The organism is Streptomyces sp. NPDC087440 (genome assembly GCF_044744005.1).
Lineage (GTDB): Bacteria > Actinomycetota > Actinomycetes > Streptomycetales > Streptomycetaceae > Streptomyces.
The window spans coordinates 51,902-109,572 of the sequence record NZ_JBIUXN010000027.1; the positions used below are offsets into that span (position 1 = coordinate 51,902).

Consider the following 57,671-nt stretch of genomic DNA (forward strand, 5'->3'; position numbering starts at 1 on the left):
GCATCACGACCCTGTTCCTGCGCCCGCAGAGCATCGGATCCGCCATCGAGCACGTCCTCAACGTCGTACCCGCCATCTCCCGTGAGGACGCCGAGCGCCTCGTGCGCGAGAAGTGCCCGGAGTTCAAGGACCTCGACGACCTGCTGGGGTTCACCGAGCCCCCGATGCCCCCGGTGGACCTGCCCACGCCCGTACCGCCCGCTGCGGTTCCGCCACCCCGCCCGCGTAGAAGGCTTCGGGGCAAGGCCCTCGTGGCGGCCGCGCTGCTGCCCACGCTCGCAGCGGGCTGGATCGTCGGCCGCTACGCAGACTTCAACATCAGCCTGCCCGGTGCCGGCGCGGCCACCGCCCCCGACACCGCCTCCGGCCTGAAGCCGGAAACGCCCTACGAGGACTCGACGTTCACGTACTTCTCCGGGGCGGGCAAGATCGACTGCAAGCCCATCAGCGCCCTTGAGGCCGAGTGCACGGACTCCGACGGCATGGTGATGGCCTCCAAGGCGGCTACCGGCCCCGACTCGACGATCTTCACATTCTCGTACGGGCACGAACGCATCGGCCTGCGGATCTTCCACGACCAGAAGTACGCCCAGACCTGGGCGCGCCAGGAAGGCACCACGGAGCTGTACCCGCAGATCAAGGTTCACGGCCGGTACGTGCTGTGGGGCACCGACGCACAACGAATCAAGGAGTACAGCGACCTCCTTGACGAGGAGGACCACACAGGCGGGCATGACCGCGCCTTCGGCTCCGCCTTGCCGCCGCGCCTTGCGGCTCTGGCCCTGGGCACGCTGGGCCTCAACGCCACGGACGTGCACCAGATCATGGCCGCTCCCGCGAGCGCTCCCAGCGCCGCGCCCGTCGTGTCAGCCGCGCGGCTGATCCTGGGCCTCAGCACAGCATCCGCGTACGAGGGGCACGGAGAAGCGGACATCGTGGCCCTTGCCGCAGGGATCCAGCCCGACCCGGGCTCCCCCTCGAACTCGAACAAGGAGACAACGGGCCACCACGAGAATCACGAGATTCCGCCGGTGACCCCGCCGGTCATTCCGCCGGTCATTCCGCCGGTGACCCCGCCGGTCACTCCGCCCGTCACTCCGCCGGTCACTCCGCCGGTCACTCCGCCGGTGACCCCGCCGGTCACTCCGCCCGTCACTCCGCCGGTCACTCCGCCGGTGACCCCGCCGGTCACTCCGCCCGTCACCCCGCCCGTCACCCCGCCGGTCACTCCGCCGGTCACTCCGCCGGTGACCCCGCCGGTCACTCCGCCGGTGACCCCGCCCGTCACCCCGCCGGTGACGGAACCCACGACCCCGCCGACGGCGGAACCTTCCCCCGACCCAGAGGGTGGGCTCCCCGGTGAACTCCCGCCTGCCGACGACGTCCTGGTCGAGCAAGAGGTCCTTCTCCTCGCCTCCGCGTGGACCGTGCGGACGCAGCCGATCTAGACCTCGTTGAGCCGATTCAGAACGGCGGGCGGGGCGCATCCGCCGTCCACGGATCGCCAGCGACCGGTCCCGTGTCGGCCGTGGACGGGCGTGTGGTTCCGGAGGCCTTGGTGACCTGTGCTGTCGCGTTCTTGAGGCTCACGCCGACCTCGTCGACGTCGAGTTCGTACACCGTGCGCCGTGTTCCCTCCCTGTCTTCGTAGGAGCGCTGCTTGAGGCGGCCCTGTACGAGGACGCGGGTGCCTCGGGACATGGACTCCGCCACGTTTTCCGCCATCTGCCGCCAGACGGTGCAGGTGAGGAAGAGGCCTTCGCCGTCCTTCCACTCGTTGGTTTGCTTGTCGAAGACGCGGGGTGTGGACGCGACGCGGAACTTTGCGACCGGTGCTCCGGACGGGGTGAAGCGCAGTTCGGGGTCGTCGACGAGATTGCCGACGACCGTGATGACGGTCTCGCCTGCCATGGCCGGTTGGCCTTTCGGTGAGGGGTCGCCCCGCGTGCAGCGGGGCGACCGGGGGGGGTTAGGAGAAGAGGAGCTGCCAGGTGCGCGGGCCGGGGAGCCCGTCCGCGTCTCCGCGGAGCTCGGCGCGGGAGCGCTGGAAGTCCCTGACGTTGTCGCGGTCGGCGTCAGTCCAACGCGGGCCGGGGCCGCTCACGTAGTGCTTGCCGAAGTTCTTGCGGACGAGTTGCTGGCCCAGGAGCGCGATGTGAGCGTTGGTCTTCCCCGGTCCGAACCGGTCGGCGCCGGGGAACGGCGGTACAGGCTTCGGCTTCTGGCCGCCGTTGCCGGTGCTGCCCTTCGCCTTGGCCTTCGCCAGGTCCAGGAGACGCTGGATCGGGATGTTTCCCGGGTCGCCGTGGTTATTCTCCGGGGCGTGGAGGTGGCCGCAGATGCCCTTGAAGGCGTTCCATTCGGAGAAGGTCATCCGGGCGGTGGTGTTGCCGTACGAGGAGGGGTAGGCAGGCCATTCGGTGGGGGCGACGAGCGGGATTCCGTTGTTCTTGTGCTGCCAGGCGAAGAAGACCGCGAGGTCGTCGAGAGCCCAGTCCGGGGCCGCGGGCCAGTAGATGTAGTCGATGCCGGCCTTGAGCTTCCCCCACGTCAGGCGGTGCTTCGGGTCGCAGGTGCCGATCAGTTCGAGCTGGATGACGTTGTTCGTGTTCGTCTCCACGCCGCCGGGCTGGTTGACCAGGGCGCGGGCGCTGCGGTCGAAAGCGAAGTGCTGCACCCACTCCAGGCGCTTCTGCGGGATGTTGGGCCTGGCGGTGATGTTGGGGGCGGAGCTGCCGTTGCCGTACGAGACCAGGGTGGGGCCCTCGGTGGTGTGTACGACGAGGGCGTTGGGGTCCATCAGGTCGCCGGTGTACTGGTCGCCGTACCAGTGGCTTCCGCGGGTGGCACCCGGGTAGAGGGTGGTGGTCATGTGGTGGTCCTCCGGTGCTGGAGAGCAGGGAGGGGGCACCGTGCCGGGTGGAAGTCCTTAACGTCGCGCCGTGGGCGGGAGTCGGTCCGATCCGCCCAGTCTTCTCGGTGTACTGCGGTAATCTCGGATCCGAGCATGTGGCACACCGCGCGGCATCGGCGCGGTTGAGAACTCGGCGCGGCGTCGAGGTGAGGATCAGGACGAGAACGGCACCCGTGTGTCCGCAACCGAGCGGGATGCCCGTACCCCTGTACCCGTGCAGCCAGGAGATCCCATGCCGCTCAACGATGCCCGCAACGAACCCGGATACGTTTGCGGACGGATCATCGCGAGCTTCGAGTTGATTGCCGCGCAGGACGGCAAAATGCTCCCCAGGAACGATCTGAACTTGTCGGCCACTGCCCCGAAGTACACCATCCCGCGCCTGCGGGCCGGGGTCGTTTGCAAGGCCCTCGCTCACATGCGCCCGCGGGATCGCCGACGTGTCGAGGCCTTCGAGGAGCACCTCTCCAGCCTGTTCGAGATGCTCGACAGCATCCCGGAACGGCTCGACCAGACGCAGCGGATGCAGTACGTCCTCGGGGAGGCGCACCAGAAGGTTGTCGGTCTGCCTCCTTACGGGCCAATCAGGGGTCGATGAACTCGGCTTCGACGACGTTGCCGGGTTCGAGTTCCGGCGGGTACTCCACGGCGAACAGCGTCTTGTCGAGACGCTCGGCGACGGCCAGGAGGTCGACCGGCTGCTCGTTGGCGGTGGAGGCCTGGCCGAGACCGGTGATTTCGACGGCGAGCACGGCGTCCTTGCCGTAGTGCTCGCGGTGTTGGCGTTCCAGGTACCAGGCGTCGGCGCGCCAGTCGGGGGCGGTGCGGTCCTCTGTGGTCTCTTCGACGATTTCGCTGGTGGCCGGGTCGCGGAATCTGCGGGTGGTGACCTTGGTGACGATTCCGCCATCCGCTACGCGCCTGATGTTCGCCATGGCGCGGGCGGCGGCCGTGGCTCTGGCGGTGCGGACTTTCTCGTACAGGGCGACGTACTCGTCTTCCGTAGGCCGGGGGGCTCCACCGGATTCCCGGGACTCCGCTTCCGCGCGGCCGCGCGCCATCCACCCGAGGAAGCTGGAGCGGGAGATACCTGCCATCTCCGCGGCGATCTCGACGGCGACGCCGGTGCGCGAGGCCGCGACGAGGCGGGCTTCGACCTCGTCGGAGAGCAGGCGGGGGCGTCCGGCGGCGGCGTGCGGCCGGCGTGCCTTGCGGCGGGTAGGGGGCATGGTCGGCCTCGGGGGAAGGGTTAGCGGCCGTCGGCGAAGTGGTGGCCGCAGGCCGGGCAGGTGGAGTGTGCGGCGCGGCCTTCGTCGTCGGGGCTGAGTGGGTGGTCCTCGTCGGGCAGATGGAGGGTGGCCTGCTCGCCTTCGCGTTCCCCGCCGGGCAGGGTCTCGGGGTCGACTTGGCGCAGCAGTTTGTCGAGTTCGTCGTGGGGGATGGCCAGGGAGTCGAAGAGCTCGGCGTCCCCGGTGGCCAGGTCTTCCAGGACGGCGGCGAACTCGCGTGGGTCCCAGCCTCCCTCGCCCGGAAGTCGGTTGAGCTTGATGGCCAGGGCTTCGGCTTCGGCGTCGCTGCGGGAGGACCAGCCGCGCAGGAGCGGGACGAGCCATCCGGCGTCCTCGTCCAGGACGACACCGTTCGGGGGCTGCATGCCGCGGCTCTGCATCTCGATGAGGGCCTCGCGGCGGCCGTGGCCGTGCAGGACGCACTGGGTGCGTTCGTCGGCAACGGGGATCTCGACCAGGCCGTGCCTCTCGATGGAGGCGATGAGGAGTTCGAGCTCGTGGCGCTTGGGGTTGCGTGGTGCCGGAGTGAGGTCGGTGAGCGGTACGTAGGTGATGTACCGCGGGGCGGTGATCGTCTCGGTCACTGCGGGCTGTTCCTCTCCGGGGTGCGGGTGGCCGGCGGCGGGGGAGGACTGCGAGCCCGCGGACTCCTACCGCGGCGTCCCGCCTCGCGTGCGGGACATGCCGTCATGGCCGGTCCTGGCCCCCGTCGCCGGTCCGGTCCGCCTTCGTTCCGGATGGGGCGGGCCGGGGTCCTGCGGGGCTTCCGGTGACGTCGCCGGAGGATGCAGAACCACCGGGGAACGTAGGGCGGGTTGGTGTTTGCGTCACCTTCCCGCTGGCGTCTCATCGCTGTACTATTTGTGGCGGCTGGGGAGAGCGACCCAGCTTCCCGGGCCTAGGTGTAACAAAAATCGCTGGCTGTCGTACTACCTACGACGCCCGTGAACGCCCCGCCCGGACGACCCACATCCCGGGCGGCGTCCCGGGGCAGGAAGGAACACCAAGATGTCGATCGACGGCACCCCGGACGAACAACTGCAGAACGAGGAGCCGCTGACCCAGGTGGGTCTGCTTGGCGCCCTTGCCCGCCTGGCGAACGAGCGGACCACCTCGGTCTTCACCCCGCACCTCGACGCCCCCAAGGCGCGGCTGGTGAAGGCGTACGCGGAGGACGGGCAGCCGGGTGTGGTCGTCAAGGTCGGCGGTGAAGTCGTGGGCAAGTACACGGTGAACACGAGCAAGCCCAAGATCGTCGTCGACGAGGAGAACGAAGAGGCCCTCGACGCGTACGCCGAGCAGCACGAAGGCATCGAGGTCATCATCCGCCGCAACCCTGTGTGGGAGGAGGCGCTCCTCAAGCACTGCACACGGGACGACGAGACCGGCGAGATCGTCGACACCCGGACCGGGGAAGTGGTGCCCGGCCTCAAGTACGAGAGCGGCGGCAAGGCCACCGGCAACATCACCTTCACCTGGGCGGAGAAGGAAGTGGGCCGCAACCGGCTGCTCCAGGCCTGGCAGCGCGGGGAGTTGGACCACATGCTGACCGGCGTGCCGGAGCTCATGGCGGGCGCGAGGCCCGCGGCAGAGAACGCGTAGCACCAGACCGCACCAGGGGCTGGCCACACGCACGGCCGCACCCACTGCCGAGGGACACCACATGCACACCCGCACCACCCCGCTCGGACCAGCACTTGCCACTGGCATATCCGATCGCGCGTTCCGGCTCTACTCCGTCCTGGTCCTGACCACCTCCGGCGGCCAATGGGTCACGATCCCCGAACTCGCTGCGGCTTGCCGTCTGAAGCCCTACGAGGCCCGGCCCGCGCTCTCCGAACTCCGCAAGGCCGACATGGTCGAGGCCGACCGCCGGTACGTGACCGGCGACACCGGCCGCAAGACGTGGCGCACGTACATCCGCCTGCCCGAGGACACCGCCAGCGTGTTCGCTCCCGACCACGCCGAGGCCACCGCATGAGCATCTCCAACCGCGCCGCTGTCCGCGTCAACAGGCGTGGGCACTACGTGCACATCGAATCCTCCACGGCCCGCGACGTGTCGGTCAGTTACCGTGCTCTGGGGTTGCTGACGTACCTCCTGGACCAGCGCGACGACTGGCAAGTGCGTTCCGAGCAGCTCTCCCAGCCCGAGGCCCGTGAGAGTCGCGACGCTGTCCGTAAGACGCTGCGGGAACTGGCGGCCGCCGGGTACTACCGGCTCGAACGGCGACGCTTCCGAGACGGGAAGCAGGCGATGGGCACGGCCGTCTCCGAATTCTCCGTCCCCCAGTGGGTGGCCGACCACGTCACGTTCGGCGGTAAACCGATCCCGGTCGTTGAACAGAGCGACGGAACCTTCAAGGTGCTCTACCGCGACGGGTCTCTGGGCCCCGACGGGTTCGAGCCGGGCCCGGACAACAGCCCGCCTCCCGGCCTCGAACTCCCCGAGGAAGACGACTCCCCGGAGGACGAGCCGGCCGCCCCCGCCCCCAAGCCCGCCCGGAAGTCGCCCGCCAGGAAGCGCACAGCGGCGAAGACGAGCGGAAAGCCCGCCGCTGCGCAGGACGATGCGGCCGCGGCGGAGAAGAAGATGCTGGACGACGCTGCTGAAGCTGTTGCGTCGTGGTGGTGGGCCGACGCCGAACAGAAGCTGGGTGTGTACGTAGGGAAGAAGAACGGCTACGTCGCGATGCGCCAGCAGGTCAAAGCTGCGCTGGCCAAGGGCTACACCCAGCAGGAGTGTGCGCTCGCCCTGCGACACGCGCGCCAGCACTGGCCGAGCAGCCAGCAGTGGCAGACCGCCCTCGGCGTGGTCACCAAGAACATCGCGCCGCAACGCGGCAGGCCCGTCGTCGCGTACAGCGACTCGGCCACGTGGGGTGCGACCCCGGACACCCCCACGCCTCCGGCCGACAACAACGTCACCTTCGGCCTGCTCGCCGACTGACCCCCAGAGGAGCATGACCCATGTCGGTCGACACTGCCTTCGCCTCCCTTGCCCCGGGGCGCGAGCCGAAGCGCCTGTTCGAGGTGACCGGGCGAATCCTGGAGGCCTTGGAGCGTGGCGGCGCGGACCTTACCCAGCTCGGCGTGCCCGCCGGGCCGGAACCCGAGCACGGACTCTGGGAGGACGTGTCCGTCCCGCAGACACGCACGCGCATGAACATCTGGACGAACAGCATGCGGGAGGCCGCCCACGACGAGTACCTCCGGTGGCGGTTCGAGGACCTGGCACCGGAACAGGGAAAGACCGTCCTGCGCGACTGGATGAGGTCGCTGCTCGATGCGAAGCGCCAGAAGGCCCGGCCCGAAGTCCTGAACCTGATCGTGCCCGGCAACATCGGGAGCGGGAAGACCACGGCGCTCGCCGCACTCGGCAACGAGGCCAGCGAACAGGGCCTGGTCGTCCGGTTCGTCAAGCACGCCACGTACCTGACGTGGCGCCGGCCGGACGGAGGACCCAACGACCTGACGTCCTACTCCGTCCGTAAGCGGCACGTCGAAGCGGATCTCCTCATCGTCGACGAGTTGTGCGGCGAAATGGACGGGCTGGCCACGGAATTCGTACGCCGCGAAACCATCGACCTTGTGGACTCGCGCCTCGCCGCCGGACGTGCCACCGCCTTCTCGACCAACCTCAAGAGCCGCAGCACACCCAAGAGCCCGGCACCCGGGGTCGCAGACATCCTCGGGGACCGGCTGTTGTCCCGGATCGAGGCCCGCGCCCACCTGCTGAAGATCATCGGCCCTGACCGGCGGAAGCCGAAGGCCCCTCTCGACTGGTAGCCGTACGGGCCCGTCCGGGGGTTCGTACGGGCAGTTCTGACCGCACATCAGCAGAGTCACCCGGCACACGCGAACCAAGACGCTATATCGTTTGGTCGACTCGGAAGGCCATGAGCATACGCCGACCGAGGAGACCCAAACGGAAGGAACAGCGCCTTGTTGATGTCCCGTCATACCCACAAGGGCGGTGGGCCACGGCTCACCGGCACCTCCGAAGTACCACCCCTCAGCGGCTGGGAACGCTTCGGTGCCACCCTGGTCGCCCTGGGGGGTGCCGCCGTCGGCGCGCTGGGGTTCTACGCCTCGTTCGACGCAGTCTCCGACGCCGCCGCATCCTGGGGCTTCAGCGACCCCTGGGTCGTCCCCACCGCCATCGACTCGGCCATCCCCGTCTTCACGGGGGCGTACCTGTTCCTGATCCGCATGGGCATGCCGCTCGCATGGGCGCGGTTCGTCCCCTGGGCCCTGAGTCTGATCTCCTGCGCGCTGAACGTCGCGGCCGGCGACACCCTGTGGTCGAAGGTTGCGCACGGCGCCATGTCGCTCCTGTGGGTCGGCGTCTCCGAAATCGCCGCGCACATCTACGCCTCCCGGATCGGAGCGGTCACCGGGCGCCGTCGGATGGAGAAGGTGCGGTGGTCCCGCTGGCTCCTCGACCCGCTCTCCACCTTCCTGCTGTGGCGGCGCATGAAGGTGTGGGAACTCACCTCCTACGACGACGTCCTCAACCTGGAGCAGGACCGCGTCGTCTACAAGGCGCAGCTCCAGACCAAGTTCGGCAGGAACTGGAAGAGGAAGGCACCGGTGACCGCGCTGCTGCCGCTGCGCCTCGCCAGCCAGGGCGTCCCCCTCACCGAAACCGGCGCAGCAGGACTGCGCGCCGCGGGCATCGAGCCGCTGCCCAGGTTCATCCCGCTCGCACTGCCGTCTCCTGCCACGCCCGTCCCGGCGGCCGCTCGCCTCAAGCCCCGCGCGGTCACGGCTGCGGTTCCCGCACAGGCAGCAACGGTTGCTGACCCGCCCGCGGCCGCGGTGGAGCCTCCTGCGGCTGGCGGCGCGGCTGCGCACTCCCCGGAGCTGCCCAAGTGGAAGACCCAGCAGGAGCTGTACGCCATCATCAAGTGGGTGTTGGACAACGGTCACCGTGAGCTGTTCGACGGCCCTCTCACCGGCATCAGCATCGCGAACGTCCTGGGGCAGAGCGAAGGCAACGGCCGCAAGGTCCGCACCCGCCTCATCAAGGAGTACGCCGCGGAGCGGGGGGTGGATCTCCCGTCGCGGGCTTCCACCGAGGAAGTGTTCGCCGCCTTCCGCGAAAAGACCCGGGAGCCCGTTCCCTCGTAAGACATCCCTGTCCTTCTACCTGCGCGCCAGCGGCGGGCTCCACCTGGAGCCCGCCGCTGGCATGATCGGACCCTTCCATGACCCCGGAGAACCTGGCCCGGATCACTGCGGCCCGTGCCGCCCGCGACATCTCCGACCTCGCCCGGCAGGCCGTCGCCGCCGCGGCCGCGGACATGCCCCCGGAGGAACGGCTCCAGGCCGTACGGAGGCTTCGCCAGTTGGCCAACGAACTCGTCGACGTCACCGTCCTTGCCGAGGCCTTGGCCGGTACGCCCTGGACGGACACAGCGCACGCGCTTGGCCGCCAGGATCCGGACACCGTCGAGGCGGAGTACGAGGAATCCGTCGCGGAGTGGCGTGCCCTCCCACCAGAGGCCTTGAGTGCGGCGGCCGCGGGTACCGAGGGGCTCGACCACTGGTACGCCCGGCACCGCGAGGACCACGACCCCGACGTCGAAACCCCTGTGTCGGATCTCCTCAACAGCCTTTGACCGCACCCTTCATCGGGATAGAATAGTACAGCGATGCGACAGCGAGCTTAAGGGTTCCGCCGTCGCATCCTTCCCCGGGAGAGCACCCGGGGCCCCGAACCGAAGGACACACCGATGCCTGGAACCCTCGCGCCTCAGCGCGACCGCACGTCGAGAAAGCCGACAGGACTTCCTAACCCGCCACTCATCCTCTTGACCGGGCCGGAACTGACCGGCAAGAGCTACGAAGGCGCGCGCGGTTCGGCCTCGAACCTCATCGGAATGACGTACTGGATCCAGATCGGCGGCAGTGGGGGCACCGCCGACTACTACGGCCGTGTGGACGGAGCACGGTACGAGATCGTCCCGCACGACGGTTCCTACCAGGACATCGTCGACGCGATTCGGTGGGCCATCGCCCAACCCACCGCCAACGGCAAGCCGAACATGATCGTTCTCGACTCGATGACGTCCCTGTGGGACCTCCTCAGTGACGAACAGGCCATCTACGCCCGGCAGCGCGCCCTCCGCAAGGCGCAGGACAACCGGCGCCGCCCGCCGGGCCTGGACGAACCGGTCGTCGTGGACGCCGACCTCTGGAGCCGAGCGAAGGAACGGTGGGGCGAGGTCCTGTGGTTGCTGCGCCGGCACTCGGGCCCCTGCTTGCTCATCGCCCGCCAGGAGATCGTCACCGCGTTCGAAAACGACAAACCGACCCGCGACACCACCCGAAAAATCAAGGCGGAGAAGAACCTCCCTTCCGCCGTCGACGCCGTCGTGGAACTGCACGCCCTGGGCGAGGCCTTCGTGACGGGAGTTCGGACACTGCACTGGGACATCGAACCGGGTGAGACCAGACGGTTCGAGAACTTCAGCGTGGACGTCCTGCTGCGACGGCTCGGCTTCGAGGAAGCGGTCACCGCACGGTCGGCCAGCGAGGTCCGCCCCGCCGCCTACCTCACGGAACAGGAACCGGCCGTCCCTCAACCCCAACCCGACGACGCACCCCGGTTGACCGGCGTCGACGCCGCAGCACTGATCCGGCGGGCAGTGCAGGACGAGAACCCGAAGGACGCTCTCGAAGCCGTACGCACGGAGTGGGGCACCCGCACCCTGGCCGCCATCGAGACCCGCACCAAGTGGGGCCGGATGAGCGCGGCCGACCTGATCACCAAATCCCTTGAGTACGCCGAGGAGCGAGCCAAGGAGACCGGCCAACAAGAGGACCATGAGGACGCCGGGAAGACGGTCGGCCCCGGAGTCGGACAGCCGCCGGGACAAGATGCCCACGGCTCAGTCGGGCCCCGGAGTCAGGCACCGACTGGCCCCGCGTCCGCGGTGCCCGAGCCGACGGAGGAGGAAGGGGCACCGCCCCCTCCGGACCCGCAGGCCGATGGGCGCCCTCCCGAGGGCGAGATACCCGAGGACCTCAGCGAGGCAGAGGAGTCTCAGACACGCCCCTCCGCCGCAGCAGCCGGACGCCGCCGAACCAGAAACGAGGAGCGCGCCTACAAGACGCTCATGGACGAAGCGAACATCCAGGCACGCCTCCTCTCCCTTACTGTCGGTGAACATCTGGGACCGATCTCCGCGGAGGGCGACCCCGAGCTGACCACCTTGAGGGACTACCTGCAGCGCCGCCGCCCGAAGGTGATCAAGGGCCTGGGAGAAGCGGGGCAGCAGGAACTCGCCGAGGCCTACCGCACCGCGCGCATACCGGACGTGTCCCTGCCGAAGACGTTCGCCGCGTACTTCGCCGAGCTTCCCGACATGACGGGCGGAGCCGGGGGCCGCGCGCCCAACCCGGACGTCGCAGCCTGATCCGCCCGCGGCGCGCTCAGCCCCGAGCAAGCGCGCCGGCGAGCGCGCCGCGCCACAGGTCTCGGCGCGCTCACCGCGGCCGCGCCCCGAACCGGCTGCACCGCGCTTCCCCCCGCGCGCGGCAGCGCGCCTTCCCGCGCGGACCGTCGCGCGCGTACGAAGCGCGCGGCGCGCCTTCGGCTGAAGCGGCGCGCGCGCCCAGCCGATCAACCAGGCGCCCCTACCCGATGCCGGCGCGCTGGGGTGATGGTCATCATGCCGCGCGCCCGCTGGCTGGTGGTGCACTCGACCGCGCTCCAGGGTCTTCAACCCGCGCGCCTGGTGCCGCGCGCCACAATCCCCGGATCGCACAGCAGAAGGCCTCTACCTGCACTTCTTCAGGCGCGCGGCGCGAGGGGGCGCGCCCGCGCGCGCTCAGCCAGAGAGGCACAGTCGTAGCTCCCAGACGCGCGCGCCCGATAGCGCGCCGAGGTGCAGCGAGAGGGGCCGCGCCCTGAACGCGCGCTTCCCCAGAACGGCGCGCGCTTCATCTGACCGGGCGCGGCCGCGGGGCGCGCCATGGGCGCGGGCACGGGGACGGCGAAGGGCGCGCCCATGGCGCGCCCTTCGGTGATCAGTCCTCCTGCGCGGCGCGCTCTACCGCGCGCTCCGACGGACATCGCGCGCATCGCGGCGCGCCTGCTTCTTGTCGGCGCGCGCGCCTTCGCGGACCTGACGCACGAGCGCCACGAGTTCCTCGGGGTGCGCCTGGCCCAGAAGCCTGAGCGCGTGCTGGCGGGGGTTGGGCGCGCTCGGCATCTGACCCAGGCGCGCCTCCGCGTACTGCACGGCGAACCGCAGCAGGCGCGCTTCGGACTCCACCTTCTCGCGGAACTGCGCGACGCGCGCCGCGCCCGCCGTACGGCTTTCGCCGGGTTCCGCCGACAGGAATCGGGCTGGCTCCTCGACCATCAGACGACAGAGCGTCTCCGCCCGCGCCGCTACTCTCGGTGATCGATAGGCCAGGGCGAGAATGCGACGCGGAACGGGCCCTCCAGGATCCGCTTCGCGGACGAACGCCGACCAGCGGCGGGTGAAGGTCTCCTCGTCGAGTGCGGCAAGCACCTTCGCCTCCTCGTGGGCCAGGTCGTCCACGACGAACTGGAGCGGGGGCATCGCGGCTGCGAGCTGCGCGCGGAAAGGAGCGATACGGGCCTGCTGCTCACGCTTGCTCTCTCCCTCCTGCCGGGGGAGGTACGTGCGGGCGAGCCGCATGGCGTCCTCCAGCGCGTCGAGCGTGCGCACCGCCAAGACCGGAGATTCCAACGCCGGACCCTGTACCTCGCGGGGGCAGCGCCGATCGGTGGCCCCCGTCACGTACGCGACGACGGTGTCCCGGAAGGCTTCGAAGCTCATCGCGTTCAGCCGGTCGATCTCGACCGTGAGGTCCTGCTGCGCTTCAGGCACGCGAGGGACCCTCCTTGCTCGGGCAGGGGTTCGTTGCTCTCGAACCGGATGTGTACCAGGGGGAATGCACAGCGAGGTGACCGTACGCTGCTGCGTGTGCCGGTTCATCGCAAGAGCAGGCGCTCCCCGGCCCCGAGCGCTCTACACGCGCCCGGTGGTCTCGATGCTGGTCCGTCAGGCCCCAGGCGGAAGGAACACCGCAGTGCATACGCCAACCTGACGGGCAATCTCAACGCAGTGCGACACCTTGCGGTGCGCTCGTACGGCCACCTCGCTGCCGATGGTACCCGCCGATCAGATGCCGGTCGGGCCGGGCGGGCTCTACTCGGCCTGCTTGGCGTCCTTGCGGGTCGTCACGCCCTCGATGAGCGGGGCCAGGGCGGTCGGCTTCCACAGGAGGTCGTACGACGTCTGCGCCGCGGCGAGGACGGCGAGGAACGTCGCGGTGAGCTGCCCGCTCTGGAACTGCTGCCAGCCGCCGACGGTAGCGACGGTGGCGACGCCGGCGATGAGCGCGGCAACCATGGCCACGGCCTGCTTCTGCTGGGCCGACCAGCGTGGGCGCTGAACGATCGCGGTGAGCAGCGGCAGGAGGGCGCCGACTCCGGCGCCGGTGGTGAGGAGCTGCATCGTGGAGGAGGACATGGGATTCCCGTCTGTTGGTGGTGAGACGGGGGGACTGTGCGGTAGTGGCGGGGCTTGTGTCGCGCCCCAGCAGGTGGCGGCCCGTCAGCGATGTTCCGGGTCGAGGACGTCGGCCGCGATCTCCCCTGGCGGCTCCGGGGCAGGACGACCCAGCGCGACGGAGAGCGCGCTGCGCAGGTCCTGGATGTAGGCAACCGCTGACGCCTTCCACTTGCGCCACTGCCGCTGTTCCTCCTGAAGCACTTCGACCTTGCGCTCCAAGTCGATCTGCCGGGCTTCGAGGTGGACGACCCGCTCCAGGGTCTGGGCGTTGACGGCGCGCTGCTGTTCCAGCAGCCCGGAGAAGCCCTCCGTGACCGCGGTGAACTGCTGAGCTCCGGCTGTTGCGGCGTCGGTCTCGTTCTTCTTCTTGGCCTGCCGGTACATCATCCAGGCGCCGCCCAAGGCGCCGAGCATCCCGAGGAGCGGGGCGATTACGGGAGCCAGCGAGACGAGACCATCCACTGGTACTCCCTCAGTCGATCCGGATATGGGGTGCGCGGGAACCGGGCCCGTTCGTGGGTTCGGGCCGCGGCTCCCCGCAGGAGCACACGGTGCACGACACCAGCGCTACCGTCGCGTGCTCAACGTTGGCCGTGGGGATCAGGCAGTCGGCGGTGTCACGTTCGCGGCGATGTCCCACGCAGCGCGGACGGCGGCCAGGAGGTGGTCGTCGGTGACGGATCTCTCCGCAGTGGCTAGGTCGGCAGGGGTGTATCCGAGGGCGGCGGCGGTGAGGACGGCGGGGTCGGTGGCGATCGTGGCGACCCGGGGGCTCGGGCTGGAGCTCGGGCTCCCGTCGCCGGAGTTGAGGGTTGCTCGGGCCACGGCGACCCGCAGGGGATTGCCATGCGTCGTCCCGGGCTCGTCGAGGACTTCGCGGGCCACCAGGAGGTAGGCGACGCGGACCCGGTCGGCAAAGACCGTGCTGCCAATCAGAGCGTCGTGGATTTCGTGCAGGGACAGGCTGGCCATCAGGGGACCTCCAAGGGGGAACGGGAGTTGGTCGGGTGGCGGGAGGGGGCTACCAGCCCTCGATGAGGCGCTGGGCGAGGTAGGGGCTGAAGTCGCCGGCCTTGACGTCCGGGCCGACACCGCACTTTCCGTCGGAGTCGCCGGGGACCTTGATCCACAGCAGGTACTCGGCGCCGCCCGCCCCGATGGAGGAGGGGGCCCCGAGGCGGCGTCCGGCTGGGTTGCAGTAGTCGACGTGCTGCCCGGCCGTGTCCATGGCGCCGTGACCATTACGGCTGGTGTCCACGACGAACTTGCAGCCGGGTATGCCGAGACGGGTGAGCTCTTGGACGACTTGCTGCCCGTAGGCGCACGAGATGTCGCTCGCGTCGAAGTTGGCGACGGCGATGGCGAATCCCTTCGCGCTCGCGATGCCCGCCTTCTGGAGGCGGAGCGCCATGTCGACGGGCTTGAGCCAGGTGGCGTTGCCGCCGTCGAGGTAGACGCGGGCGAGCGGGCGCGCGGCGAGGACCTGGGCGGCGTGCTTGACGAGCTCGTACCGCTCGGCGCGGTTCGCCTGGGGGAGGTACTCAGCCTGGGCAAGGGAGTCCGGCTCTACGACGACCAGGGCGGGCCGGTCTCCGATTCCCGCGGCAAAGGCGTTGATCCACTGGCGGTACAGGTCGGCGGACTTCATGCCGCCGCTGCTCTCTCCGTTGTTGTCGCGCAGGTACATGGCGTACGCCACGATGATCGGGAGCTGTCCGGCGTCGGCGGCCGCGGTGACGTAGGACCGCACGTTCGCCTCGACGTCGGCGATCTTGTTCCAGTCGCCGAACCAGTGCGCGCCCGGCTGACTCACCAAGGACCGCTCGATCATCGGCGCCCGGACGTCGCCCCGGTTGGCGCGCAACCACTTCGCCGCGTTCGAGTCGGGGTCGGTGTAGAACCCTTCGCGGACGGTGCACGTCGTGAGCCGGACCTCGGTCACGGTCACCGTGACCGACGATTCCTGGCCGATCTGGAAGGTGAGTTGGCCCTTGGGGGTGCTCATCGGGGAGACGAAGGGCATCACGAAGGTGGTGTCGACGGTGCCGAGTGTGACGAGGCGTTCCTCGGCCGGTGTCCACGGTTCCTGTCCCAGACCGACCGCGACCCGCATCGCCACTCCGGCCCGCGAGGCGCGGGCGGTGAAGCTCAGCGTGTAGGCGGCGCCCGCGCGGAGGGTGATGCCGTCCTGGCCGAAGACCGCGTCGTAGAGGTTCAGGGCGTCCGTGCTGGCGGTCGCGAGCCCCCCGGTGGGCGGGTCCGCGGCGAGGGTGACCATGGCCGGGTTGCCCGCCCACCAGCCGGTCGTCCCGGCGGTGAAGCTGCCGTTGTTGATCAGGTCGCCGTATATCGGCATCGCGGGTTCCTTACTTGGTGTACTTGACGCGGAGCTTGGGCGGGTAGGTCTCGGTGGCTCCGCGGGCGCTGCCGTAGTACGTGCGGTTGGTCGTGTTGGGGTCCAGGGCGATGCCCCGCCACTTGGTGGAATCGAACACGGAGGTGATATCAACCCATTTACCCTCATTGCGTTTCCACTTGACGGCCTTGCCCTCGGCATCGGCGCTGAACCGTGCCGGGCGGCTGGCGTGGGCGTGGGCCTTGATGAGCGCGGTCCCGCCGGCGGCGTAGTACCAGTGATCGAAGTAGAGGTAGACCTCAGCGCGCTCGATCTTGGCTCCGGCGAGGTCCGTGGCGAGCGTGGCCGGGAACCCGATCAGCGAGGCCTGCACGCCGTTCGCGGCGCTGTAGTACCCCTGCATGGCCTGGGCTTTGTAGTAGGCGTTGTAGCCGCCACGGTTTGCGTACGACGCGGACCACGATGCGTTGTACGTCTTGGTGTACGTGCGCGTCGGCCTGGCCGAGCTGCCCCCGCCGTCGTTGTAGCCGCCGCCCTCGGGGACGTGGGCGCCCACGTCCTCGATGTAGAAGACGCCCAGTCGGCTGTCGGCGCCGAAGAGGTTCACGCTGCCCGCGGTCGTGGCGAAGGTGACGAGGATGTGGTTGGCGACGCCTACGGTGAAGCTGCTGCTGGGCTTCACCGTCTCCATGCGGACGGTCTCCCATCCGGCTGAGGAAAGGTGGTGCGCCTTCTCGTACACGATCGGGGAGCTGATGGTGGGGCGGTTCTCCCCGCCGTTGCGGAAGCGCAGCCAGAGCTCGGGCCCGGCCACCGTCGGGTCCGCGAGGCACTCCATGACCAGGCGGTACATGCGGCCCGCTTCCGGCTCGAAGGCCAGTTCGACGTACCCCATTTCGGGGCCGGTGCTGGTGCGGGCGGTGGCCATGTAGTCGATGGCGACGATGCCGCGCGGGGGGTTGCCGAGCAGTGCGCCGACGGGCTCACCGCCCACCATCAGCGTCCCGGCGACCGCGAGGTCGGCGAACCCGGCGGCCCCGTCCGTGTCGATCGTCGCCACGGACTTCCCGGCGTTGCGCAGGGTGAGGTACTGCGGGGACCCGGTCACGAGGCTGACGGCCTCCTGGCCGGTGTCGTCGTACAGCCGCAGCCCATTGGGGCCGACCTCCGCGTGCGCGCCGCCGGTGACCCTGCCGAAGATCGGGTGGCATTCCGCGTTGTCGAAGACGACCCACCCGCTGGTGGCGGCGCTCACCTCGATGAACAGGACGGCCTGGGTGGCGCCCTGGGGGGAGGTGACCTGACTGGTGATGCGCTGCCACTGCCGCGGCATGGGGGCGGAGGTTTCGGCGGCGCTGTACCCGAGGATCGCGTCGTTGCTGTCCTCCCAGCGGACCAGGATTTTCACGGCCTCGGCGACAAGGTCGGCGCTGGGCAGGATGTCGACACCCAGCGCGAATTGGGTGCCGGGGAGGATCGGGGCCTTGGTCAGCGGGAGCGTGAAGTACGCGGGGACAGGTGAGGTGCATTCGACCTGGACGCCGACGCCGACACGGTGCCCGGGGGCCAGCGACCAGGGGGCGCCCGCCGCGGCGACGAGGTTCGCCGCGGCGGCGGACTCGAAGGAGGGGTCGGGGATCAGGTTGGTGCCCTGGCCGACGGCTATCTGTTCCGGTCGTACCGAGCCCACCGACAGGTGGGTGGCGTTGACCGCGCCTGCCGCGATCTTCCCGGCGGTCACCGAGCCCGCGGCGAGCTGGTCGGAGACCACCGAGAGGGCCTTGATCTCCCGGCCCGTGATCGCCCCCGCCTTGATGTGGGTGGCGTCGATGACACCGGCCTGAATGTGGTTCGCCTCGATGGCGCCGGCCGCGATCTCGCGCGCCCGGACGGCCCCGGCGTCGATCTTCCCCGCGACGATCGCGTTCGCGGCCAGGAGGTTCGCTCCGATCGTCCCGGCGACGATCTTCGAGCCCGCGACGGAGGCATCCTTGAGCCACACCGCGAGGTCCAGCAGGGCGGACAGGTCGGGGCCGTCGACCATCCGGGGTGTGCCGGCCACCGCGGCGGACGGCACACCGGTCACCTCGGCGACGTTGACGCCGACGAGCCGGATGTACTGGCTGGCGTAGCTGGTCGTGCCGATCGTGACGGTGGCCCCGGCGGGGTTGCTCATGGTTGCGACGATCGTCGTCGGTGAAGGCGTGAAGTCGGCCGTCGCCCCGAGGTGGACCTGGACGCGGACGAAGTCGAGCGGTCCGCTGTCGGCGTCCTCCCACCGGCCGTCCCACGTCACCAGGAGCCCGGCCAGGACCGGGGCGACGACCGGGTCGGTGGGCTGGGGCGGGGGCGGGGCGTTGTGGTGGACGACGCCGACCGTGCCGTCGTACTGGGTGCCGATCGTGGTGCGCAGGTCGCCGTTGTCGTCGTACACCTCCAGGAGGCCGCCCTCGATGGACGCGCCGTTGAGCTGGTTGGTCATCTCCAGGGCGCGCAGGCGTGATTCGAGGTCGGCGAACAGCGCGGCGAATTCCTTGGCGGACTCGCGGTCGTCGAGACCGAAGTTGGACACAGGTCTCCTAGAAGTGGTCGGCGCGTGTGAGGGTCAGGACGGCGGTCCCGGCGACGGGGTCGATCTCCTCGGCGACGATCCGGTGCCACACCTGGATCTCGCCGACCCACGGCACGTCGACCTGCACGAGGATCAGGTCGCCGAGCGACCAGGCCCCGAGCCGTGCGTTGGCGTGGTCGCGGATCGCGATGGAGGGGATCGTCAGCATCTGTGCATTGCGGCTCTGCTCGATGCGCCCCCACGTCAGGAGCTGCGCCCTCGACGTCGTGGTCTTGCGGGGGATCACTCGGGCGCGACGCAGGCGCTTGTCGTTGGACACGGTGCGCACCGTGGGCGTCGTACGGCCCGACCCGGCGCCCACCATGTAAATCTCGTTCGAGAATTTCTCGCCCATCCCCTGGGGACTGGCGTACTCGATGATGTTCTCGCCCTGCGCGAAGCGGAGGTCGGGGCGGGACTTGCCGAGACGTTTGCGGCCGAGCAGCAGCCGGTGGGCGATGCGCTCGTTGGTGCCGTCCCAGCCGTGCCACTCCGCGTAGTCGGCCCCGGCCTCCTTCAGCACGCTGTCGATGGCCTGCCCGCAGTCCGGGTAGTCCCACCACAGCAGCTCGTAGGGGTCCTTGCCGGACGGGGCGCCCATGGCGTACCCGGCATCGTGCTTGTCGACGACCACCCGCAAGTTGCCGTACGTGTACTCCTGGACGTGCCCCCAGATGGTGCGCACCACGTCGAACGCGTCGAGACGCGGGCCGACCTTGTCCTTCGGCCGCGGCGGCATTTTCCGTTTGGGCTTGGACTTGTCGATGTAGCCGTCGTTGTTCTTGTCGCGGCCCTCGTACGCGTACTTCTGCTTGATCAGCATGCCGGACTGGATGCTGGAGCCCAGGAAGGGCAGCCCGTGCGGGTACGAGGAGAAGCCGGTGAGCGTGAGCTTCATCGCCTGGCCCTGGTACTTGATGTGGGTGATCAGCCCGCCCCACCGGATACGGCCCTCGAACTCGGCGTAGATCGCCGTCGACCACTCGGCGAGGATCGGCATGCCGTCGGGCCGGGCGTTCAGGCGGAGGTACTCGGGGCTGATGGTGGCGGTCAGGCCGCCCGGTCCGGACAGTTCGCGCTTGGGCGGGCCGTCGGGGACCAGGGGGACGTCCCAGTCGAGGATGTCGCCGGTGATGACGCGCTCGGCGATGTACCGCCAGCCCATCAGGCGCTCACCGGGGCCTGCGAGTAGGTGACCTCCAGGGACAGGGCAGTGCCGTTGTCGGCCTGGAGGAGGCCGGTCGTACCGGCCGCGGTGGTGGCCTGCACGGAGACGGTGGCCCGGGTGCCGCGCTCGGTGGGCGGCACGGTGAAGTTGTGCCCGGCGAGGAGGGTGACGCGGGCGGGCGAGGTGATCCGGAAGGGGAGGCCGGTACCCGTCTGGGCGCCGTGGGTGACCCGGATCGACCCGCGGGCTTCCGCCGCGTTGGGGTGCAGCAGACCCGTCATGTTGGTGTGGACGTTCACGTGGGTGGCCCAGTCCGGCACGTTCAGCTCCCAGCGGGCGCCGAGCGGGAACTCCTCCCAGACGTCCGGCAGGAGACCCAGGTCGTCGGGGGTGGGCCATGCGGAGTGCAGGTAGACGCGCTCGGTGCGGGTGCGGGGCTGTGCCATCTGCCGCAGGTCCGTGATCATCGCCGCCGTGACCGCCGTGGTCTTCGCCGGGAGGTCGATCCGGGCGAGGGTGATCGCGGTCGACCCCGGCTGAATGTCGGCGATGCTGCGGGTACCCGGCGGCACGCTGGTGATCACCCGGGTCCACACGTACGGGCCGATCAAAGGGTCGGCGGGCTCCGGCCACACCTCCCCGCCGTACGGGTCCTCGATCCGGGCGATCACCAGGTCGGAGCGGGGACCGTCCACCCCCGTCGGGGCGATCTCCACCTGGTCCAGCGTCGGATTGCGAGCGGCGTACGACTGCCGTCCCGGACCGGCCGCCCGACGTCGGGCCACCATCGCCCCCGCGCCCACCGTCACGGCCGGGCCCGGCATGGCCAACGCCCGCACCTGAAGGTCCGCGGGCCCGGCGATGCCCTCCCCGCCGCTCGCGGCGACCTCCGCGAGGAGGCGCACCGTCTCCTCGCTGGCCGCCGTGTTCTCCACGAACCAGGGAATCCCGTCCCACACCATTCGCTCTGCCTCTTCCTGCTCGCCTGATGCCGGGGCAGAGGATGAACGGGCGCGTTGGTTAGTGTCGCGGTCTCACCACCAGGCATGCGCGTTGCGCCACCCGATCTCGATGCGCGGCCCCACGAAGGTGAGCCCGGGACGGCGCGAGAACTGCATACGCGCGGTGTGCCGGCCGGGGTGGAGCAGCAGGTCCCGCAGCAGCGGACTCGACCGCGTCAGCTTGTCCGCCACCGACCCCCCGGTCTGGATGTTCCACACCGCCCGGGACCAGCTCCGGGAGTCGAGCCGTACGGACTGCCCGACGGCCAGGTCCACGTTGAGCTGCACCGTCCACAGCCCGTCAATGGTGAGCACGTAGTTGCGGCCGGGCCCGTGAAAAGTGATCCACGGGTGCGTCGCCAACCTCCCGCCGACGTTCAGCCCGGCCACCAGGCGCTCCCCAGTACCCCCGGCGGGCGTCCCCGGACGGCCCGGCCGCCACACCGGGCCGGGGACGTTGGCGCGCCCGACGAGCTCCGCCCGCTGCTCATCGTTGTCGTAGAACTTGTCGTCCACCGCTTCGAAATCCACGAGCAGCGGCGTGAAGCCCTGATCGGAAAACTTCTCGTGGACGACCGCGAATTTGCGGGGCCGCCCGTACAGCAACCGGACCCGACCGGCGCTCTGCCGGCGCAGCCACGCGACACCGCCCGCCCGGCGCCGGACCGCATCCGCCCGCCACGCCGTACGGACGATCCCGACAGCCTCCTCGTTCCACTGTGCACGTCGTACCAGGGTCGGCCTCCCGGCGCTGGCCTGCGGGCCGCCGACGCCGATCTGGCCACTGTCGCCACCCGCCGGGTAGAGGTAGTTGTAGCTGGTGGTGGGTGCGTCGACAGTGTCGACGCCGAGCTCCAGGGCGACGGTGACCGTGCGCTGGTAGTCCCGCCCCATCCGTACCCCGTCCTCGCCGGGCAGCGGCGTGGTGGTGTCGTCGAGGTCGGCGAACTTCGTCTCGGGCTCCTTCAGCAGGTAGATGCCGGAGGGGGTGCGTCCGAAGTCCAGGAGGCAGCCGGGGTACGGCGCGCTCGCGCTGTACGCGAATTGCCAGTCGCCGTCACGCATAGAGGCCACCACCCCCCATCTGAATCTTCCGTAGCTCGAACATGGCGTCGTCGAGCGCTCCTCTCACGGTGCCGACCTGCGCCACGTTGACGTTCAGGTCACCGCCCACCAGCGCGGAGCTGCCGGGGGTGGAGGCCGCCACGGTGCGGCTGCCGGAGCTCAGGGCGTGTGTGCGGGCGGCACCCTGCCCGTACTGGCTGACGCCGCCGTTCGCGAAGTACACGACCCGGCCGCCGAACATCTGCGCGACGCGGTCGAGGATCGCTTTGCTGCGCCGCCGCTTGGAATGTGCCAAAGGCAGGTACGCCTCCCCCTGAGTCTCAGGCTCGTTCCACACCCGGATCTGGCCGGGCCGGGCGATCTGCGCGACGTGGTTCTCGGCCCCGTTCGCGAAGGCCTTGACCCGGCTGGCCATCTGCTGGATGCCGCCGTTGGCGAAGTGCCGGATGCCGCCGTCCGCGTAGTTGTCGATGTAGGGCTTGCCGACGGTCGTGTACCTGATGGTGACGTGCACAGTCCTGTCCTGCAGTTGGTTGATCTTGCTCTGGATCGACTGCACTTGCTGGAGTGGGGTGCCGGTCGGGGCAGTGATTTTGACCGTCTTTCCGCCGTTGTCGACCTTCTCGATCTTGAACTTCAGGTCGCGGAGAGCGGATTGGGCCGTCTGCGTGGGGGCCTTGACCTCGATCGACTTGCCCGGCGGAAGGCTCACGACCTTCTGCTGCACATCCTTCAGCTCTCCCGCTGCCTGCTTCACGATCGCGTTCACCGTGACCGTCTTCTTATCGGGCGCGTTCGCGATGTCGTTGGCGAGCGCCGACAGGTTGGCCCTGGCCGTACCCGTCGGCGCGTAGACCGCCACGTTCTTTGAGCCGGGGATGCGGTGGATCTGGAAGCCGAGGGCCTCCAGTTGCTTCCAGGCCTCGGTCGTCGGGGCGCTGATGACGACGGTCTTCTTCTCGGTGACGCCGTCGAGCTTGCCGCGGAGGGCCAGCACCTCCGCGGTCGCCTCGGGGATGCCCTGCGTCGTCATCAGGGTTGTGATCGTGCTCGGAATGAAGCCCATCTGATCGGCGAGCGCCTTCGCCTGCGCCTCGGGTATGCCCAAGTCCATCGCAAGCTGGATCGCCTTGGCGCGGGCACCCTCCATGGCTCCCTGAGAGAGGTTCATGGCCTCCGCCATGGGCATCAGGGCCTGATCCGCGGCCTGCATGGAGCTGGTGGCCACGCCGAGCATCGCGTCGCGGAGCTCGCCGAGCTGGGTGTTGAGGGTCTGCCCGTTGCGGGTGGTGGTGTCGACCATCCCGTTGTTGGCGACAAGGGACTTCCCCCAGCCCTCGGACTGCTCGACGGTGCCCTTCATGGTGTCGTTGATCTGCAACATCACCGAGTTGAGGCGGGTCTCGGCGTCGTGCACGGACTGGACGTTGCCGCTGAGAGCGTCGAGCGCCGCCTTGAGAGCGTCGACCCGCTGGTCCGCGGCCTGCGTCTTGTCACCGAACCCCTTGACCGCGGCCTGAAGCCGGTCGTACGCGGTGACGCCGACGGTGGCACCGTCGTTCATCGCCTTCCCGGCCTCGGTGGCGTCCCGCTTGCTCTTCGTCAACTCGCCGTTGAGCGATCCGAGCGCGTCGGCAGCGTCCTTGTACTTCTGCCCCTGCTCGTCGTACTGCCGAATCCAGGCCCTGCCGGACTGCGTCAGCGGCTTGTTGGCTTCGGCGAGGGCCAGGAGCTTCTTCTGAAGCCCGTCGACGGAGCCGCCCTGTTCGAGGTACGCGTCGGTGAGGGTCTTGAGGCTGACGTCCGCGTCCCGCATGACGTCCACGAGCTTGCCGTTGCCGTCGGCGAGCTTGGTGTCCTGCAAGAGCCGGACGGTCTGGGCGCGCACGTTCGCGTCGATTACGCCGTTGCTGTCCGCAAGGGCGCGTGCGAGGGAGGAAACCCGCTCGCGGTGCGCTTCCGTGGCGCGCGCGCTTTCCTGGTGCTTGGCAACGAGGAGGCCGATTCCGATCGTGGCACCGGCGATGGCGATTCCGAGCGGGCCGCCGAGGGCGGACACCATGCCGCCCATCGCCGTCATCGCTGTCCGGTTCGCGGCCCCGATGCCGCGCAGTGCGCCGCTGAGTCGTCCGCCTTCGAGTGCGGTGGTGCGGTAGACGCCCGTCATGCGCTGCCACAGGGTCATCTGCGGGCCGATGGCGCCGGGCCCCAGCGTGGCGGCGCGCATGGTGTTGCCCAGGGCCCTCATGGACGTTCCGGCGGCGCTGACCGAGGTACCGAAGCCGCGCAGCATCCCGGAGACGGCGGTGATGACCTTGAGGGCCAGGAGGGTGCCCAGCAAGGTCGCCAGGGCGATGTTGGCCCCGGGGACCACGTTCATGATCCCGTTGAAGACGGCGACAAGGCCGGAGAAGGCGGAGAGCAGCACCCCCAGCCCGGTTCCGGCTCCGGCCAGGTGGCCGATCGCGGTCGCGATGTTGGAGATGGCGCTGACGATCGCCGGGCCGACGCTCTGACCGATCCCGGTGAAGAAGGTGCCCAGGGCGGGCATCAGTTGGGTTCGGATCTGGCGGACCAGGTCGAGGACGCCGACGTCCTTCATGGCGCGGCCCATGCCGCGTACGAAGTCCCCGACGAGTTGGTTGAGCTCGTGGAACATGGGCGCAGCGTCACTGAACATCTGCTGCATGCCCTGCTGGCCAGCCTTGCTGTTGGCCCAGCGCTCGAAGCGCTTCATGGTGCCCTCGAAGCTGTCGAGGAGGGCGTTGCCGGACTCCATGCCCGCGCGGCCGACGCCGCCCAGGCCCTTGATCAGGGACCCGGTGGAGCGGCCGAGCTGGACGGCCTTGTCTCCGGCATGGTCCAGGAACTTCGCGAGGGAGCCGGTTTCGCGTCCCGCCTTCGCCGATGCCCGGACGTACGCGGTGAACTTCTCGCCGCCCTTGGCGACCCGTTCGACGAACGGCCCGGAGGCGACGAGGTAGTCGAGGGTGGCGCGCCCCAGGTTGCCGATGCTGCCGGTGATGTTGCCGAGGACCTTCGAGTTCGACCCGGCGATCGTCTTGAAGTCCTTGCGGAACACCCCGGTGCGCATGAACTTGGCGCCGCGCTCCGTCAGGGCTCCCATCTGGGCTGCGCTGTCGCCCAGGGTGTCCTTCAGGAGCGGGAGGACCGCGTTCGAGAGGGGCTTGATGTCGTCGGCGATCCGCGAGAAGAATCGTTCCTGCACGGACTGCTTCATCTTGCGCCAGGCGCCGGCCAGGGACACCACGGTCTTGACCGAGGCCCTGGCCGACTCCGACAGCTTCCCCATGGCCTGCTGGAGCTTCTGGGCTTCGCCCTTGGTCAGCTTCCCCCCGGCGGCAAGGGTCGCTTGCGCCTTCAGCGACTCCTTGATGGCGTCGCCGAAGCCGCTGAAGGCGACCTTCGTGCCGATCGCGGCCGTCGCCGCGGCAGTGATCAGCCCGGGAATCGCCCCGAGGACTCCCACCGCGGGCGCGGCGGCCGACACCAGGGCGGTCAGCCCGGCTCCGTACTGACCGAGCGCGGCAACCGCAGGTTGCACCAGGGAGAGGAGTGCTCCCATGCCGACCATCCGAAGGGAGCGGCGGCCCTTCGGCATGTTCATCTGCACCGGCACCCTGACCGGATTGCTGTCCGCCTCGCCCTGCGCGCCCTGGATGAGGTTGCGCACGCCCCGCATCAGCCCGCCGGACGAGTTGCTGCCGTCAGCGTCAGGACGAAGGGGCAGGCGGAAGTCGGCGTCGGCGATGCTGCGGCGGATGCCGTCGAGTTCGCCGCGAAAACGGTCCTGGTCGACCTTGATGCGGACCTTGGCGGTGACGCCCTTGGACGCCTCCTTGACCGCCTCCTTGAGGCGCCGCCGCAGGCCCTTGCTGTCGATCTCAACCTTGACCTTGGCGGCCAGGCCCCCGGCGGCCGACTCGACCTCGGTGCGCAACTTCGCCGCGAAACCGGCGAGATCCGCGACGACCGGCACTTCGAGCCGACCGGCTTGCAGGCCCTCAGCCACTGCGGACCATTCCTCTCTGCATGGCGGCCATCAGCATCTGCCGGTGACCGGCCATGTGCGGGGCCGCCTGCTGCGCCACCGCCTCCTCGGAGCGGGCTCGGGGCGAGCCGGGGACACGCTTCCGTGGGTGGGTGGCGGAGCTGTACGGGCGGGGGATGGTCTTCGGCTCCTCGCGGCGCTTCTCAGCGGCGAGGATGCTGATCTCTTCGACGATCTGCGCCAGGAGCTCTGTGGACGTCGTCCACCCGCTGCTGGCCGCGGAGTGGACCCGGGAGTCTTCCGGCAGGCCGTCGATCAGAGAGGACAGCCGCCTCAGACCGATGAAGTCGGGGTCTCCGGGTCGTTGCCAGATGCGTCGGGCGTCGATTCCGTGGTGTCGGGAGAGGTCGGCTTCGACGTCGTTCCATCGCTCGTGGAGGAGGCGTCCGACCTGAAGTGCTTTCCCAGCTCAACTCCGTACGTACGGGAGAGGCCGACGGTCAGGCGCACGTAGTCCGAGAGGGACGGGCGGGCCTGGAGGAAGGTGTCGAACTGCTCGCCGAGGAGAATCGCGTACGTGTTGCGGATCGCGGTGAGGAACTTGCGGGGGAGGGAGGGGCGCCGGAAGAGGGCGGTGACGACCTCGGCGACGCCGGCGTCGCCGTCGGAGGACTCCAGGACCTCGCCCAGGAGCGCGACCAGGCCCAGCTCGTCGGACAGCAGCGGATCAAGGGCGTCGGCCGGGAGTTCGGCCGGGAAGATCAGATCCTCGCCGCCGAAGAGGACCGGGATGCCGTCCGGGTAACGGGCCTCGCGGCGGGCGGCGTCCAGGTCGAGAACGTACGACATGTGGGGTGTGACCTCTCGTGTGCGCGGGCTGAGTCGCGGGGGTGCGGCAGCACGCGGACACTGGCAAGCCGTCCGGCTTTGTGTCGCGTGCTGCCGCCCGAGGTCACGCCGTGAGGGCGAAGGCCGGGTCGTCGGTGAGGACGTACCAGGCGTCGAGGTCGTCGCCGCCCTGCACCGCGAGGCGCAGCGGGAGGATGGCCTCCTTGGTCTTCGCGAGGTCCTTGGAGACGCCCTCCATCTGCATCGTGCGGGGAACGATGTACCTGTAGTGCTTACCGCCGTCGATGACCTCGATGACGGCGGCGACCTCGGTACGGGAGCCGATGCGCGGCGGGGTGAACTTGTACTGCTTGGGGGCGCCGGGCTGTCCGCCGGAAGGGGTGACTTCGGTGATCGTGCCCCCGCCGTAGACGGCCTTGAAGTTCTTGCCCGACCACTGCTGGAGATCGACTTCGATCGTCGCGGCGTCCTGGGTCTGGAACGTGCGGGTCGGGTACGAGCTCTGTGCGGAGCGGACCTGTTCGAAGTTCGGCTCGCTGTTGAACTTCAGCGAGTCCTCGGTGGTCAGGCCCACGCTCGACCAACCGGTGGGCATCGTCGACGTCGCATCGGCCGGGGCGTTGGTCCCCAGAGGGGCCAACCATATTCGGGTGATCGACGGGATGACGATCTCGTTGTTGTTGGCGGTCTCGACGGCCATGAGGGGGTACTCCCTGGGGTCCGGGTGCTGTGGCCCGGACACCATGGGGAGCCGTCGGTCTTAACGTCGCGTACTGGCGCTACGACGCTTCCCACAGAGTGCGCGCGATGTGATCTCGTCCTCGCGACGTACGAGGTCGACTCGCGCAGTTCCACCCTCCGCGAGGCGGACGTCGGGCGATGACTCGCCAGCCAGCGCCGCGCAGGCTTGCCCCTGATTCGCCTTCCTGCGTGTAGGTGATCAGGCGGGAGTACCCAAGCGCTTGAGCAGCTCGCCAGCAAGCGCCGTACAGCAGGCTGTTCCCGTTACGGACCCCGTCGGTGGCCGTTCGGGTAACCTCCAGCGTCTCGCCGTCATCAAGGTGGCGGGCCACGGGGCGCCCAGCAATCGCGACGGCCCGTAGAACACCATGTTGGTCAGCCGCACCTACCGTGAAGACGGCGCCAGGGGGCGGCTGATGATGCCGGTGCCATTCGGCGACGAATTCCTTCGCCTGCTTCTGCCTCAGCGGTACGAGGTGCAGACGGATCTCATCGGGTGTCACTATCTGTGCTCGTATCTATGGGTGCAGGGTGACGGAAAGGTTCAGCAGCCACCGCGGTTGTCCGTCGACGAGCGGTGACCAGATCAGCAGGCCCGAGGGGCTGATGCCGTTGATGACGGCCCGGCCAGGAACGTGCGGGGCGTCCACGCGGCGCTTCGCGATGGTGGCGCAGCGCAGCAGCACACGCCGAAGCTCCGCTTTCCCGGGCCAGCCGCCGGGGTCGCCATAGATCTCCAGCGTGACTTCGGGGCTGGTGGCCCAAGAGAGGTCGCGGAGATCGCCGCCGGGCCCGTGGCCCACGACGAGGTGTGGCCACGGTGCTTCGGCGAGCCCGGACACGCGGTCGGGGCCGCCGAGTGCGTCGGCGGCCTCCGCGTTCTCCTTCAGCCAAGTGAGGAGTTCGGACACCGGGTCGGTGTCCGCCAGGTCGCGGCTGTCCATCAGGTGCGGGCGGTGTAGCCCTGCATGCGCAGGCGGCGGGCGTAGTCCGGGGAGACCTGAACGGAGGTGCCGGGCGGGCAGTCGACGCCGTTGATCCGGAGGTGGTGGGACAGGACGACGGTCTGCTGGGCCGCGCTCGTGGACGCGGCTGACCGGGCGGTGGGCGTGTGCGCGGCCGGCTCGGTGGCTGCCTCCGGGAGGGCATCGGAGTCCGTGCTGGTGGGCGTCTTCTTGGTAGTCATGGCGCGTACTGTGCGGGGGACATCTGCTTGTGTCGCGTCCTGGGTGTCAGCGGCGGGCGGCGACGATGCCCGCGGCCCGACTCATGAAGTGTGCGCCGGGGGCGACGAGGTTGCCCGGGTAGGTGGTGCCGACTTCCGCCTCGACGACCATGGGGCCGCGGACGGACACGGTGACGGTGACCTTCTTGCCGCTCACGACGGGCTGCCCGGTGTTGATGTGGCGGGAGATTCCCCGCGGGTCGGTGTGGGTGGTGCAGCGGCAGTTCTTCAGGTTGGCGACGGCACGGGAGGACTGGTCTCTCGGGGCGAGCATGTACGTCTTGGCGCCCAGCCCGCGGTGGTGGCGGTCCCAGTCCATGCTGTTGATCGCGAACCGCAGGTTGCCGGGGACGATTTGGCCTTGGGCGGCGACGTGGGTGGGGCGGACGCGGTCGTCGCCCATGGTCACCCACCGCTTCGTGGGCGGGGCGAGCCGTTTGGCCTGGATCTCGACCTGCTGGGCGATGCGCTGGATGTCCGGGGCGATCATCCGGGCGAGGGCAGCTTCGAGACCGGGGTTGGGTCTGAACTTGGCCATCAAGGAACCTTCGGCGGGTTGAGGGTGGCGGTGGCCTGGACGTAGTCGGCAGCCGGGCAGCCGGGCACCTTGTGATCGCGGGCGGTGCTGAGCGTCCAGGAACGGCCGCGTGAGTCGGTGACGGTGTCACCGGGTTCCAGGGGCCAGGCGCGCGGGTCCAGGCGCATCGTCCAGGATCCGTCGGGCTGTTCGGTGGCGGACCCGGGCCAGCTCCCGCGCGCTGCGGGCCGTTCGGCCGGGTTCGGCGGGACGGGCACCCCGTTGGCGTCGCGCTGCCAGGGGTGCGGGAGCGCGTACACGGTGAGCACGGTGTTCGGCAGGAGGACGGCCACGGGTCAGCGCCTTCGGTAGCGCGGCGAGGCCGAGTACGGCCAGGGGGCCCGTGCCGGCCGGGTCACCGGGCGGAAGAGCAGGCGACGCAGGCTCGACAGGGAGTCGAGCGTCGGGGGCGCTCCGGCCTGCCCAACGACGGGGGCCGCTTCGTAGGAGATGGACTGTCCTTCGGCGCTTACGGAGGAGACGCGGCGCCCTTCTCCCACGGGGTTGTTGGGGCGGTTGCGTTCGGATTCTGCAGCGTGGGCGGCGACGTACCGGCGGACGGCGGGCTCTGCTGCCGCGTTGAGGCCGACCAGGACGTCGACGTCGTACGTGCCGTCGCCGCGCGGGCGGTAGGCCTCCACGTCTACGAGGTCGTCCTGCTCGGGCAGCGGCCAGGTGTCGGCGGAGTCCAGGTCGTCGGACCAACGCGGTTGTACTGCAAGCAGGGTGAGGGTGCGGGGAATGAGGGGGCGGCCCAGGTAGCCGACCACGTCCGCCTGGGCGTTGCGGATGGCCGTGGTGAGGGTGCTGCGCTGCGCCGCGTCGAGCGGAAGCGGTAGGCCGAGTTCGTCGGCTACCGCTTCCGGCGAGACGACGAGCCCCTGTCCAGTGGGCAGATCGAGCACCAGGGCCGTATCCCGGACGGGCGGGGTGCCCTGGCTGCGGGTGAAGGTGACGGTCGCCCAGTACCGGCCCATGGGCACGTCGGGCAGGGAGAACCGGTAGACGCCGGGGCGCAGCCGGGAAGCTGCCTCTACCGAGGCGGTGGGGGTGCCGCTGCGGTCGGGGGTGGCGTACAGGTCGAGGCGGGACATCTTGCCGCCTGCCGGTTCGGGGTCGTAGTGCGCCCCGGCGTGGATGGGCTGGTAGTCGAGGACCGACACCGGTGGCTCCCTACTTCCCGTCGGTCTGCTTGGCCGCCGCCTGGGCGTCGAGGCGCTCCTGGATGCGGGCGGCGATGCTCTCGGAGACCACGGCCCCCTTGGGCTGGAGCAGGCGCTCCACGGGGGTGCTGTGCGGCCCGAGGAAGGTCCGCTCGATCAGGCGGACGGTGCAGGTGAGGGTGGAGCCGTACGGCGTGAGCGGCTGGAAGACGTTCTTCGGGTCCTTCGGGGGCTGCTTGGTCTCGTCGTCGAGGATGACCTCGGCCAAGTTGTCGTCGTCGGGGATGACCTCGGTCGGGGTGACGTAGCCGTTCGACGCCGGCGGCTGCGGTGCCTCGTGGACTGCCGGGGGCTCCAGCGGTGCCACCTCGGGGGCCTTCGGCGTGCTGTCCGCCTCGGTCTGCGGGGTCGGCGGTGCGGTGGTGTCGTCGTCGGGCTTCGCGCTCGCGGTCTTGCGGGGGGATCGGGTGGCGGCCATGGAGGGCTCCCTCATGGGTTGGTGGTCCAGTCGGCGCGCAGAGTGCTTGCTGCGCCGTGCTTGTGTCGCGCCCTGCTGTAGTGGCGGCCCCGGACGGTGTCGCGGCAGGACGTCCGGGGCCGCGGAATCAGGCGTAGTTGAAGCCGCCGGTCTTGGTGACGTTGCCGCTGTCGGCGACGGCGACGACGTTCGCCGCCCCGGCCGTACCGGCAGGGGTCTTCACGGTGAGCTCGGTGGCGGAGAGGACTTTGAGGCTCGTTCCGGCCGTCGCCCCGAAGTTCACGACCGAGACGCCGTCGAGGTTGGTGCCCTTGATCGTGACGGTGGTGCCGCCCGCCGCCGGGCCGGTGGACGGGCTGATGGACGCGATGGTGGCCGTGGTGAAGTGACGGTCGATGACGGACTGGGGGACGACCGTCCCGGCCTGGTACAGCAGGTGACGCTTGGAGCCCTCGGGGCGGCCGTCGCCGGGTCCGTAGGGCTCGGAGTAGTAGATGTCCTCGGTGATGCGCTTGGGCGGGTCGCTGACGGCGGCCGCGGGGAACGCGGCCTTCGTGATCCGCTGGCCGGACTCCTTGTAGAGGCCCATGGTGTGCGTCCTTCCCTCGTGTTGGTGGCGGCAGGAGGATGCGGTACCGGGATGCCTTGAGTCGCGCCTTGCCCTGTGGGGCGTTTGCACAATTGGGCAAGAATGATCTTGATCGGGTGAGGCGACCATGGGCCGCACAGGGCGCCAGCCGCTGCACGGCCCACGGAGGAGCTACGGTCGGCCGCTGGTGAACTGCTTGCCGGGGCCGCGCCGTTTCGCGTCCTGCTGCCGCTGGAGCTCGCTCCAGCGGTGGGGGCCCTGCTTCTTCTTCAGGTGCACGATGTTGTTCGCGGCGATGCCGACCTTCTGCGGGCCGAGCACCGACACGAGGCAGCCTTCTTGGGCGCGGGAAGCGTATCCGGCCTCCTCCAGGCTCTCCTCGTCGGGAAAGATGTCCACGTGCCGCTCCACCGTGAGATCAATCAGGTGGTCCTCGCGGCCGCCGAGGGAGTACACCCACCGGAAGTTCTCCGGCGGGTCCGGCTCCACCACTTCGCGGAACAGCGACACGCTCTTGGTGTACGCGTAGAACCGGACGTCGGGCGCGGACCTCATCACACGCATCCAGGCGCGGGTGTATTCGGGGCTGAAGAAATCGCCGGCGTCGTGCACGCGGATCCAGCGGCCGCGGTACCGCTTGTGCTGGACCTCGGCGGTCATCTGCTTCTCCCAGCCCGGGAGGTCGTCCAGCACCATCATCAGGTTCGCCTGGTGGCGGCCCTTCACGTTGCGGAACTGGTAGGCGCCGGTGCGGGCGTAGCAGAGCGGCGCGCACACCCCGGCTGAGGGGCAGGTGTTGTAGTGGCGGCCGTCGGGCAGAGTCCCGGCCCACGCCGGGATCGACCAGTTGAAAATGCCCTGACGGCGCATGTCGGAGTTCTGCGTGAGCAGGGGCTTCACGGTTTCTGTCATGGCCGGGACGGTGAGCGGTGCGGGACCTTTGTGTCGCGTCACAGGATGCGCAGGTCGTCCCACCCGTCGGGGCCGACGCTGAAGACGAGGAGCCCCGACGCGGACACTTCGCCGCTCCGGGCAACCCACCAGTCGGACCCGTTATCGAGGGTGGGGGCCTGGACGTGCAGACGCCCGTTGCCGAGCTGGGTGGTGCGGAAGTGGTGGTAGTGGCCGGTGATCAGGATCTGGGCGTCCGCGATCGGCTGCCGTCCGAACGTCTGGTTGCGCCACCAGTCGCCCGCCTTCTCCGGCCGGGGGAATTGGTGCCCGTGCGCGAGGCCGACGATCGTCCCGGCAATGTCGAGGCTCACGGTTTCACGCCACCGCTCGGGCACGACGAAGCTGACGTGCCCGTAGGCGTCCGGGTTGCGGGCGTACGCGTCAGCGACCTGGGAGAGGACTTCGATGCCCCAGTCGTCGGACGGCGGGCCGACCGCGTCCTTGCCGCGGCGCACCCTGGCATGGTTGGAGCCGCAGGTCGCGGCGACCACCCTGCCGAAACGTCCGGCGAGCCGGTCAAGGCCCTCGAACGTCAAACGCCGGTGCACCCGGATCATCTCGGTCAGGGTCAGGTCGTTGGTGAACGCCTGCTGGGTGGTGTTCTCGAACCCCTCGACGCAGTCGCCGCCATCCATCCAGTACGCGGCGGTCGGCTCGCGGCCAACGGCCTTGAGGTCGCGGATGTGGTCGTCGAGCCGGTCGAATCGGTCGGCAACCCGGGCAACCAGCTCCGGAGTTCCGCCGTCCCTGCCGACCTTCCCGGCCTGGGCGTCGGCGTAGACGACCACCAGTGCACGTTCGGCCGTATCCACGGCGGTGCGCGGGGTGCGGCGGCGGCGCATCGCGTCGCGGACCAGGGCGTCGACGTCACCGGTCGACATCCAGGCGGAGGAGGCCGGTTCGACGACGTACCGGCAGCGCCATACGGCGCGCGTGACGGCGTCGTCGCCCTGGGCGTCGCGGTGCCAGGCCGCCGGATCGTGGCGGGCCTCGACCAGGCGGACCCGGAACCCGTCGGGGACCACCAGCCCGAGTTCCTCGACGCGGGCCCGCCAGTCTTCCTCGTTCTGGGGCGGCCGTTCGGCCGGCGGGGCGGTCACGACCATCGTGCCGCCGGGCTCGTAGCGGATTCCGGTCTCCCACCCGCGGGGCGCGGCCGCAGCCGGGCGTTGGACCTGGGTGGGCTGGCTCTGGTTGCTGGCGGTGGGTTCCAGGAGGGCGTGCAGGTCCTCGGTCAGGCTCATCGTGTACACCGGCATCCGTTGGATTCGCCGCGGCGGCGGTGCCGGGCGACGGTGTAGGAGCTGACCGGCCCGCCGTGAGCGCGCAGGACGTCGGCGATGGCCTTGGCCGCAATCGCAGGGTTGGCCAGTGCTTCGTCCAGGGCGGCGGCGGTGTCCTCATCGGTGCCGGTCAGGAACGCGCCGACACCGCACTTGGGGCCTTTGGGGGCGGAGGGGGCAGCGGCGAGGGACTCCAGCTCTGCGACCAGCCCCGGGGTGTGCTTCTCGATCACCAGCGCGTCCTTCACGGTTGTCCGGTGGGAAGGGGGCGCCCCCGCACGGTGGGCGCCCCCAGGGAACTGAATCCGGGTCAGGAGGTCGGCTGAGTCCACGTGCCCACGACGAAACTCTCCGGTCGGGGTACCTCAAGAGCGACGCGTTCGTCACCACGGAACGTGACCAAACCCTGCTCGTGGTTCGTTCCGTTCTCCGTGGAAACCGTGACGCTGACGTTCTCGCGGTCGTGGAGCTGGGCGCCCAGGCCGAAGGCTCCGACGAGGAACTTGCCGTCCTCCATCGCGGTCGTCTCGACGACGTTGAGCCTCCACACGCGCTTCTCCGCGCCGATCGCGACCTGGAGGGCGATCCGGAACGCTCCGTGGTCGTCCTCCTCGACCTCCACCTGCTCCCACATGGTCGGGCTGAGGACGATGCCCGTCGGGTCGTACTCGGCGAGCAAGGCCTTCGTGATCGAGCGCCTGATCTGCACGGAGTGCTTGTCGGACGCCAGGCCGGTGTACTGCTGCACGCCGGGGGTGTTGAAGAGGCCGGTGATGGACTGGCCGTCGCCGACGGAGTGCAGGAGGTCCCAGTCCTCCTGGTACTTCACGCCCTCCACCATCCGCGTGTTGATGAACGTCTTCAGCCGCGGTTCGTCGGACAGGATGTTCTTGTGCGCGTCCAGGAGGTGGGCGATCTCCGCGACCGGGTACATGACCGGGACCAGGGAGAGCTTGGAGCGCGGAGCCCGGCCCCAGACGTCGCTGTCCGCGCCGGTGGCGGGGCTGACGCCGTCGGCGGCGTAACGCTCCTTGACCTGCTTGGCGTTGTTCGTCCATCCGGTCTCGCGCGCACCGTAGAGCACGGCGTTCTTCGTGCTGCTCTTGGGGAAGAGATCGCGGATGTGCCACTTGCGGTACGCCCGCTCGGAGATCCCCAGGTTCTGGGCGGAGCCCAGCGTCTGGTGCGTCACCGAGCCGGCGGACAGCGAGAAGATGCTCTTGCCCTCCATCTCGGCGCGGAGGTACGGGCGGTCACGGAAGCCCGCCGCGGCCGCCGCCTTGTAGGCGTCCGACTCGACGAACATGTCACCGAGGGACTTCTCCTCGACGCTCTGCGGCCGCCCGTAGTGCATGCCCGCAGCAGACGGGGTGTCCGGCTCGTCCAGGTACTGCTTGACCTGGATGAGTCCCTGCTCGGCGTCGATGAGGGACTTGATCTCCTGGGCCTCCGAAGAGGCCTTCTTGAAGGCTGCCGCCTGGTCGGTGGAAACGACGAAGCTGCCGTTCTCGACCTTGAATGTCTGCGAGATCCGCTCCGCCTCGGCGCTCTTGGCCTGGAGCTGGGACTGCAGTTCCTTGATCCGGCTGGTGTCCGGCATGTGTGACTCTCCCTGATGCTGGGTGTGCGGTTGACGTGCGTCGCTCGCCCGGCCAGCACCGGGACGCCCCAACGCGAAGGGCGATAGAAGAGGATCAAGGGCGTTAACGTCGCGCGCTGCCCGCCCGGACGGTTCCGGAGGGGCAGCACAGAGGTTTGACCTGCGGTTTTCTGATGTGGGTGGGAGCCCGACCCGTAGGGCGGGGGTGCGACTCAGCTCCGCAGTGACGACAGGAGTGCCTTGACCTCCTCCTCGTCCAGGCGGACGGTTTCCTGCTGTTTTCCGTCCGTCTCCGCAGGAAGTTCCTCGTCGCCGGTGGTGGTGGGCTCATTGCCGTCGTCGATGTCCCCCTCGCTGAGGTCGTCGTCCTCGTCGTCGAAGGTGTCGTCGTCCCAGAGGTCCATGCCGCCGGTCGGTGCGGTTGCCTTCTCCGGGTCGGTGTCCAGGCCCTTAGCGGACAGTGCTGCGATGAGGCTGCGGACGGTGGTGCGGACCTCTTCGAGCTGTTCCGGGGCGGCGGGTGTCGCACTGATCCGGGCTGTGGCGTCCGTGAGGGCATCCACGGTCGGCCGGACGACGCGGGCGTCGACGGCTTCGTCGGCGGTGGCCGCACGGTGCCCAGGGGAACTGTCCGGCAGGACGATGGTGGCCAGTTCGACCGGCTGCGGCGCACCGAGGGTGATGTCGGATCCGTTGGCCTGGTAGGGGATCGAGTAGGTCGTGCCGGCGGGGCCGCCCTCGGGGTGCACCGAGACGATGACGCGGTCCGGGTAGGTGCCCTCCACGCACGTCCAGGTCTCGCCGTCCTGGTTGAGGAGCGCGCGGACGCTATCGGAGAGGCGGGCGCGGAGCTGCTCGTACGACTCGGGCAGGTGGGTCATGGGGGTCTCCATCGGGGGGAGGGCGCGGCTCTTGGCTTCGGCGACGATCGTGCGGGCGGACTTGTGCTCGATGTGGGGGAGGCGGGTTCGCGCGACGGCAACCATGGCGCGCGCCGACTTCGTCTCGTCGTGCAGGGCGACGGGAACCGGGTCTGCCTGGGGGCCGGTGAGCCAGACAGGGATGCGGTCGCTACCCCGTACGACGTGCACAGCGGGGAAGTCCACGGGCAGGGAGGGGACGTCGGGCACGTCGTCGAGGTCGTACCCGAGGGTGAGGTGCGGGGTGTACCCGTGTTCCGTACGGAGAGCGGCGCCGTACTGGGGGGCGAGGTGGTCGACGATGCGCTGGCGGAGTTCGGCCAGGCCCGGCACGTCGACCGGCACCCACGTGGGGACGCCGCTGCCGTGGTCGGGGAAGCGGCCGATGCCGCCGATGGACCCCCTCAGTGGCTCCGCCCCAGCAAGCGCGCTCTGGACGACGTGGGTGAAGTCGTCTGGGTGGCCGGGGAGCTGGTCGGCGTCGCCGAGGAAGGCGAGGGTGATGTGCAGGTCTCCGGCGGGGCTGCCGTTGGTCTGTGCGAGCCGCTCGGCTATGGCTGGAGGCGGGTACAGGGCGACCATGGCCCCCCGGCCGATTTGCTGCTCGGCGGCCTTAACCTCCAGAACCGTGGTGTGGGACTCCTTGCGCTCCATGCCGGCCGCTGTAGCACCTGCCTTGACCTCCAGGGAGCGGGTCATGGGGTGGGCGCCGTGCAGGACGGGGCTGACCTCGTACAGGTCGAGAGTGTGGATGATCCGTACGCCGTCGTTGCGGCGGGTCGCTCCGGAGGGAGGCACGCGGTAGCCGATGGAGAACTGGGCCTGGCCGTGCTCGTGCCACTGCCGCACCTGCTCGTACACGTCCCGGCCGCGGGCGGTTCTCAGGTTGAAGGAGATGGTGGCCACGAGCGCGCCCGCTTCCGCGGGCCAGTTGGGTATCTCGGCGAAGCGCTGATCGCCGGGCTTCCACTCGGCGATGTCCAAGACGACGCCGATGGGGTCCTTCCACTCGTGGTGCCAGACGGTTTTGACAGGGCGTTTGGCCAGGGTGGCGGCGAACGCGCCGGGCATGATCAGGTCGTTGACGTCATCAACGACTCCGGTGACGGCGAAGATCGCCCGGCAGGTGCCTCGCTGGGCGGTTCTGGCAGGTGGGGCGCTCGGCACGGCGGGGTACCTCCGGCGGTCGACAGTGGGGCCGCCGTGCACCGTGCCGGTCGCCGCCCGTTACTGTCCTGCGGCCGCTGCTGCTGCGGACTCCCTCTCCGACCGCGCCTCCTTCCATCCACGTGTCCAGTACCGGTAGCCGAACTGCTCCTCGGCGTCGCCGAAGCGGTCGTACGGGCAGGCGTCGGAGGGGTCGCCCGCCTGGTAGGCGCTCTTCCCTTCGCTGAGGCGCTCCAGGAAGGCCTGCCGGTTCAACGGGCTGGCAGAGGCACCCGGCGCCGTGGCGCTCGCATCCTGGGCGGCGGGGGCCAAGTCGGGCTGCTGGTCTTGCTCCACGGTCGGCTTCTCCTCACTGGGCGGAGAACAGGGGGTCCTGCTCACCGGGGGTGCCGGACGGGCCAGCGGGTTGGGTCTGGTTAGCGTCGGTGTCGGCGCGGCTGCGCGCGCGGGTCATCTGGGCGTCGTCGACGTCGATGGCCCATGCGTCGGCGTCGGTGTAGCGCCAGACCTGGCCGGTGGCGTCACGTACCCACCCGGTCAGTGTGCCGTCCGGTGCCTGGTCGAGCCAGGCTTGTTCGCCGCTGGTACCGGTGTAGGAGGCGAAGGCGGCCTGGGGGTCGCTCTCGTCGCCCTCGTCGTACATGTCGCCGGACCAGGGGCGGGCGTCGCCGTCCGGGGTGAGCTCCTCGTCGGCCGGCTCTTCCGGTTGTTCGATCGCATCGTCCTGCGGTGCGGGTTCCTCGGGTGAGGGTTCCTCGGCAGGATCCGGGGCGGCAGGCGGTTCGGCAGCGTCGGGCGCCGGTGGTGTGGTCGCGGTGTCCTCGTCCGGGAGCTCCTCCTCGCGCTCGTCGTCGTCTTCGTCGTCGCCGAACGGCTTCTTGCCGCCCGGGAGAGCCTTGATGGCGAATCCGTATCTGGTCACGGGCGGAGGATGGACAGGCGACAGCCCTTACGTCCTGGCTGCGGCACTTCGGTGACGGAGCAGCGCTTGCCGGGCGGTAACTTCGCGCACGACCAAGATCATTTTTGCCCAATTGTGCAAGCGCTGCTCCAGGCCGTCAGGTACGGGGGAGCGAAGCGCGCCGTGACGCTCCTGGCCCTTCCTGGACGACGTGGGTGTGCTCGCGCAGTACGGCCAGCACCGCGTCCTTATCGGATGGCTCCAGGGTCCGTTGAGGGCCGGTCGGGGATATCCGGACCGGTCGGCCGACGTAGTGGGCGACGAGGGCCGCAACACGGTGGGACCCGATCACCGGGCGGTCTGCCCGCCCGGTGATCCGCACGACGTAGGCCGCCCCGTCGTCGAAGGTCCCGGTGACGGTGAGGGACATGAACGGCTCCTATCGGGTGGCGAGGAGGCCCAGGAGGAAGGCTCTCAGGTCATCGTCCTGGTACCAGTCGCCGCTAAACATGGACTGAACGGATCGGGCGAGACTGTCACCCGTGTCCGGCTGTGTCTGCGTCTGGCGGCGCAGAAGACGGCTCAGAGCGCTGTGGTTCATGCGCCGGGCGCCGGGGCGCCCGGTGTGGGTGTGGTTGAACCACCAGATGCGCTGTGCTGCGTCCAGGTCCGCGAGGTGCTGCGCGAGGTGCTGCCCCAGCGCGAAGCCCGCGGTGCCCAGTCCGTCGTCGGCGAGGTCGGCGACCGTGATCCGCTGCCCGCCGGGCTCGTACCGGCCGCTGTCGCCGTACACGGCCGTGATGCGGCGTACTGCCGGGGTGTTGAGCCAGGAGCGGGGCAGGAGCCGTTGCACTCCGCGGACGGCGCGTTCGCCGTCGGGGGTGCTGTCCGGTCCGAAGACCAGCCCGGCGTTCCCCTCGGGGCCGATGTCGCGAATCTCTGCGAGCGCGGCCGCCACAGCATCGGGTACGGCGGCGGCGTAGCGGGCCCGCAGTGCCTCCCAGTCCCGGCGGGCACCGCTCGCGGCGAGGCGGGCCGCGGCGATCTCCACGTCGATGTCGGAGTCCTGGAGGGTCGCGGCGCTGCGGGCGGCCTGGAGGTTGAACAGGCGGCGCTCGGTGTCGGCAACGTGGTCGTCGGCTTCTTGGAGGGTGGTGTGCGGGTCGGTACCGAAGTCGTCGCCCAGGATGGCGGCAAGACGTCGTGTCACGTCCTGATCGACGTCGGTTCCAGCGGCGCGCAGTGCGGCCAGGTGTCGCAGTCCGGTGAGGCCGGGGCCACCGTCGGCTGCACGGTCGGGAGACCAGCGCATCCGGTCCGTACGGTTCGGCAGCCGCCCGGCGGCGAGCTGCGACCAGGTGGAGGGCTGCCACCAGGTGGTGCGGCGCGAGGCCTGACCGAAGCGTCCGGGCTCGGGCAGGAGACCGGCCCAGTGGGAGATGCGGGCGGCCAGGGATTCGCCTTCGGGAGTGGGCAGGTTGAGGGCGTTGTGCAGGCGGGCGAGCCGGCGGGACTCCGGCCAGTGGCGGACGCGGGCCGTCAGGCGGCCCAGGAACGCGCGCAGGCGTGCCAGCCGGTCGCGGCCGCTTCGCCACAGCTTGGCGATCTCCCGGACTGCAGCCTTGACCAGCTCGATGAACCGCTTGCCGAGACGGACCAGGAGGGCGGTGATCTGGGCGAGCAGCCCTGGCTGACGGCCGGCCGCGGGGGATGCGGTCGAGACGCGGCGGGCGATCTGGCGGGCAGTCGCACGGCGGGAGCCCGCGAGGTGGCGGTCCAGGAGCCGGGCGACCTGGTTGGCGTCGCCGGGGTCGAGCCCGGCGGCCTGGAGCTGTTGCAGGAGAGCGGTCACGGCGGCGTTCGCGTGCTGGGTAACGGATCGCGTGGTTGCGGGGTCAGTGCGCCCGTTGCCGGGGCCGTTCTGTTGAGCGATCCGGTCGGGGATGAGGCGCAGCAAGTCGGCTGCGCGCTGGGCGAGGTCTTCGTCGCTTTCTCCGGGGAGGGGTTCGAGGTCGTTGATCGTGCGCAGGGCGGCGCGCACGGTGGCCTTGTGGGATTGGTTGCGGGCCGTCTTGAGGGCTTGCTGTGCGGCGGCGCGGTCCCGTCCGGTGATGCCTGCGGCGTCGAGGGCCGCGTTCGCGTCCTGACGGGCGGCCTGGCGTGCCTGGCGCAGGGCGTCCGGAGTGAGGCGCTGGGCGATCCGTTCGCGCAGTGCGTGGATGTCGCCGGGTTGCTGCGTGCCGACGATGGCTTCGTCGATGATCCGGGCGGCTACGGTGCGGGTGTGGTCGGCGACGATCCGGTCTGTGGCGGACTGCGGGGCCGGGTTGGGGTCGCGGAGCCCGTCTTCCGGGGGGAGGGCCGGAGTGGGGCGGTTGCGTTCGTAGACGCTGACCTGGCGGCCGTTGCGGAGTCCGAAGTCGTGGACGTTGCCGTCGTCGTCGATGCCGGTCAGGTTCACCCACCAGCCCTGGTGCTGGGGCGGGGTGATGAGCGTGAGGCGACGGTGCTCGTTGAACCGGTAGCCGGTGCGGCTGACGGGTGCGTCGATGACGTCGCCCACACGGAGGTTGCCGGGGCTGACCCGGGCCACGGGGGACGCCGGGGACGGACCCGAGGCCGGGGTCCCGGGGGTCGGCGGGGGTGACGGAAGGGGATCGGTGTCGTCCGGGTCCGGCGGTGCGGGGGCTGCGGGCGTCGGTTCGGGAAGCTGCCACACCGGCATCGCCCCGTGCACGACCCGGCGCCGCCACTGGCGGTCTTCGTCTTCGAGAAGGAAGCGGCGGACGCCTCCCGGGCCCTCTTCGACGTCGATCACGCGGTAGACACTGAGAGCGTCGCCGCGGCGCTCGTCCGGCATCGCCACCATGTCGCCTTCGCCAAGCTGGGCGGCGTTGGACAGGCGCGGCCGGTCGAGGCCCGGCGGCGGGGTACCGCCGATGGCCCGGTCGAGGTGGTCTGCGGCCCGGAGAGCGGCCCGCCCATCGGCGGTTGATGGGTCGGCGGATGCCCGGAGTTGAGCGGCGAGCGCGCTGGCCTGCTCCGGGGTGACGGGCAGGTCCCTGCTGATGCGGGCGGCTCCCTGCTGCGCGGCCGGGTCGTCGTCCGGGCCCGAGGCGTGGTCGCCGATCGCGTTGCGGTCGGACGGGGTCAGCTCCGGGTCGGTGGTCGGTCCGGTGACCGGGTCCACTCGGTGCTCCGGCTCGTGCACGGTCAGGTCGTCTCCGTCGTCGGGGCCGTCCGTGCTGCTCAGCTCGGGGGCCTTGCCGTTGACGCCTTGGGCGCGCGGGAGAACAGCGGTGGCGTCCACGTCGATCTCGCCTACTTCGCCGGTGGTCGTGTCGGCGTAGGTGAGGGTGATCCGGTCGCCGTCGCGGCTCGTGTGGGTGATGGCCACGGTCGTGAGCTTGTCGTCCAGGTCCAGGACGACGACGTCGCCATCCTTGAGGTCTGCGGCGGGCGGGTGGTCAAGGCCGGTCACCGGCGGTGCGGTCGGGGCGTCGTTTACCTCTCGGGCCACGCGGAGCTTGTCGGCGCTGCGTGTTGTGCTCCCGTTGGTGGTGGTGATGGTGACGCGGTCGCCGTCGACCTCGTCGACGTGGCCGAGCAGAGTGCCGTTGTCGTCGCTGACGATGTGTCCGGGGCGGACGCGCTGCCCGGAGGCGGTCCACCCGCTCGGGCGGTCGCCGCCGGTGACGGTGAGGGTGGTCGGGGCAACACCGGCGTCGGTGTCTCCGTCGGTCCAGCGCACGGACACCGTGGTGTCGGTGGCTCCGGTAATGGTTCCCTCGCGGTCGTTGCGGCCGGTGACGGTGCTGCCTGGGAAGAGGCCTCGGCCGGATCGGTCCGTGGGGATGCTGTCGGGCAGGTTGCCCGTACGGATCGTGCTCTGGGCCCCGCTTTCCGGGGAGCCCGGCGCGGTGTCGTCGGGCGTCACGGCGCGCGCGGCGGTGCCGTCCATCGGTGTGAAGACGTTGCCGCGGGTGCCGCTGCCGTCGGCGTTCTCGGTGACCCAGGTCCGCAGCATCCACTCGACGTTGCTGTTGCGGGTCACCATCACGATGGCGGGGGTGCTGTAGACGAATCCGGTCCGCGTCGTGCTGCGGCCCTTCTGTGTGGAGCCTTCGATGCGGACCAGGTCGCCGGGGAGGAGGTCCTCCACCCGTGCCCAGTGGGCGGGCTGACCGCCGACCTGGGCGGGTTCCGGTACGGCGTCCGGTGCGGACGGGGCCACCGGGAGGTCATCGGTCGTGCGCGGGGCCGGGGGAGTGACGGCGGCCGGACGCGGCTCGGGGGCAGCTTGCGGTGCGGCTTCGGCCCCGAGGGCATTCCGCAAGCGCTTTGCCCAGTAGATCCGCCTGTCCAGGTCCCGGAGCACCTCGCGGTCCGGCTTCTTGCTCTGAGCAAGGACGTCGTGCAGCCAGGCGAATTCACCTGCCGCATGTTCCAAGTCCGTGCCCAGATTCCCGCTCGGCAAGGTACCTGTCCGGAAGCTGTCGATCAGCTTGCCGAGTCGGCCGTACCGCTCCTGCACGGCAGGGTCCCGCGCAAGACGGTCGGGCAGCTCGGGCAGGTCGCCGTAGGTGAGGTTGCCTCTGACGGTGTCCCAGACGTCTTCGCTCGGGTTCGTGGGGTCGACCGGCGTACGCAAGGCACGAAGCACCAGGTTCGCGAGGGCTGTCTCGCGAGTCTGGGAGCGGGCTACGTGGTCGTTCTGGATGGACAGTGACGGGACCGCGTCCCAGCTCTGCTGGTTCGACAGGCTGCGGACGAGTCCGATGTGGCGGCCGTCCAGCCAGACATCGGTGGTGCCTGAAGGGAGGCCTTCGCTGCGCAGCTCAGCACGTTCCGCGAGCGCCCGCATCTGGTCGGCCCCGCCGAAGCGCCGTGCTGCGTCCTCTTCGCTTTCAGGGGACATCAGATTTCGTGCCGGCAGCTCGATGTCCGCGATGCCGGGGGAGAGAGCACCGCTGCGCTCTGCGGAATCCGGAGCAGGCTCCTCGGGGGACGTCGTGCTCGGTGCCGGTAGGTCGGGCTTCGTGGCCGTGCGCTGCTCTTCTTCGTGCAGGTCCCGGCCGGTCTTGTCGTCGGCCCGACGCTGTTGCTTGAACTGGTTGAAGGTGAGCCTGCCTCCGTTGGCGTCGAACCATTCGCGCAGTTCCTCGCTGGCGTACTTCTCCCAGCGGCCGAAGGAGGACATGCTGCCGCCGGAGAACAGTTCTCGTTCGTCGAGGTCGCTGTCCGCGAACTCCCGGCGGAAGAAGTAGCCGTTCGTTGCGTCGAGCGCGGCCAGGTAGCGGGCCTCGTCGATGTCGGTGAACTCGGCCACCAGGTGCCGCTCCCGCTCGCGGTCCTTGTGCCGCTTGAAGGTGAGGCGGCCGCCGTTGGCGTCGTACCAGGCCAGGAGCTCGGGGGAGGCGAGCGCCTTCCAGCGGGCGGTGGACATCTTGCTGCCGGAGAACAGTTCCCGCGGGTCGACGTCGTCGCCCTTGCCGTCCCTGATCAGGCGTCCGCCGGTGGCCGCCACAGCAGCCTGGTAGCGGGTCTCGTCGAGCTGGTTGAACTCTGCGCGGAGCTTGTCCTCGCGGGTCGGCTGCGGGCGTACGACGTCGTTGCCGCCGAAGCCCAGGGCGGCGTCCATGTCCTCGCCGCGCTTCTTCTCCTCTTCGGCGCTCTCCGGCGGGGTGTCGGGTACGGCGGCACGGATGCGCTCGTCCGCGTTGTCGCGGCGGTCCATCTCCTGTGCGACCCGCATCTGGTCTTCAGGGCTCAGTCCGTTTCCGCGGTGCCAGGCGTCGCTGATCTCCTCGTCGGTCATATTGGTGAGGTCGTCGGGCAGTGCGGACACAGCCGCTTCGGGGCTGGTGGGTGCCGACGGTGCGGGGTCGTTGGTGGTGCGCTGCTGCTCGAAGTCGTCGCGGGCGGCGTTCAGGGCGCGCTGGAGGTTGCGGCCTTCCTGGTCCCGCCACTGCCCCACGGTGCTGGGCCCCCACGGGTGGTGCCAGTCGAAGGGCTGCCCATCGGCGCCGGTGAGCTGCTCGAAGCGGGCGGCGAGCGCACGAGCTTCCTCGGGATCGTCGGTGGTCAGGGTGAGGCCGGGCAGGTTGGTGCCGTTGCGGGCCTGTCCGTAGCGCCACCGTGTCGTGCCGTCGTCCTGTGGTTCCGGCCATGCCACCAGGCCCCCACCCGGAGACAGGAGGAGCCCATCACGGTCGGCTGCCTGCGCGAGGAGAGTGCGGCGTTCCGGGGTGTCTTCGGCCGGGGTGAGACCGTCGCCGTCCTTCCACGCGCGGCGCACGGCGTCGACGTCACGATGTGGGGCCCGGGGCCGCCGGCCACGGCTGTCCCCGTCGTCGCCGCTGGAGGCATTCGGGTCGGGAAGGTCGAGATGCGGAAGGCGCGGAAGGCCCGGTCCACCAGGGCCGCCGCCTCCGCCCGGCCCGTTGTTGCCCCCCCGTCCCCGTCGGCGCCGACGGTTACGACGCCGGTCGTTGTCCTCTCGGTCCTCCGGCTTGTCCTCTGCGTCGTCACCGTCTGCGGAGCTGTCGTCATCGTCGGGAGTACGCGGCCCGCTGGGACCGTCCGGACCGCCCCCCGAACCGCCGTCCGGGCCTGCGCCGTTGGGGTCGGCCGCTCCTGTGTCGAGGTCTCCGTCATCGTCGCCGCGACGACGGTCGCGGTCGTCGCCATTCGCGCCGGGCTCCTGCGGGGGCTCGACGTCCTCTTCCTTGTCGTCGTCGCGCTCGTTGTCCTGGTCGTCCTCACCCCGGGCGATCCGCGCGGCACGCCGGAACAGCTCCGCTGCCCGTTCACCCTGCGGGCCGCCGAGCTCGTACATCTCGGCCAGCGCGTCCAGACGGTCGCCGATGTCGCGGACTTCCCTGTCGCGGTCGTCAGCGTCGTCCGTATTGTTCAGCCGGTCGCGGAGATCGCTGATCTCGGGCACGGCGTCGCCGCCGACACTGTCGGAGGCTTCGCCCAGCAGAGCCTGCATGCGGCTGGACCGGTCGTCGGTGTCGGGGGCGTTCACGGCAGGGGCAGCGCCTGGGGCCGCGGTGTCCTTGTCGTTCTGGAAGTCCGGGTGGGCGAGGGCCGCTTCTGCCTTCCGGCGGGCAGCGGTGGCCCAGGATCGTCTGCTGCGGGTCTCCCACGGCAGGTCGGGGTTGTCGAACTGGCTGTCCAGCCAGGCTGTCTCATCGCGGACACGGCGCAGGTCGCCCTGGAGGTCGTTGCTCTTCCCGTCCCCGATGCGCTGTATCAGCTCACCGAGCGCACGAATCCGCTCCGGGTCGTCCAATCCCTCCAGACGCTGAAGGGTGGCGACGTCGTCTCCGAGGTCGGCCATCCGTACCCGGAGCTCGTTGTGCCACTGCGGTGTCGGCTCGGGCCGCGTACGGTCCGAGGCCCACACGAAGCCGGCCTCCCGGTCGGAGCCTCCCCACATGAGCGGGCTCCGGTCCGAACGGGACCCGTCCAGGTTGGCGATGGACACGACCATCGTGCCGTTGTCGTTCCGGCTGATGCTGGTGACGCGCACCGGCTGACGCCAGCTCGTCGGGTAGGGGCGGCCCTCACGGTCGGTCGCGGTGACCGGAACCCGGATGACGTCGTTCTCTGCGAGCTCGTCGCGGTCGCCGAAGACCCAGCCGTCCGGTGCTTCCTGTCGGGCCCGTTCCTGCATCTCCCGGTCCTTGGCCTGCTCTTGGCGCAGGTCGTCAAGGCGGACCAGGGCAGCTACTGCATCGCCCTTGGTGGTGTGGAGGTCGGGGTTCGAGCTGCCGTCGTCGTGGGTGAACGTCCAGGAGCGTCCGAGCTTGCGCACGGTTCCGACGTGGCGGCCGTCGACGGAGACCGGATGGTTGCCGTCTTCCTGCCGCTTTCCGACCACCGCGCGCGCAAGGAGGTCGGCCTTCTCCTGTGCCTTCTTCTCCTTGTCGGCCTGGGCCTTGAGGGCGTTCTCACGCCTGCGCCGCTCATCCGTCAGGTGGCCGCGGCGATTGCCCAGGTCCACGAGCATGGGCATGGCCTCGCCCTTGGGCACGTGCGGCCCTTCGCCGTTGAGCATGACGTGCCGCTGCCGCCATGCCTCCATGGCCTCCAGCTCCGCGGTGATGGCCGCGTCATCCATGTCCGTCGGTTTCGTCGTACCGATCGGAGCGGGCGGTACAACGTCCGTGGGGGCACCTCCATCGCCGTCGCCGGCGGGGTCCGACTCGGGCTCGGGGGCAATGCGGGCGAGCGTGCTGCGGACGTCGTCCGGCGAGAGCCGCACTGTGCCCTCCCGCTGCGGGGGGACGAACTGGCCGTTCTTCAGAGCTTCGTCGAGCTCTTCCGGGCTCGCGACGGGCAGACGCGGTTCGCCCTGTCCCTCGCGGCGAGCAATACGGCTGGCGGTGATCGGTTCGGTGCGGCCGCTGGACGTCCGGACGTGCAGTTCCGCGCCGTCGATCGCGGTGACGGTGCCCTCGGTGAGGCTTTCTCCGTCCTCGGACCAGAAGGAGACGCGGTTGCCCTCGTGGAAGTCGTCCAAGGCCCAGGGGCGGGTGTAGGTGCCATCGGGCCTGTGCATGGGGTCGTCGCTACGGGTGGCGTCGAAGATCCAGCCCAGAGAACCGGTGTCGAGGACGTCGGTGGCGCGGGTGACCGCGACGTACGCCAGGCGCAGCTCCTCGTCGTCGGGGATGGTGTCCCAGTCGATGCCGTCCTCGGGGGTCTCCTTCGGCCCGCGGAAGTCACCTGCGATACGCACACGGGGCGACTCCAGGCCCTTCGCCTTGTGGGCGGTGGAGACGAGGAGGTCGTGCGGCGCCGCCTGGTCGACGATCTGCCCCCCGTTCTCGCTTTCCGGGGCCGTGTATCGGTCGGCGAGGTAGCGTTCGGTCTTCTCCAGGACCTGGGCGCGCTCGCGCTCGGGCACGCCGGCGCTCCGCTTCGGCGGGGGGTAGCCCCACCGCTTGCTGTCGGGATCCCAGCCGAACCCGTTGCGCTTGAGCCAGTCCTTGGTCGCATTGAAGTTGCTGTCGCCGAAGGCGAGCTTGACCCACAGGTGCTCGCCGTCGTCCTCTACCAGCGGGCGCGGCATCCGTATTGCGGCAAGCAGCGAGTCGAGGGCGTCGCTGTGCTTGTCCATCAGCTTGAACATGCTGTCGAGCTGCTTGAGGTCCTTGTCGGCTTCGACCTCCGCCCGAATCGTCTCCCAGTCCATGCCGTTGAACCGGGCGAGGTCCTGGTGTGAGGTCCGCCGGTTGTCCCGCAGGGCTTCGGCTGCTTCCAGGAACTTCCGCAGGTCGTTGAGCCCGCCTGCGACCGCGACCTTGCGACCGGCCTGCAGCCCCTCTACGGCGCCCAGGACGACGCCGGCGTTTCCGCGGGCGATGAGCATCGTCTCGTCGCCCGGGTGGATCTCGCCCGTACGGGAGTTCTTGCGCTCCCACCCCTTGAGGCGCATCCGGGTGCCGACCAGGCGCAGGAACCGGTTTCCCACGTCGGCGACCGAGTCACCGAAACGGAACGTCTGGGTGAGCGTGGCCGTGGCGTCGGCAGGCAGCCGCCCCAGAGCATCGGTGGCACCCCGGAAGCCATAGATCGCCTGGTTGCTGTCGCCCACCGCCACGATCTGGATGCCCGCGGCGCGGATGTTGCGGACGATGCCCTCCATGACGGGGTTCACGTCCTGTGCTTCGTCCCAGAACAGGACGTCGGTGTCCGGCACGGTCCCGGACAGGGCCCACATCTTCACCGTGTGGTCGAAGGACAGCGGGAGGTCGCGCTCCTTGTCGTTCTTCTTCGGGTCGGTGATGTTGGCCCACATCTGCTCGGCCAGCGGCTTGACCGCCGCGAATACCGCGTCGCGGTTGTGGATCTGTTCCGGGAGGTGGTGTTCAGCGAAGTCGTCGTCGTCGGACTTGACCCATCCGGCGAGCAGCTTGTTGGCCAGGAACGCGGCGCGACGCGGGGAGAGCGTGTCACCACCGGCCCGGATGTCGGTGCGCCACCGCATGCGGTCGGCGAGCTGCTGGTCGTTGAGGCGCGCCCACTTCAGGCGGTCGAGCAGGTCCCGGTCCACCATGCTGTTCGCATATGCGTTGGCGGTGGTGGGGGTGAGGTTCCTCGCGTACTCGCCGCGCTGCTGCGACTCGATCGCTTCATCCGCAACCGACCTGTTGAACGCGAGGTAGAGGATCCTCTTGTTCGGCATGCGGTGGGACAGCATCTTGAGCGTGGTCGACTTGCCGGTGCCGGCGAGCGCCATGACCCGCATGTCCAGGCCCCGCCGGGCCGCGCCGTCGATGATGATCCGCTGCTCGTCAGTTGGCGGGTAGTCCTCCCTGGCGGCCGCGTCCGCCTCGATCTTGGCCCATTCCTCGTCGGAGTAGCTGCCGGGCTTCGCGGGCGGCAGGTCGTCCACGCTGGACACAGCGCCCCGGGCCTCGTTCTGGTTGAGGCCGTATCCGTCCACGCGGTCGCGCAGGATGCTGCCCCGGGACGGCTCGACCAGCTCGCCGTTGTCGTCGTACTCCGGTTCGCGCACCCACCGGTCGGCTTCTTCCCGCTGCAGCTCCCACAGGCGGTGCTCCGCGCGGAGCCGGTAGGCCAGTTCCAGCGGGTCCGTGGCCCCCTTGAGGGCTTCGACATCGTCCTCCAGGCCGTCGATCTCCTCGGCGAGCTCCTCGGAGGTCAGATCGGCGGGCGGACGGGCCTCGCCCTCGTCACCGGAGGTTTCTCCGGCCTGCGGTGACGGGAGTGAGCCCTGCTCGGGCGCGTCACCGGCAGTGCGGTCGTCCGGGTCGGGGGTCACCTCGGGGGAGGCATCCTCCGGGTACAGCACGCGCAGCTCGGTGTCCGGGTCGAGGAAGTGCTGCTTGCCGTCGTCGGACACCACCAAGACCCTGCCGCGGCCGGTGCGTACGGGCTTCTGCGCCACGGTGTGGGTGCGCCCGTCAGCGTCGACGAACCGGTCCCCGGCCTCGAACGCCATCGGGGCCCGCATCTGCGGCGGGCGCAGGTTGCTGGTGTCGCGGCCCTCGGCGGCCGCGAACATGTCCGGGGTCCCGAATTCGTCGTCCGGGCGGTCCAGGGGGTTGTTCGGGTCGGCGACCAGTGGCCGCTGGGGCGCCGGTTGGTCAGCGCCGAAGAGTTCTTCGGTCTCCGCCGTCGGCTTCGGCTTCTCCTCCTGCTTCGGGATGCTGCGACCTGCGCGGCGGGCTTCTTCCGCTTCCAGCACCTTGAGGCGGGTGCGGTCGACTCCCGTCAGGTCCCCGCCGTTCGCCATTTCCCGCTCGATCAGGGAGACGATCTCGTCGCGGACCTCCTGGTCCGACATGGACGATGGCGCCTTGGATCCTTCGGGGCGTACGGCGTCGAGCTGTTGGGAGACCTCGTCGGGCGTAAGGGTGACGGTGCTGTCCCCGTCGCCGGGAGCGTCGGGCTGCGGCTTCTCCGGCGCAGCGCTGCGGGCCCGCTGGAGGCGGTCTTGAGCCTTCTCGATGAGCTTGGCGTACTTCTGGTACGCCTCCGCTTCAGCGTCGTCGCCGTCCTCCAGGGCGAAGGCGAAGTTGCGGAGGTCTTCATGGACCCCGAGAGGGGCGGTCACCTTGAGCGCTCCGCTTCGGCGCATCCGCACGGCCTCGTTGAGGGCTCTGCGGGTATCCGGTTCGCTCATTCCCGCAGTGCCTTCCTCGGAGAGGTAGTCCGCGAGGATGCGAGGCAGGTGCACGGTCACGATCTGGTCCGGGTCGTCCCACGCGTGCACCAGGTTGTCGTCGTTCTTGCGGCGCTCCAGTTCCGCGTCGATCGCGGCCATGCGCCGGGTACGCTCCTGGGCAACCTCGTCGGGCTCGTAGGACGTACGGCTTCGGGCGAGTTCAGTCTTCTCGGCCTTGAGCTGGTCCGTATCGAGAGCTGCGGGCGTCGGACGTTCGGCGAGGGCGCGCTTCTCGCGGTCGCGGCGCTCGCGCTTGACCTCCTCCAGACGGTTCTCGAACAGGGCCTGGGTCTCGGGGGCGGCGTCGCGGAACTCGCCGGTGGTGAGCTCGTCGTACTCCGTGCGGAGCTCATCATCGGTGAGGTCCCCGACGGCCGGGCGGGACTGCAGTCCCTCGGCGCGTTCTGCTTCGCGGGCGGCCGCTTCGCGCTTCGCCTTGTTCGCGCGGATGCTGCGGGCGTCGGCGTCGAACTTGTCGGCGTGCTCGTCGAGGCCCTCCTCCAGCTTGAGGAGCGCCTCGGTCAGATCCCGGTCCAGGCCGTCCGTGCCCAGCTCGTCAAGGGCGGCGAGTGCCCCCCGCATGGCGTGGGCGTTCTGCTGGTAGCCGTCGGCGCCCTTGGGTGTGTCGCTGACGCCTTCCATCTGCCGGGACAGGGCCCGGAATTCCTCCGGGGCCCCGTCGGGCCACTGCTGCTCGGAGAGGGTGTTGATCTGGGCCCATGTGGCACGGATGTCGGTGGCAGCACGCTTGGCGACGGTGCTGTTCGCGTGCTGCTGACCGATCTGGGGCAGGTCGCGTTCTACGTCCTGGGACTGGCGCTTGCCCTTCGGGATGATGCTGAGCTTCTCGTTGGAACGCAGCGAGAACGAGTCGAGATCGTGTCCACCGCCCAGGCTCCTGGTGGTGAATCCGCGTCCGTTCGGGGAGCGGTGGACGGCGATGACGACGTGCCCGAACTGGCCTCGTGCGACGACGTCGCCGACGCGTACCCGGGTCACAGGAACGGTTTCAGGGGTGAATCCGTCGCGGTGACCGGACACGGTTACGCGGTTGGGCAGCCGGAGGACGCTCACGGTCTCGCCGGTGGCGATCGTGTTGCCGTCTTCGTCGGTCAGGGTGACGTCGAGCAGGGGCGCGCCCGTCGGCCCTGGGCCCGGCCGGAACGTGGGGGCGATGGTTCCCTGGATGGTGACATTCTCGGGCTTCTTCTGGTCGCGGGTGCTGTCGGGCCATTCGATGTCGCGGCCGCTGATCGTGATCTTGATCTGGTCACCGGATACGAGATCAGCGCGGTCGGTCGCGGAGTCGGCGGCGACGGGGGGACTGGCCGGCGCCGGTGCCGGTGTGGGTGTCGGTTCCGGGGCTGGCGGCGGGGTGGGCTGGTTCTGGGCGCTCGGTTCCGGCTCGTCGCTAAGGGTGTTGATCTGGGCGAGGACTTCGCTGAGCGAGCGGTTGTCGTCGGACCGCCAGGCGTGGACGGAGACGTTCGGGTCGGACAGGTCCAGGGGCTTGCCGTCCTGTCCGCGAAGCGGGGACGCAACGAGGCGCGTTGCCGCGTCCTGGGCGTCGCGTTGGCGGCGGAACGGCGGGCCGACCGGGGTGCCGGTCCCGGTGGTGATGAGCCGGTAGTTGCCGTCTCCGGCCTTCACGATGACGAACTGGCCGTTGCCCACCAGCTTGAGCCGGTTGTTGGCCACCAGGGCGTCGAGCCGCTTCTGGTCGGTGCCGGAGGTGGCCTCTCGGCGGGTGGTCCAGTGGGCGCGGACCTCGGGCAGTGAGCTGAACCGCTGCCCCGGGGTGCCTCCCGTACGGCGCGCGGCCGCAGTCTTCTTCGGTGCCGCGGTCTTCTTCGGTGCGGCAGGCCGGGTACCGGACCGGAACTTGGACCGGGCCCGGACGATGACCGCCTGGATGTTCTCACCGTTGCCGGATCGCCAGGTGCGGGCCTGCTCGTCGAGGTTGGGGTCGGAGAAGTCGAACGGGGAGGAGCCGTTGCCGCCTTCACGGGATGCGGCGTCCAGGTGGGCGGCGAATCGGGCAGCCTCCTGCGGGCTGTCGAAGTCGCCTGCGGCGTCCATGTGCTGTCCGGTGCCGGTGGCGGTCAGGTACCAGCGGCCCGTGTCGTTGTCCGGGAGGATGGCCAGGCGGCCGGACGGGGTCAGGTGCAGCTCGTCGTCCCCGGCGACGGAGCGCAGGAACTCGGCCATCTGCGGCTTCTGGCCGTCCCGCTGGGCGAGCTGGAGAAAGTGCTGGCGTACGGCCGCTGTGTCGGCGAACCGGGCACCTTCCTCGTTCCGCCGGTTGGGCAGCGCCTCAGCCTTCAGAGGGTGTGCGCGGTCGGCGGGTTCGTCCTGGTCGTCGTCGTCCGGGCCGTCTCCGTCGTCGTCACCGACGGGCCTGCCCTTGTCGTCGCTGTCGTGCGGCTCGTCCGGGGTGCTGGAGTCGCCGTCGTCGTCGCGCCCGATGCCGTTGCCACGGTTCGGGTCTTCGCGGCGGCGAGCATCTTCGGCCGCGACCTTGTCCTCGTCGTCGGTGGGTGCGCTGCCGTCCGGACGGGCCACGACGGTGACCCACTTGGAACTGGTGGTGTGGCGGCGCCCAGTGAACGCCCCGTTGCCTTCGCGGTCCTGGACGAGGATGCGGTCGTGGGGCAGCGCACGTACGACGCGAGCGAGCTGTCCGCCCCACAACCTCACGACGCCACCGGTCTCGACGAAGCGCCCCTTGCTGTCGCGGGGGTGCAGGGCAGGGTTCCAGGGCCGTCGGGTGGCCTTGATCTGGAGGCCGCGACTCAGGTCCTGCGACTCGGCCTGTGCAAGGGGGCGATTCAGCATGGCGGGACCATGCAGGCGCCGAACCGTTAACGTCGCGCGCCCGATGATCTCGACGGGGGGCGGTCGGCATGACGGGGTCGGGCCCCCGGTTCACATCGTTTCGGTGAGGATGTGCAGCAGGAACCATCCGGAGAAGCCCAGCCAGCCGACGGTGAACAGGGCGCGGCCGACCTTCGATGTCCGGGTGCGGAACAGCTTGCGGGTGTTCTCGCTGAGGGTGTCGCCGTCGATCCGGTTGATCAGCGCCCACGTCTCGTACAGCGCGAAGATCGCCACCCACACGGACCAGATGAGCCAGCTCATGACGCGTTCTCCTTGGTGGGGGGTAGGGGGCGCGGGCCGGTGCCGTCGTACGGGGCGGCGTGGCCTTCGTCGAGGAGCGCGGTGTTGAGGCTGTGTCTGCCGTCGGCGGTGAGGGTGGCCAGCCACCGGCCGTACTTCTCCTGCCGGTGGGTCTCCACGACGAAGTCACGGCGTTGGGCGAGCCAGGCCTGCGCCCAGGCGATGGCGGTCTTGCCCGCGGGGGTGTTCTTCTCGGGGGCGTTGAGGCCTTCAAGACGGATGCGCTGCTGGACGTGAATGTGGAAGCCGAGGTCGAGGTCGACGTCGTAGGTGTCGGCGTCGATCACCTTCACCACGCGGGCCGGGTAGGTGTTCAGGGCCGCTCACCTGCTGTGGAGTAGTGGAGTCGGCAGCGGCAGTTGATGGTGAGGGCGGTCGGTGCGAACGGGTCGCCGGGGTAGCGCAGTGTGAATCCGTTGACGGTGTACGGGGTGCCGACGGGGAGCACGGTGCCGTGCAGGGCCTTGTGTGCGGGGCGGACGCGGTCGTCGCCTCGGGTGACCCAGGCCCGTACGACGTTGGAGCCCGCGCTCTCCGCGGCAGACTCGGCAGCACCGTTGATGGTGGCGACCGCAGTTGCTTCGGCCAGGCGTTCGACGAGCGCTGGCCCGGCGGTCGCGTAGTAGGCGGTCACCGCGGCGGCCAGATCCTCCAGCGTGGGGAAGTCCTTCTGTGCCTGCTGGAGTTCTTCGGCGAGCCGGGCCAGGAAGGCGGAGATCGCGGTGCCGGCCTGCGCGGCGGCAAGGAGCGCTGCTCCGGCGGCGGCCGGGGGCACGGCCGCGGTGCCGGTGAGGGTCTGGCCGACGTTCGCCGCGGTGACCGCAGCGGCCTGTGTCAGGACAGGGGCGAGGGTGTTGGCGACTTCCTCGGACCAGCGGGGGGCGCTCACGACGCGTTCCCCACTGAGGGGCCCCTCGCCCTGGCGGAGATCGTGTGTGCCGTCGGGTTCCCAGTACCGGGTGTTCTTGCGGATCTTCGGTGCGTGAAGGCGGGCGGTGATGACGCCCTGCTGCCGGGCGAGGACGGCGGTCAGTGTGGTGGCGACGGTGTGCGCGAGCGTGTCGAAGTCGTCGTCGGTGACCTCGTACCCATTGGCGGGGTACGACTTGCTCTCCACCGCCGTTCTGGCGGCGAGCACGTCGTCGGCCGCGTCGCCGGGAACTGAGCTGGCGAGGGACTCGCGTGCTTGGGCGACGACTGCCGCAGCGTCCCCAGGCAGACTCTGCGCTGTCGTGGCGCGGGCTTGGTCGACGGCATCGGCGGCGGTGCCAGCGGGTGAAGGCGCGGGAAGGTCGGAGCGTGCTGCAGCAACCGCGGCCGCTGCGTCACCGCCGGGGCCCTGTTCGCGGGCGTCGGCGACGGTGGCGGCCGCCGACCGGTCACCGGTCTCCAGGGCGGGGGGTGCCCCCTCGTCGGGCATGCCTCCGAGGCCATCTTGCGGGCCCAGGCCGAGCGCGGCGGCGTCCTGCTCGTTGGCGGGTACCGGGGCCTTCTGCGGGCTGATCCACAGGGCCCTGGACTGTGCCACACCGAACGCGGGGCGTCCGGCGATCTCCCGGTACTCGTCGATCGAGATCAGCCCGGCGTTGAACTCTGCACGGGCTTCCTCGCGTTCCTGGCGGCGGGGGAATTCGAGGGCCTGGACGCGCTGCGTGTCGAAGCGGACCGTCCAACCGTCGTCCAGCTCGGAGTCGAAGCCGGACGCGATCAAGTTGAGGTGGGGGAGGGCGGTGTGGTCCCAGAACGTCCACTCTTCCCGGTCCGCGTTCGCGTACGTCCGCTCGCTCGCGTTGCCGATGACGCTTTCCGGGACGCCGAACGCGGCCAGGATCTCGCCCTTGGACGTCGCCGAGAGCGTCTCGTAGGCCATCTCCCGGGGGCGTATGGACGTGTCGAGGTAGTTGAGGCCGCCAGGCCCGGTGCCGACGATCGCGATCTCTCCGGCGTGATGGGCGCCGGTCGCGAGTCGTTGCTGGATGCGGTCGATCTCTCGGGAGTCGACGCCGTCGACGTCGATGCCGAGCACTCCGCCGGGGCGACCATCGTTGTCGATGAAGGAGATGTTGTAGGTGCGGGCCTTGACGTCGAGGTCGACCGAGAGACCTGCCGCTTCCAGCGGGGTCACGCCGGAGAAGGGATCGGTGGGGTGGGGGTCCCTGAGCCACACGACGCGCTCGGGCGGGAGTTCGCGCACGACGCCGGCGCGGCTGGTGAACTGGAAGTGGCGGATGTAGTCGCCGTACGGGTCCGGGACGATCTCCACGCGGTCGGGCGGCAGAAGGTCTACGCGGGTGAGAGTGCCGCCACGGGAGTACGTCTTCTCGACGAAGACGCCCTTCTTGCTGAGCAGGAGCTGCGCGCTCAGCCTCTTCTTGAAGATGTCCCCGGTCTCCATGGGGTTGGCACGGGTGTTGAGGAGGCGGAGCAGGGGGTGGTCGTCGAGGGTTTCTTCGAAGCGCCGTTCGTCGCCGCCGCGGCCGATCTGGACGGGTAGTTCGCTGGCGTGCTTGCTGATCGACTCGACGGCCTTGAATGTCCAGATGGATCGCTCGTACCCGTCGACGATGACGCGATCCATGTCCCAGCCGTCCGCGCGGCCTTCGGTGCCCCAGACGTTCGTGACGCCTGCGTACGTCATGGACGCGAAGCCGTTTCCTGGGTTGAAGCTCTTCGTCTCCACAGGCGTGGCGGAGACGGTGGTGTCGAGCTGCCGGGGGAGGAGCAGTCCTCGTAGGGCGGGGAGGAATTGGCGGGGCATCAGGCCCCCTCACGGCTGGCGAGCCAGATACCGGCCACGCCTGCCGCCAGGCTCGCCGCGAGCCAGCCCAAGGGATCGGAGTAGCTGAACGCGCAGCCGGTCAGCACCCCGTACCCGGTGACGGCGGCGCCCGTCCCGGCAAGGCGGGCCAGCCGGGACGGGGAGCGGCGGACGATCAGGCCGGATGAGGTCATACCGGCTGCTGCGGCGATGAGTCCGGCGGCCCAGTGCAGTGAGCTCAGTGCCACGAGAACGCCGAGCACGCCGACGGCGGTCAGCAGGAGACCGGCAGCTTCGCGGGCGACGGCCCAGGAGGTTCGCGGAGTAGTCACGGGCCGCACGAAAACAGCGGGCGGCGTTAGTGTCGCGTGCTCAGCGTGTGCGGGACACTCCAGAGACGTAGGCGGTGAGGCCGCGCCGCTGCACGTTGCCCCCGGGGATGATCCGGGCGTTCGGCGGTGGCACGGGGACGTTCCGCTTCGCGCGGGTGGCCTGGTCGCCTCCGATCAGGTGCCGGTTGTCGATCTTCGCGGCGCAGTCCGTGCCCTTCGCCTCGTCGTACGGGCGGCGGCAACCGCTGCAGTACACCTCTAGGGCGTCGATGCGCTGGCCTTCAACCGATTTGAAGCTGCCGCGGGAGTCAGCGACGCCAGCAATCCGTGGGGTGACCTGGACTTCGGCGGCAACGACCCACTTGTGGGAGAGGTCTCGTCGAGGCTTGATGGGGGTGGGCGGGGCGGGGGTGGCCTTCAGTTCCGTGGGGGGTTCCGGGGCGAGCCAGGCGAGCAGGGGTTCCTGTCCGTTGGGCCGCCGGGAGATTGCGACAGGTGGGGCTATCGTCACCGTTCCTCCGAGGCGCCGTGGTGGGGTTGACGTAAGAGCTCAACCCCTTCACCGCCACCAACGTCGGTGGGCGCGATCTGTTACACCCCTATCCGATTTGGATAGGTTTCGCCTGGCTGCATGAACGGTGCTGGGTCGCGATGCCTCATGCGTGGTGCGTGGGATTCCGCAGGAGGTTCCCGCTCGCGTGCACGGCGTGCATGAGCTGTGCGTACTCGCGGTCGAGGAGCTGTCCCGTCCCAAGTGCGCATGTGGTCACGAGGGCGCGGCAGTCCGCGCGTTGCTGCTCGGTGGCCAGGGAGTTGAAGACGGGGTGGGAGAGGCTCTCTCGGGCGGCGTAGCCGTCGTTCGCCCACATGGTGAATCGGTGCAGTCCGTCGACGACGCGGCGTGCTGCGAATTCGTGTTCCCGGGCGTCTCCGGCGAGGTCCAAGATCGTCAGGCGGAGCCGGATGTGGAAGACGGCGGTGCCGGGCTCCGTCTCCAGCGTGAGGGCTTCACCGATCAGCCGCCAGATGGCCGGCTTGTCGGGCGGGTGGAGGAGTGCGGTGAGGCAGGCCGCTACTGCCTGCTCCCAGAGCTCGCCGGGGGCGGTGGTCTCCAGGAGTTCGGCGGCCGCGCTCGCGTCGCTTGCGGTGAGGGCGGCGATCACGGCGACTTGGCGCCCGTCCAGCATCCGCATGCCGACCCCTTTGTGCTCTTGGAGGTGTGCGAGTGCCTCAGCCCACCGCCCGCCGCTGGTGAAGGCACGAGTGCCGTCGCCGAGGAGG

Annotated in this window: 47 protein-coding genes and 1 pseudogene (2 of these 48 running past the window's edge); 9 read left to right on the forward strand and 39 right to left on the reverse strand. The window is 69.9% G+C overall.

Features of this window, described 5'->3' with window-relative positions:
• A protein-coding gene (locus ACIO3O_RS37145) for a hypothetical protein (RefSeq protein ID WP_401753597.1) crosses the window boundary here: on the forward strand, positions 1-1,448 show its 3' portion. It extends 76 nt beyond the left edge of the window; only the last 1,448 of its 1,524 coding nucleotides appear in the window; its start codon lies off the left edge, out of view; it ends in the stop codon at positions 1,446-1,448.
• Positions 1,449-1,545: 97 nt separating this feature from the next.
• Here ACIO3O_RS37145 and ACIO3O_RS37150 read toward each other — a convergent pair.
• Positions 1,546-1,911: pseudogene (locus ACIO3O_RS37150) on the reverse strand (single-stranded DNA-binding protein); the annotation flags it as partial.
• Positions 1,912-1,969: 58 nt separating this feature from the next.
• Positions 1,970-2,872: a peptidoglycan-binding protein gene (locus ACIO3O_RS37155; protein ID WP_401753599.1), complete on the reverse strand. Its 903-nt coding sequence runs from the start codon at positions 2,870-2,872 to the stop codon at positions 1,970-1,972.
• A gap of 274 nt (positions 2,873-3,146) precedes the next feature.
• Between ACIO3O_RS37155 and ACIO3O_RS37160 the strand changes: the two genes are divergently transcribed.
• Positions 3,147-3,512 carry a hypothetical protein gene (locus ACIO3O_RS37160; RefSeq protein ID WP_401753601.1) on the forward strand — a complete coding sequence of 122 codons (366 nt, stop codon included), beginning with the start codon at positions 3,147-3,149 and terminating at the stop codon, positions 3,510-3,512.
• Here ACIO3O_RS37160 and ACIO3O_RS37165 read toward each other — a convergent pair.
• Together ACIO3O_RS37165 and ACIO3O_RS37170 are read right to left on the reverse strand one after the other, a co-directional pair.
• Positions 3,499-4,143: a hypothetical protein gene (locus ACIO3O_RS37165; protein ID WP_401753603.1), complete on the reverse strand. Its 645-nt coding sequence runs from the start codon at positions 4,141-4,143 to the stop codon at positions 3,499-3,501. The genes ACIO3O_RS37160 and ACIO3O_RS37165 overlap by 14 nt on opposite strands.
• A gap of 20 nt (positions 4,144-4,163) precedes the next feature.
• Complete coding sequence (locus tag ACIO3O_RS37170) at positions 4,164-4,787, reverse strand: ParB N-terminal domain-containing protein (RefSeq protein WP_401753605.1); 624 nt, start codon at positions 4,785-4,787, stop codon at positions 4,164-4,166.
• Between the two features lie 424 nt (positions 4,788-5,211).
• Between ACIO3O_RS37170 and ACIO3O_RS37175 the strand changes: the two genes are divergently transcribed.
• The 7 genes from ACIO3O_RS37175 (at position 5,212) to ACIO3O_RS37205 (ending at position 11,626) form a co-directional block, all read left to right on the forward strand.
• The gene (locus ACIO3O_RS37175; protein ID WP_401753607.1) at positions 5,212-5,805 is read left to right on the forward strand and encodes a hypothetical protein; all 594 of its coding nucleotides are present in this window, start codon (positions 5,212-5,214) and stop codon (positions 5,803-5,805) included.
• A gap of 61 nt (positions 5,806-5,866) precedes the next feature.
• The gene (locus ACIO3O_RS37180; protein ID WP_401753609.1) at positions 5,867-6,184 is read left to right on the forward strand and encodes a hypothetical protein; all 318 of its coding nucleotides are present in this window, start codon (positions 5,867-5,869) and stop codon (positions 6,182-6,184) included.
• Entirely contained in the window at positions 6,181-7,152 is a 972-nt protein-coding gene (locus ACIO3O_RS37185; protein ID WP_401753611.1) for a hypothetical protein, read from the forward strand. Before ACIO3O_RS37180 ends, ACIO3O_RS37185 begins: the two co-directional genes overlap by 4 nt.
• 20 nt (positions 7,153-7,172) lie before the next feature.
• Entirely contained in the window at positions 7,173-7,991 is an 819-nt protein-coding gene (locus ACIO3O_RS37190; RefSeq protein ID WP_401753613.1) for a hypothetical protein, read from the forward strand.
• Positions 7,992-8,153: 162 nt separating this feature from the next.
• Positions 8,154-9,335, forward strand: coding sequence for a DUF2637 domain-containing protein (locus ACIO3O_RS37195; RefSeq protein ID WP_401753615.1), 1,182 nt, complete (start codon positions 8,154-8,156; stop codon positions 9,333-9,335).
• Positions 9,336-9,412: 77 nt separating this feature from the next.
• On the forward strand, positions 9,413-9,826 hold the full coding sequence (locus tag ACIO3O_RS37200) for a hypothetical protein (protein ID WP_401753617.1): 414 nt from the start codon (positions 9,413-9,415) through the stop codon (positions 9,824-9,826).
• 261 nt (positions 9,827-10,087) lie between these two features.
• Positions 10,088-11,626 (forward strand): hypothetical protein, encoded by a 1,539-nt coding sequence (locus ACIO3O_RS37205; protein WP_401753619.1) that lies wholly within the window; start codon positions 10,088-10,090, stop codon positions 11,624-11,626.
• Between the two features lie 636 nt (positions 11,627-12,262).
• Here ACIO3O_RS37205 and ACIO3O_RS37210 read toward each other — a convergent pair.
• From ACIO3O_RS37210 to ACIO3O_RS37380, 35 genes are all read right to left on the reverse strand, one after another.
• A complete protein-coding gene (locus ACIO3O_RS37210) occupies positions 12,263-13,072 on the reverse strand; it encodes a hypothetical protein (protein ID WP_401753621.1) in 810 nt (269 codons plus the stop codon).
• A gap of 321 nt (positions 13,073-13,393) precedes the next feature.
• On the reverse strand, positions 13,394-13,717 hold the full coding sequence (locus ACIO3O_RS37215; RefSeq protein WP_401753623.1) for a hypothetical protein: 324 nt from the start codon (positions 13,715-13,717) through the stop codon (positions 13,394-13,396).
• An 84-nt stretch (positions 13,718-13,801) separates the two neighbouring features.
• Entirely contained in the window at positions 13,802-14,221 is a 420-nt protein-coding gene (locus ACIO3O_RS37220; protein ID WP_401753625.1) for a hypothetical protein, read from the reverse strand.
• Between the two features lie 138 nt (positions 14,222-14,359).
• Positions 14,360-14,731, reverse strand: a complete 372-nt coding sequence (locus tag ACIO3O_RS37225) for a hypothetical protein (protein ID WP_401753626.1) — start codon at positions 14,729-14,731, stop codon at positions 14,360-14,362.
• Between the two features lie 49 nt (positions 14,732-14,780).
• The gene (locus tag ACIO3O_RS37230; RefSeq protein WP_401753628.1) at positions 14,781-16,115 is read right to left on the reverse strand and encodes a glycoside hydrolase family 6 protein; all 1,335 of its coding nucleotides are present in this window, start codon (positions 16,113-16,115) and stop codon (positions 14,781-14,783) included.
• A 10-nt stretch (positions 16,116-16,125) separates the two neighbouring features.
• A complete protein-coding gene (locus ACIO3O_RS37235) occupies positions 16,126-18,687 on the reverse strand; it encodes a hypothetical protein (RefSeq protein WP_401753630.1) in 2,562 nt (853 codons plus the stop codon).
• Positions 18,688-18,694: 7 nt separating this feature from the next.
• The gene (locus tag ACIO3O_RS37240; RefSeq protein WP_401753632.1) at positions 18,695-19,891 is read right to left on the reverse strand and encodes a hypothetical protein; all 1,197 of its coding nucleotides are present in this window, start codon (positions 19,889-19,891) and stop codon (positions 18,695-18,697) included.
• Positions 19,891-20,856 (reverse strand): hypothetical protein, encoded by a 966-nt coding sequence (locus ACIO3O_RS37245; protein WP_401753634.1) that lies wholly within the window; start codon positions 20,854-20,856, stop codon positions 19,891-19,893. Before ACIO3O_RS37245 ends, ACIO3O_RS37240 begins: the two co-directional genes overlap by 1 nt.
• Before the next feature lie 72 nt (positions 20,857-20,928).
• Positions 20,929-21,960, reverse strand: a complete 1,032-nt coding sequence (locus ACIO3O_RS37250) for a hypothetical protein (RefSeq protein WP_401753636.1) — start codon at positions 21,958-21,960, stop codon at positions 20,929-20,931.
• Positions 21,953-25,993 carry a hypothetical protein gene (locus ACIO3O_RS37255; RefSeq protein WP_401753638.1) on the reverse strand — a complete coding sequence of 1,347 codons (4,041 nt, stop codon included), beginning with the start codon at positions 25,991-25,993 and terminating at the stop codon, positions 21,953-21,955. Before ACIO3O_RS37255 ends, ACIO3O_RS37250 begins: the two co-directional genes overlap by 8 nt.
• Positions 25,994-26,305: 312 nt before the next feature.
• Positions 26,306-26,821: a hypothetical protein gene (locus ACIO3O_RS37260; RefSeq protein WP_401753640.1), complete on the reverse strand. Its 516-nt coding sequence runs from the start codon at positions 26,819-26,821 to the stop codon at positions 26,306-26,308.
• Positions 26,822-26,924: 103 nt separating this feature from the next.
• A complete protein-coding gene (locus ACIO3O_RS37265; protein WP_401753642.1) occupies positions 26,925-27,521 on the reverse strand; it encodes a hypothetical protein in 597 nt (198 codons plus the stop codon).
• 79 nt (positions 27,522-27,600) lie between these two features.
• Positions 27,601-28,065, reverse strand: a complete 465-nt coding sequence (locus ACIO3O_RS37270) for an XF1762 family protein (RefSeq protein ID WP_401753644.1) — start codon at positions 28,063-28,065, stop codon at positions 27,601-27,603.
• 15 nt (positions 28,066-28,080) lie between these two features.
• Positions 28,081-28,506 carry a hypothetical protein gene (locus ACIO3O_RS37275; protein ID WP_401753646.1) on the reverse strand — a complete coding sequence of 142 codons (426 nt, stop codon included), beginning with the start codon at positions 28,504-28,506 and terminating at the stop codon, positions 28,081-28,083.
• Positions 28,506-28,748 (reverse strand): hypothetical protein, encoded by a 243-nt coding sequence (locus tag ACIO3O_RS37280; RefSeq protein WP_401753648.1) that lies wholly within the window; start codon positions 28,746-28,748, stop codon positions 28,506-28,508. The genes ACIO3O_RS37275 and ACIO3O_RS37280 overlap by 1 nt, the downstream gene beginning before the upstream one ends.
• 46 nt (positions 28,749-28,794) lie before the next feature.
• Positions 28,795-29,325, reverse strand: a complete 531-nt coding sequence (locus ACIO3O_RS37285) for a hypothetical protein (protein ID WP_401753650.1) — start codon at positions 29,323-29,325, stop codon at positions 28,795-28,797.
• On the reverse strand, positions 29,325-29,657 hold the full coding sequence (locus ACIO3O_RS37290) for a hypothetical protein (protein ID WP_401753652.1): 333 nt from the start codon (positions 29,655-29,657) through the stop codon (positions 29,325-29,327). The genes ACIO3O_RS37285 and ACIO3O_RS37290 overlap by 1 nt, the downstream gene beginning before the upstream one ends.
• A gap of 3 nt (positions 29,658-29,660) precedes the next feature.
• Positions 29,661-30,527: a hypothetical protein gene (locus tag ACIO3O_RS37295; protein WP_401753654.1), complete on the reverse strand. Its 867-nt coding sequence runs from the start codon at positions 30,525-30,527 to the stop codon at positions 29,661-29,663.
• 10 nt (positions 30,528-30,537) lie between these two features.
• Positions 30,538-31,005 carry a hypothetical protein gene (locus ACIO3O_RS37300; RefSeq protein WP_401753656.1) on the reverse strand — a complete coding sequence of 156 codons (468 nt, stop codon included), beginning with the start codon at positions 31,003-31,005 and terminating at the stop codon, positions 30,538-30,540.
• A gap of 127 nt (positions 31,006-31,132) precedes the next feature.
• The gene (locus tag ACIO3O_RS37305) at positions 31,133-31,594 is read right to left on the reverse strand and encodes an IPT/TIG domain-containing protein (RefSeq protein ID WP_401753658.1); all 462 of its coding nucleotides are present in this window, start codon (positions 31,592-31,594) and stop codon (positions 31,133-31,135) included.
• A 171-nt stretch (positions 31,595-31,765) separates the two neighbouring features.
• Positions 31,766-32,506, reverse strand: coding sequence for a hypothetical protein (locus ACIO3O_RS37310; RefSeq protein ID WP_401753660.1), 741 nt, complete (start codon positions 32,504-32,506; stop codon positions 31,766-31,768).
• Between the two features lie 38 nt (positions 32,507-32,544).
• The gene (locus tag ACIO3O_RS37315; protein WP_401753662.1) at positions 32,545-33,792 is read right to left on the reverse strand and encodes a hypothetical protein; all 1,248 of its coding nucleotides are present in this window, start codon (positions 33,790-33,792) and stop codon (positions 32,545-32,547) included.
• Positions 33,789-34,064 carry a hypothetical protein gene (locus ACIO3O_RS37320; RefSeq protein ID WP_401753664.1) on the reverse strand — a complete coding sequence of 92 codons (276 nt, stop codon included), beginning with the start codon at positions 34,062-34,064 and terminating at the stop codon, positions 33,789-33,791. Before ACIO3O_RS37320 ends, ACIO3O_RS37315 begins: the two co-directional genes overlap by 4 nt.
• A gap of 77 nt (positions 34,065-34,141) precedes the next feature.
• Positions 34,142-35,431 carry a phage major capsid protein gene (locus tag ACIO3O_RS37325; protein ID WP_401753666.1) on the reverse strand — a complete coding sequence of 430 codons (1,290 nt, stop codon included), beginning with the start codon at positions 35,429-35,431 and terminating at the stop codon, positions 34,142-34,144.
• A 212-nt stretch (positions 35,432-35,643) separates the two neighbouring features.
• Positions 35,644-37,518 carry a 2'-5' RNA ligase family protein gene (locus tag ACIO3O_RS37330; RefSeq protein WP_401753668.1) on the reverse strand — a complete coding sequence of 625 codons (1,875 nt, stop codon included), beginning with the start codon at positions 37,516-37,518 and terminating at the stop codon, positions 35,644-35,646.
• 60 nt (positions 37,519-37,578) lie between these two features.
• The gene (locus tag ACIO3O_RS37335; RefSeq protein ID WP_401753670.1) at positions 37,579-37,854 is read right to left on the reverse strand and encodes a hypothetical protein; all 276 of its coding nucleotides are present in this window, start codon (positions 37,852-37,854) and stop codon (positions 37,579-37,581) included.
• A gap of 13 nt (positions 37,855-37,867) precedes the next feature.
• Entirely contained in the window at positions 37,868-38,440 is a 573-nt protein-coding gene (locus tag ACIO3O_RS37340; RefSeq protein ID WP_401753672.1) for a hypothetical protein, read from the reverse strand.
• Between the two features lie 136 nt (positions 38,441-38,576).
• Positions 38,577-38,849, reverse strand: a complete 273-nt coding sequence (locus ACIO3O_RS37345) for a hypothetical protein (RefSeq protein WP_401753674.1) — start codon at positions 38,847-38,849, stop codon at positions 38,577-38,579.
• 9 nt (positions 38,850-38,858) lie between these two features.
• Positions 38,859-52,958, reverse strand: a complete 14,100-nt coding sequence (locus ACIO3O_RS37350) for a UvrD-helicase domain-containing protein (RefSeq protein WP_401753676.1) — start codon at positions 52,956-52,958, stop codon at positions 38,859-38,861.
• A gap of 90 nt (positions 52,959-53,048) precedes the next feature.
• Positions 53,049-53,261, reverse strand: coding sequence for a hypothetical protein (locus ACIO3O_RS37355; protein ID WP_401753677.1), 213 nt, complete (start codon positions 53,259-53,261; stop codon positions 53,049-53,051).
• Entirely contained in the window at positions 53,258-53,596 is a 339-nt protein-coding gene (locus tag ACIO3O_RS37360; RefSeq protein ID WP_401753679.1) for a thermonuclease family protein, read from the reverse strand. The genes ACIO3O_RS37355 and ACIO3O_RS37360 overlap by 4 nt, the downstream gene beginning before the upstream one ends.
• A gap of 17 nt (positions 53,597-53,613) precedes the next feature.
• Entirely contained in the window at positions 53,614-56,058 is a 2,445-nt protein-coding gene (locus ACIO3O_RS37365; RefSeq protein ID WP_401753681.1) for a phage portal protein, read from the reverse strand.
• The gene (locus tag ACIO3O_RS37370) at positions 56,058-56,390 is read right to left on the reverse strand and encodes a hypothetical protein (protein WP_401753683.1); all 333 of its coding nucleotides are present in this window, start codon (positions 56,388-56,390) and stop codon (positions 56,058-56,060) included. Before ACIO3O_RS37370 ends, ACIO3O_RS37365 begins: the two co-directional genes overlap by 1 nt.
• Positions 56,391-56,430: 40 nt before the next feature.
• Positions 56,431-56,901 (reverse strand): hypothetical protein, encoded by a 471-nt coding sequence (locus ACIO3O_RS37375; protein ID WP_401753685.1) that lies wholly within the window; start codon positions 56,899-56,901, stop codon positions 56,431-56,433.
• A gap of 145 nt (positions 56,902-57,046) precedes the next feature.
• Positions 57,047-57,671: the 3' portion of a hypothetical protein gene (locus ACIO3O_RS37380; protein ID WP_401753687.1), read on the reverse strand. It continues 479 nt past the right edge of the window; only the last 625 of its 1,104 coding nucleotides appear in the window; its start codon lies off the right edge, out of view — the gene reads right to left on this strand; its stop codon occupies positions 57,047-57,049.

Coding starts and splice junctions, on each gene's coding strand:
- ACIO3O_RS37155 (WP_401753599.1), bottom strand. CDS start 2,872: ATGACCACCACCCTCTACCCGGGTGCCACCCGCGGAAGCCACTGGTAC.
- ACIO3O_RS37160 (WP_401753601.1), top strand. CDS start 3,147: ATGCCGCTCAACGATGCCCGCAACGAACCCGGATACGTTTGCGGACGG.
- ACIO3O_RS37165 (WP_401753603.1), bottom strand. CDS start 4,143: ATGCCCCCTACCCGCCGCAAGGCACGCCGGCCGCACGCCGCCGCCGGA.
- ACIO3O_RS37175 (WP_401753607.1), top strand. CDS start 5,212: ATGTCGATCGACGGCACCCCGGACGAACAACTGCAGAACGAGGAGCCG.
- ACIO3O_RS37180 (WP_401753609.1), top strand. CDS start 5,867: ATGCACACCCGCACCACCCCGCTCGGACCAGCACTTGCCACTGGCATA.
- ACIO3O_RS37185 (WP_401753611.1), top strand. CDS start 6,181: ATGAGCATCTCCAACCGCGCCGCTGTCCGCGTCAACAGGCGTGGGCAC.
- ACIO3O_RS37190 (WP_401753613.1), top strand. CDS start 7,173: ATGTCGGTCGACACTGCCTTCGCCTCCCTTGCCCCGGGGCGCGAGCCG.
- ACIO3O_RS37195 (WP_401753615.1), top strand. CDS start 8,154: ATGTCCCGTCATACCCACAAGGGCGGTGGGCCACGGCTCACCGGCACC.
- ACIO3O_RS37200 (WP_401753617.1), top strand. CDS start 9,413: ATGACCCCGGAGAACCTGGCCCGGATCACTGCGGCCCGTGCCGCCCGC.
- ACIO3O_RS37205 (WP_401753619.1), top strand. CDS start 10,088: ATGACGTACTGGATCCAGATCGGCGGCAGTGGGGGCACCGCCGACTAC.
- ACIO3O_RS37215 (WP_401753623.1), bottom strand. CDS start 13,717: ATGTCCTCCTCCACGATGCAGCTCCTCACCACCGGCGCCGGAGTCGGC.
- ACIO3O_RS37225 (WP_401753626.1), bottom strand. CDS start 14,731: ATGGCCAGCCTGTCCCTGCACGAAATCCACGACGCTCTGATTGGCAGC.
- ACIO3O_RS37230 (WP_401753628.1), bottom strand. CDS start 16,115: ATGCCGATATACGGCGACCTGATCAACAACGGCAGCTTCACCGCCGGG.
- ACIO3O_RS37240 (WP_401753632.1), bottom strand. CDS start 19,891: ATGGGCTGGCGGTACATCGCCGAGCGCGTCATCACCGGCGACATCCTC.
- ACIO3O_RS37245 (WP_401753634.1), bottom strand. CDS start 20,856: ATGGTGTGGGACGGGATTCCCTGGTTCGTGGAGAACACGGCGGCCAGC.
- ACIO3O_RS37250 (WP_401753636.1), bottom strand. CDS start 21,960: ATGCGTGACGGCGACTGGCAATTCGCGTACAGCGCGAGCGCGCCGTAC.
- ACIO3O_RS37260 (WP_401753640.1), bottom strand. CDS start 26,821: ATGTCGTACGTTCTCGACCTGGACGCCGCCCGCCGCGAGGCCCGTTAC.
- ACIO3O_RS37265 (WP_401753642.1), bottom strand. CDS start 27,521: ATGGCCGTCGAGACCGCCAACAACAACGAGATCGTCATCCCGTCGATC.
- ACIO3O_RS37275 (WP_401753646.1), bottom strand. CDS start 28,506: ATGGACAGCCGCGACCTGGCGGACACCGACCCGGTGTCCGAACTCCTC.
- ACIO3O_RS37280 (WP_401753648.1), bottom strand. CDS start 28,748: ATGACTACCAAGAAGACGCCCACCAGCACGGACTCCGATGCCCTCCCG.
- ACIO3O_RS37285 (WP_401753650.1), bottom strand. CDS start 29,325: ATGGCCAAGTTCAGACCCAACCCCGGTCTCGAAGCTGCCCTCGCCCGG.
- ACIO3O_RS37300 (WP_401753656.1), bottom strand. CDS start 31,005: ATGGCCGCCACCCGATCCCCCCGCAAGACCGCGAGCGCGAAGCCCGAC.
- ACIO3O_RS37305 (WP_401753658.1), bottom strand. CDS start 31,594: ATGGGCCTCTACAAGGAGTCCGGCCAGCGGATCACGAAGGCCGCGTTC.
- ACIO3O_RS37310 (WP_401753660.1), bottom strand. CDS start 32,506: ATGACAGAAACCGTGAAGCCCCTGCTCACGCAGAACTCCGACATGCGC.
- ACIO3O_RS37315 (WP_401753662.1), bottom strand. CDS start 33,792: ATGAGCCTGACCGAGGACCTGCACGCCCTCCTGGAACCCACCGCCAGC.
- ACIO3O_RS37325 (WP_401753666.1), bottom strand. CDS start 35,431: ATGCCGGACACCAGCCGGATCAAGGAACTGCAGTCCCAGCTCCAGGCC.
- ACIO3O_RS37345 (WP_401753674.1), bottom strand. CDS start 38,849: ATGTCCCTCACCGTCACCGGGACCTTCGACGACGGGGCGGCCTACGTC.
- ACIO3O_RS37350 (WP_401753676.1), bottom strand. CDS start 52,958: ATGCTGAATCGCCCCCTTGCACAGGCCGAGTCGCAGGACCTGAGTCGC.
- ACIO3O_RS37355 (WP_401753677.1), bottom strand. CDS start 53,261: ATGAGCTGGCTCATCTGGTCCGTGTGGGTGGCGATCTTCGCGCTGTAC.
- ACIO3O_RS37365 (WP_401753681.1), bottom strand. CDS start 56,058: ATGCCCCGCCAATTCCTCCCCGCCCTACGAGGACTGCTCCTCCCCCGG.